Here is a 42855-nt window from a genome sequence, read left to right on the forward strand (position 1 = left end):
CTCGCCGGCTGTGGCTACAGGCCCGCTTCGCCGCCAAGAAGCAAGAGATCCAGACCCTCGACCAAGAGACCCGCACTTACGAGGCGGGCGTTCGTCTGTGGCTCGAACGGAGCGATAAGGCTCAGTCCGCGGTCGAAACGTCCGCCGCGTCGCTGCGGACGCTTGAGACACACGCGGCGCAGTTTCAGCAGAAAGAAGCTGAGCGGCAGGCGCGGGTCGCCAAATGGGCTGCGGCGAGTGCTCACCCGGCGATCCATTCGGCGGCCGCGGAGAATGCCGAGCTGGCTGAACGCAATACGGCACTCGTTGCCGACATCGAGGCCTCTCGATTGATGATCGAAGAAGCGACCTCGCTGCGCGAGACCTTACAGCATCGGCTCGACGACGTGCAAAAGCGGAGCGAAGCTTCCGCGGGATCGCAGCAGATTGGCCAGCTGCTGCGCACCCTGCGTGAGCAGATGCCGGACCTAGCGGGCTATCGTCATCGCTTGCGTGAGCGTCCTTTGCGGATCTCGAAACTGGGGATTGAGCGATACGACTGGGAGAATCAGCGTCACTTGTCGCGTAACATCGAAGAAGCCGTCAAGCAAGAGCTTGCGGGAATGGAGACCGATGCGGATGTCGTTTCGGCAATGAGAGGTGTGATGCTCGCCCGCCGCGAGCTGCTGACGCAAGCGATCGGCAACGGCGCTAATCTGGCGACCCGCTTGGAAGAGTTGGATGCTGCTGAAACGGGCTTGATGAGCGTTGCGCAGACGCTTGATGCGTTCATTGCCGAGAAGGTGCTCTGGGTTCGCAGCGCGGCACCAATCGGTCTATCCGACGGCATGCGGGTTGCACAGCTTCCACGTCAGATGGATTCTCTGGGGAAGGTGTCTGCGGGGATCTTTACCCGGCTAACGGATGACCTACGCTCGGCACCGGCACTGTGGATGCTTCTTGTTTTGACATTAATCGGCTTCCTGATCACCCGACGGCGCGTTCGTCGACGCTTGCTAGAGTGCGGCGAAGCGGCGTCACGGGTCGGATCGACCGAGTTTCGACCAACGCTGGTCGCTAGCCTCGCGACGCTTGTTATGGCGGCACCACTGCCGCTAGCGATCGCCTTCTTGGGATGGAGAATGCACCACGTGGCTGCCGGATCAGGATTGTTCACCTGGATCGCGTGGCCGCTGGTTCTTGTTGCCGGTGCCTACGCCATGCTCAATACGGTTCGCCACGCCTGTCGTGTGGGAGGACTGGGGGATCGCCATTTCGGGTGGGATTCTAACGCCCTGCGCCAGCTCAGCCGTGGTTGTCGACGTCTCCAACTTCTCGCCACCCCACTCTTGGCAACCGCGATCGGCATCGAACTGACCGGACAAGCAGAGCTGATCAGCGGTCCCGGGCGTTTTGCGCTCATGAGTGCGCTGCTGGTGATCGCCGGCGTATCGTGGACGGTGCTCCGGCCACGCGGTGCGGTGGTGCTCTCGATCGTCACGGGCGTCGAGCACCCGTTTGCAGCAGCTCTAGCGCGCTGTGCGGGGACCGTATCGCTGTTGATGATCACCGGGATCTTCGTGGCGACGACCGCCGGCTATCACTACACCGCCATGCAGCTGACGCGGCTCTCGTTGATCAGCATTGTTGTGGTCTTCGGATGCCTCGCGCTTCACGCCATGCTGACACGGTGGCTGCTTGTGTCGTATCGGCGCGCCGCGATGCGCCGAGCACAAGAACGCCGTCGCGCCCTGGCTGATGCCCAGGAGCAAGGCTCCGATACGCCGGTCATTGAAACCACGCCGCAGGTAAGCCTTAGCGACATCAACCGCCAGGCCCGGCGTCTTGTCGGCATGGCCGCTGCGTTGGCGTTCTTGGGTGCCATGGGCATTGTCTGGAGCGATGTCCTGCCAGCACTGGGAGTGATCAGCCGTGTTCAGCTGTGGTCGATTGCCGGTGCCGCCGGCGCGCCTGCCGAATGGATCACCCTTGCCGATGCCTTGTGGGCGGGACTTGCCCTGTTTCTCACCTGGTACGCCGGCAAGAACTTGCCGGGCTTGTTAGAAATCGCCGTCCTGCAGCGCTTGCCAATCGATGCGGGGGCACGTTACGCGGTTAGTTCACTAACCGGCTACGCGATCATGGTCGTAGGCGCAATGGTGGGTTGTCGGTACCTAGGCGTGGGATGGACGAGTGTCCAATGGCTCGTGGCGGCCATGTCCGTGGGCCTTGGTTTTGGTCTGCAAGAGATCTTTGCCAACTTCGTGTCAGGTTTGATCTTGCTGTTCGAGCGACCCGCTCGCGTGGGCGATACGGTGACCATTGGCGCAATCACCGGCACGGTTACTAAGATCCGGATCCGTGCAACCACGATCCTTGACTGGGACAACAAAGAGCTGATCGTTCCCAACAAAGAATTTGTTGTCGGCAACCTCGTGAACTGGACTCTGAGCAATCCTAACTTGCGACTTGTGCTGACCGTCGGCGTTGCCTACGGCAGCGACACGAAGCTCGCTACCGAGCTCTTGTATCGCGTGGCGCGTGAAAACCCGAATGTTATTGCTGAGCCCGAGCCGGTTGTTGTGTTTACCGAGTTCGGCGATAGCGCCCTGACGTTTGAGCTGCGGGTTTTTGTCCGCGAGTTAGCCATGTTCCGGCGTTTACGACACGAGCTAAATATGTCAATCGACAGTCTATTCCGCGAGCACCGCATCGAGATCGCGTTCCCGCAGTGCGACCTGCACGTGCGTTCGTTGCCCGCGGCTCTCGACGGCATCTGGAACCAAGGCAAAGAGCGCGTCTCCCTCAGCGATGCCGCTTAGCCAACGCCGCCGGACCAGCAGAGAGTATCTGGCGGATACCCCGTCAGCCTGACCGCGAGCCATCGGACCGCCTGCCATCGGGCCGCCTAGCCACCGGCGGCAGCGGAGCAGTAAAGTGCTTAGACCACAGGGAGGGCAGGGGCCCCCCGGTTATCGATAGCGCTGACTGCCACTATGAAACTTCTCCGATACGGTGAGCCGGGCCAAGAACGGCCTGGTGTTCTCGATGCCGATGGTCAGATCCGCTCGCTCGTGGGGGTGATCGACGATGTCGCCGGAGATGCGCTTGCGCGGGAGTCGTTGGCAACACTCGACGCGATCGATCTCTCAACGCTCCCGGTCGTCTCGCCAGTAACTCGCCGCGGCCCGTGCGTGGCGGGGACGGGGAAGATCCTGTGCATCGGATTGAACTACGCCGACCACGCCGCCGAATCGGGTTCGGCCCTGCCGGCCGAACCGCTCGTCTTTATGAAGGCGATCAGCGCCATCACGGGCCCGGATGACCCGCTCGAAATCCCGCGCACCTCGGAAAAGACCGATTGGGAGGTCGAGTTGTGCGTGGTGATCGGCGAGCAAGCCAAGTACGTTTCGGAGGCTGATGCGCTTGGCTACGTTGCGGGATACTGCGTGATGAACGATGTCTCTGAACGGGCTTTTCAGAAAGAACGTTGTGGGCAGTGGACTAAGGGGAAGAGTTGCGACACCTTTGCGCCGATCGGTCCCTATCTGGTGACGGCCGATGAGGTTCCGCATCCTGAGCGCTTGCGGCTGTGGCTCGAAGTGGATGGTCGTCGTTATCAAGACGGCTCGACCGAGCAGATGATCTTCGGCGTCGCCAAGCTGGTCAGCTATTTGAGCCAGTTCATGACCTTGCACCCGGGCGATCTGATCTCGACGGGAACGCCCCCCGGCGTGGGCATGGGGCAGAAGCCCCCTGTTTTCTTGCGGCCCGGGCAGACGGTTCGTCTGGGGATCGAGGGCCTCGGCGAGCAGACACACGGGACCGTCGCGGGCTGACGACCCGCAATACGCGTCACGGCGACGTCAGCGCAGGCTCGGATTGTGCGGCTTGTACCGTCCAGACGGAGCATAGCGAGGACCGAGACTAGCCTAAGAGCGGCAGGGCCATTTCCTTAGCGGCCCTTATCGCAGAGGTGGCGTAGGGTTGGACGGTTTAGTCCGTTCCGCTTGCGTCACTTTCTGCCATGTTCTTGCTCTACAACTCACGGGGCGATCAATCCCGATCGCTGGTTTGGTCGTTCGCGGTTGCGCTCATGCTGTGGGTGCCGTCTTCGGCGTTGGCTCAGCGGGTGTCGTTCATCTACGCAGACAACGTTAACGGAGTAACGGCGGACGAGAACGCCCGTCGGTGGTCGTTCGAGCGAATGGGATTCGCCACCCGGGGCGACTGGGCGGGTAACACCCAGTCGTGGTTCACAACCTATGGCGCAAACCGACTCGCCGATGCCTGGTACGTTCCCCGATCGATCGATCCGACCGTGCTGGGCGACAAGATGCGCCTGTATCAGCGGGGAGTGGTTATCGAGGGGAATGCCTTCGACACTGAATTCGGCGTCTCAGCGACCGATGGCGTCGCGACGACGGGGACCTCCGTCACGACGCTCACCGCGGCGCACCCCGTCACGGCGAATGTTGGCGCTGGAGTCTTAGCGCTCTTTCCTGGATCGACATCGCTCTCGCCGGTTACTTTGCCGCTAGCGTTGGGGGCTTCGCGGCTGGGTGATCTTGGCGCTGACCCTGGCTTAGTAGCGATCGATACCGGTGGGGCGCTGGCCAACACGATCGGCTCGACCAGCGTCGCCACGGGCAAGCGGGTGCGCCTTCCCTGGGGCTCGGGGCCGGTTGATTACACCAATCTTTCAACCAACGGTTTGCGGTTGGTGGAAGACGCACTCTCCTGGTGCGCTGAGGCCCCTGACGCGACCGGGCCAACTATCGTGCTCGTCGTCGATGAAGATGGCGTTCTGAGCGATCAAGATCGCTGGCGTCTGCGACGCCTCAAGCACTGGAACTTCCAAACGATCCTCCTTTGGGACGGCGCCTCGCAAGTCCAGTACGACGCCGCGATCGCCGCGGCCGACGCGGTGTGGATCGCCGCCTCGTGCGACGCCGCCGACATCGGCTACAAGCTCCGCGAGGCGACTTGCGGCGTCGTTAGCGAGCTGGCGGAACTCGACACGGAGTTGGGCTACGCCACTTCCGATGGCATCTACACCAACGCCTCGTGGATTTACATTCTCGATCGTTCGCACCCGGTTTCTTCAAGCTTCAGCTTTGCAGGGCCGGCCTATGGTTACACTCTCTTTCATGATTTCAGCTACGCCAACAACAACTATCCTGGTAACAATCAGCCGCTCGCTCGCTTGCAGGGAACAGCTGCGCCGGACCTGCGTCAGTTGGGGACCCAATGGAGCAACACCACTCTGGCAATCGTCGAAGCGGGCGATCAGCTAGCCAATTCGTATAACAGCAGCAACGTGGCTGCTGGCCCACGCGTGCGACTGCCCTGGGGGGGCAATGCGCTTGATATTCGTCATCAGTTGAGCTGGGGCGACGGGGCGCGCTTACTTTATGACGCACTCCGTTGGGCGTCGGGAGCAAATACCGGCTCGCTCGTAGCCCACTATAAGCTTGATGAAGCAAGTGGAGCCACGACAGCAATCGATAGTTCGCCGTCCGGGTTTGATGGCGCCATCAATGGGGCCGTGACTCTTGGCGTTACTCCCGCGCGGCGTGGTCTAGCGGCCCGCTTTGACGCCAACGGCGAGTACGTGCTTGTCCCAGCCAAGCCCGAGCTTGCGGACTTGACCGCTAACGGTGGCGATGTCTCGATAGCCTTCTGGGTTCGTCCCTCCGCCGTGCCGCACAGCGACTGGCGCAATCTCTTTATGATCGGAGGCGAGAACTCGAGCGATCGGGGGCCGCTCATCATGCTGCACCCCAACCGCCGAGTCCACGCGTGGTTCTCGACCGACGCGGTGCCGGGCGGCGAAGGCCGATGGACCAGCGCGGAACTCGACGAAGACCAGTGGCATCACCTGTGCATCGTCAAGAGTGGTCAGCAGTTACGCTGGTACGTCAACGGTGAGTTCGACGGATCGCACGTGATGACGGGCGTGTCGATCGCCACCAAAGGGGAGCTACGTATTGGTCGGCAATCATGGTGGGGCACCCCGTACGCCGACCTCGACGATGTGCGGGTGTATGACTATCCGCTCTCCGATCAAGAGGTCGCCGAGCTCCACGCCGACCTGATACTTCACCTCAAGCTCGACGAAACCAGCGGCGCCGTCGCCGAGGACAGCAGCGTCTTCGGCCACGACGGTGAGTACCGCGACGGCGTGACCCTGGGCGAGCCGGGGGCAGTCGATTCTTCTGCGGAATTCGACGGTGTTGACGACTTGGTCACGGTACCAATCGATGTTAGCGAGACGGACCACACCTCATCCCTGTGGTTCAAGACCACCGAGGCCAATTGTGGCTTCTTCGCAATCACCAACGCAACACCAGGTGACGGCAACATCGATCGTCACCTATGGCTGTCTGGCGGGCAGGTCCGTTGCAGGACTTGGAGCGATGAGACCCTAATAAGCTCAGTAGGGGGGCTCAACAATGGTAGATGGCACCATGTCGCTCACTCAACGGGACCCGGAGGTCACAAGCTGTACGTTGATGGCTTGCTCGTAGCAACCGGTTCGAAAGCAGGGTCCAACTATCACTGGCAGACCCGCGCCATAATTGGTTGTGCCTGGACACCGGAAACACCGAACCGTTACTTCACCGGTCAGATCGATGACGTGCGCATCTACAACCGCGTCCTGACCGACACGGAGGTCTTCGAGCTCGGCGGCAGCGGGCTGCGGCTGCACCTGAAGCTCGACGAGACCTCCGGCACGGTCGCCGAGGACAGCTCGCCGTTCGGCAACGATGGCACGCACGTCGACATGCCAACCCTGGGCGACGAGGCGATCATCGAGCGCGGCGCCCCGTACCTCAACTCTGTCGGGTGGGACCGCACCGAGTTGCCGCACACGGTTGTAGACGGGCTGGACGAGATCACCGTCGCGTGGTGGATGAAGACGACCAAGACGGGCGAGCAAGCCATCCTTAGTGGCGCCCGTTCGGGCAGCCCCAACGCCTTTCTCGTTTACGTTGGCAACCACCAGCAATTGCGGCTGTACGTCAACGAGTCGCTCACAACTTGGTCCGTGGACGCGATCTCAGACGATCGCTGGCGCCACTATGCGATGACCTACCGCTCATCAGACGGAGCGGCGGGTCTCTACATGGATGGCGAATTGATCTCAACAAACACGCACCCGACCCGCGCCACGCTCGATGTCGATCCGGGGGGGCTGATGATCGGACAGGAACAGGACTCCGTCGGCGGGGGATTCGTCAGCAGCCAGCAGCTCGCCGCGACGCTCGACGACTTCCGCATCTACGGCCGCGTCCTCTCGGCCGAAGAGGTCGCCGACCTCTACGGCCTGGTCGGCCACTGGCGGATGGACGAAATCACTGGCGACACTGTTGTGCACGATGAGACCGTCTTCGCCAACGATGGCAAGTACGACAACGCGCCGACACTCGAGCAGACTAGCCCCTACCCCAGCCCCGCGGTGCAGACCGCGGTGCGTTTCCAGCCGGGGCAGGAGACCGACATCCCGAACGATGACCATCTCGAACTTGGCAGAGACAACGCCGATTTCACGGTCGCCTACTGGCTGAAGAGCAACAAAGATTACACCGGTCAGTGGCGTGAAACGCTCAAAAAGCACCTCAACGGCACGCGCCGCACACCGGCGATGTGGCTGCGCCCATCCGACAACCGCATGCACGTGCGTATCAGCACCACGCATAGCTGGAACGAAGGGACCGCCGACACGCAGGCCACGTTTGATCCGGGCGTCTGGCGGCACGTCGCGTACGTAAAACAGGGGAGCAAGCTGTCGATCTACGTGGATGGCGCGCTCGACCGATCCACAACGCTTAACGGAACGGTGGTCTGGAACAACGGGTCGCTCTACTGGGGGGCTCGCCATCCTTCGCAGCAGAGCGACGTGACCATCGACGACGTACGGGTCTACTCACGCGCGCTCAATAGCTGGGAAATCGCCGAGCTGCACGGCATGGTGGGCCGCTGGAAGCTGAGCGAGACCAGTGGCGGCGTGGCGGTCGACTCTTCAGGCATCGGCAACCATGGCGCCTATCTCAGCACGCCTGCCTATCAGCAAGGGCTGCCAGCGCTTGCCGAAGGGCCCTACGGCACGCGTTTCTCCGGAGGAGCGATGGTGCAGGTCGATTCGACCCGTCACTACCACATGAAAGCGGGCGTCGCCGTGGCGGCTTGGGTCTATAACGAAGGAGGGGACGATCGGTTCAACATCTTGGGCTCCGACCTGCAAGAGGCCGTGGCGCTGAGCGTCACGGCGGACCACAAGCCCGTGCTGCGACTGAACCAGGGATTGCCTGCTGGCTATGCCGGCCTCTTCGCGCAAGAAGGGGACCGCATGATCCCCATGAACGCCTGGCGCCACGTTGCGGCCAGCTTCGATGGCTCGGAGGTGGTTTACTACCTGGACGGCGTCGAAGTCGATCGGCACGACGCCACGGGGCTGACGCTCGGCTTTGCCGACGCGCCGCTGCTGCTGGGGCAATGCCTCGATAGCTCGGTTGCGGGCCGTCTACACGACGTGCGACTCTACAACCGGCCGATCGGCGGCGAGGAGGCGCGGGCGTTGTACTACGGCGAAGCGACTCCCGGCTTGCGGATCACGAGCTGGACCGAGATTGCGAATCCCTGATTCGCAAGCTCGGTTGAGAGTTTTGGGCTCTTAGCGTGCCACGCCCAGCGGGCTGAACACAACGTACAGCGCTAGTGTCAACAGCACGCAAATAATCCCCGCTGTCTTGGCCCCCTTCGATTCGTCCAGATTGATCTGGGTCTTGGTCTCGAAGACGATGGGCTCGGCAAGCGGGGCCAGCTTGGTTGCCGCCGCCATCATCGCAACGCATAGCGCGAAGACAATCGCCATGCGGTTTAAGAACTGGATTTCGGGGGCGATGTATTTGAGGCCCGCGTAGCAAACGATGCTGGTCAACAGGCCCATCGTGCCCGCCCACCGCGGGCAACGCCGCAATAACAAACCGGTGATGAACACCGCCAAGATGCCGGGCGAGATCAGCCCCTGCGATTCTTGGATGATGGCAAAGATTGAATTGGAAATGTTCGGGTCGCCCAGCAGCGGTGCGAGCCCACACGCGACGATCGCAAAGACAACCACCGCGATCCGGCCGGTCAGCACAATCGTTGCCTGCGACGCGTTCGGAGCGACGTGCTTCTGGAACAGATCGAGCGTGAAGATCGATGACGCGGCGTTCAGCATCGCCGGGAGTGAACTAACCACTGCCCCCAAAAGCGCAGCGAGCACGAAGCCGAGCATGCCCGTGTTCTTCGGCAGCATCGCCAGCAGCAAACCGAGAGCCGTATCGTACTTGTAGGCCACGAGTGCTTCGGAGGTGGTCGCTAGCTTGGAGGACTTCGCTGCTTTGTCGACCACGGCGTTATAGCCGATGATCTCCTCCGCGAATTCGGGGTTGAGCGTGGCCCACACTTTGTCTTCTTTGTAGCTAAAGACCTGATGCTGAGCCGGCTTGATCTCGTCGTAATCTTTGCGAGAGATCGCCATCACGAGCGGGTTCTTGGGGAGCGTGGGCTTTTCGCTATCGTAAACCGAGACGAGGTAATCGGGCCCTTGATGGGAATCGAGTTCTTCCGGCTGAGCGTTATCCAGGATGCGTACGAAGCGCGTCTCGGGATTCGCTTTGGAGTAGAGGGCGATCGCTCCTGCCCGGTCGCCCCGCGCCTCCAGACGCATCTCTTCGTGAAAGAGGTTGAAGGCGATAATGCCCGGGATGACCACGACAAACGGAATGATGAGCTTAAGATAAGAAGCAAAGACAATTCCTTTTTGTCCCTGAGAAAGGCTCGAAGAACCCAGAGTGCGCTGAGTGATGTACTGGTTTAGGCCCCAATAGTAGAAGTTAGGGATCCACAGACCCAGCAGGAGCGCAGTCCAAGGAAGCACATGGTCGTCCTCGGGCAGAAACATGTTCAGACGGTTCGAGTTGAGGTCCATGAAGCGCTCGAACGCCCCCTTCTCGGGATCGAGCGTTAGAACTTCAACGGCTCCACCGACGCCAACGGTGGCGGCTTCGGTTGCCGACCCGAGCCGATCGAACGCGAGCCACATGATCAGGGCACCGCCTAGGATCAGCGCCGAACCCTGCAGCAGGTCGGCCCACACCGATGCCTTTAATCCTCCGGCGACCACATAGACCATCGCGATCAGCGCGATCACGAGAGAGGGTTGCCACAGCTCAATGGTGTAGCCATAGGTCTTACCGAGCGTCTGTACGGTCAATGCTCCCGAGTAAGTGACGGCACCGAGCAGCAACAGGTAGATCAAGACGGTCATCGCCGCCATGATCAGCCGGGCCCAGCCGTTGAAGCGGTACTCGAGAAACTCGGGGATTGTGTAGATGCCGGCCCGCAGGAAGTAGGGCAGAAAGCAGAACGCCACGACCACCAGGGTGACGGCGGCCATCCACTCGTAACTGGCGATCGCCAAGCCCACGTGGCTCGCGGCCGAGCCGCTCATGCCGACAAACTGCTCGGTGCTGATGTTCGCGGCGATCAGCGAGAAGCCGACCAGCCACCAGGTGAGCCCCCGACCGGCAAGAAAGAAATCTTGGGCGTCTTTTTCGCCGTCCGCTTCGCGGCTCTTCCACAGACCAACGAACACAACCGAGGCGATAAACGCCACAAAGACTGCGATATCGACTGCGTTCACGTCCGCCTGCCTAAGCTACGAGATGAGAGAAGAAGGAGTGTGAGGCACGAGGCGCTTCGCCCCTTGGTCGTTGACCTCGGCTGCCACGCTGCGAGGATTATGCCAAGGTCGGTTGGCCAAGGCTAGCCGATACGGTTTCCACCGCCCGATTGCCGCCCGCTAGAGTCTGCGCGCGCCTTGGGCGGGGCGGGTGATGAACTGGGTTGAGCGCTGGCCGGTTTGGGCCGTGTAGCCCTCGGCGATTGACTTGGCGATGCCCTCGGCGTCGGCCGTGCGAACAAGCGATACCGTGCAGCCGCCAAAGCCGCCGCCCGTCATGCGTGAGCCGTAGACGCCACCTTCGAGCCCTATTTCGCGAGCCAGCTCGACGAGGGTGTCGATCTCAGGCACGGTGATTTCGAAGTCGTCACGCATCGCGGCGTGACTTTCGTACATGAGTTGGCCTACCGAGGCGTAATCCCCCTCCGCGAGCGCTTGGGCCGCCTGCGTGGTTCGGGCGATTTCGCCCACCACATGCCGAGCCCGGCGAAACACGACCGGTGGGGCCGAGGGCTCCCAGGCGGCCAGCTGATCGAGGCTCGCCTCGCGTAGCGACGCGACCCCCAGCAGCTTGGCGGCCTCTTCGCACTGAGCGCGACGCTCGGCATATTCGCCGCCCGTAAGTTCGTGCTTGACGTTGCTGTTGATGATCAGCACGGAAATATTGGGATCAGCCAGCGGAACCGATTGCCGCTCGAGCGAGCGGCAATCGAGCAGCATCAGGTTGCCTGCCTCGCACAATGCGGAGCTGAATTGATCCATCACCCCACAGGGCATGCCCGCTTTGTGCTCCGCCTTTTGGGCGAGCAGTGCTTTCTCTTGCGCCGTTATTGCGAGCGCAGAAACCGCTTCGATCGCCGTCATGAGGCTCACTTCCAGAGCCGCGCTGCTCGAGAGCCCGCCTCCCAGCGGAACGGTCGAATCGATCACGCCCTCCATCGGCTTGAGAACAAAACCGGCTTCGCGCAACGCGTCGAGCACTCCCTGCGCGTACTTAGCCCAACCGGGCTGCTCCGCCAGATCGGCACGCTGCTTTAATCCGAGCGTTGCCGTGTCGCCCATTGTCGCGCTTTCCAAACGCACGGCGTCATGCTGAGCAGCATCCACCGCCACCACCGTGTAGCGCTCGATGGCCATCGGCAGAACGTAGCCATCGTTGTAATCGGTATGCTCGCCAATCAGATTAACCCGCCCCGGTGCCGCCACAACAACGCTTGGCTCCCGACCGTAGGTCCCACGGAAAGCGTTAACTGCGCGGTCGACAAGCGCTTCTAGCGGAACAGCGTATTCTAGCGCCACGGAGTAACTTCGGTTTGATTGTTTGAGGGATAAGCCAGTGCGAGTCGGCAAGTCAACGGGTAGCTATCTAGGGGGCGGCTCTTGTCGGGGAAAGCGTCACGCGCCATTGGTACTCCGGTTTGGACAGCCGATAGGGGGGGTGCGCTAAGGCTCCCCAGGAGTTGTCGCCCGCCACGCCCATTTGCCGATAGTCAAGATTGAGCGTGAGCGTCTTGCCTCGGACGATTTCGTGGGGGTGCTTAGCCTGCTGCAAGTCGTCAGCTGTGTAAGGCCAGACGCTGAAGTCGAAGCGGGGATTGCCGGTAACGCGGAGGCCGTCTCCCTGGCTATCGACCAGATTCAGCCAACGGACTTCGGAGCGGTTGCCATTCTCTTGCGGACGCAGGTAGTCGAACGCCAGTTCGCTGGCGGGAGACTTGTGAAGGCCGACCCATGCGCCGGCTTTACGATCCCAATAGGTTTCGTGCGGACCCAGACCGTACCAAGATGACTCTTCGATGCGATCGGGCAGCGTGGTGGTCAACCCCACGCGGGGAAACTCCGGTAGCGATGCCTCTCGCTGCACGTGGTGCGAAATGGCGAGTTGCCCCTCCGAGGAGAGCCGATAAACCAACTCCTCACGGGCGCGACCGTCCAGCAGCTTGCTGCTGGCATGCACTTCATGCCAATTGGCTGAGGATTTCGATTCAACTGATTCTAGCTTGCGTGACTCGCTCGCCTTTCGCCACACGCCTTGCCGTTCGGTCATCTTATTGCCGCGGTCGTTGTCGGTAGGCACACGCCAGTAGTTTGGCTTAAGCGGTGAAGCCAGCAACTCGCTTCCGTCGTGGCGCAATGAGACGAGAAGCCCAGTTTGCTTTGAAATGGTGACAGCCGACCCCGCGGCTTGAAGATTAATGACTTCTGGCGTTTCGCTGAAAGTCACCGCCGCTGACACAGGGCGAGGAACATGGGGCCTCATGGTGACGGGCACCGGCAGCTGGTCCCATGCCAGCACGTGCCCCGCTTCGGACCAGGCGGTCGCCCCTGGCTGAACGAAGCGTACCAGCAAGAACGCTTCTTTGCCGTTCGCGGTCAGAGCAGGAAAGCCGTCTAGTTGCACATTGGCTTGCGCGCCCGCAGGCACGGCGGGGGAGGGTTGCGTTCCGCTCGCGAGAGGCTCTCCGTCCACTTCTAAACGCCATTCGATCTGCACCCCATCAAGCGTGCGGAAGTCGTAGGCGTTCTTGACCAAGATATGATCAGCGGAGTCGCTACCGGGCAGCGTCTCGATCCGCTGATAGACCTTCCTGACTTCGCTGAGCGAGGGGTTGGGCTTGCGGTCGGCTTGCACGAGGCCGTTGAAGCAGAAGTTGGCGTCGTTGGGCGTGTCGCCGAAGTCACCCCCGTAGGCGTAGAACAGGGTCCCAGCAGCGTCTTTCTTAACGAGCCCCTGATCGACCCAGTCCCAGATGAAACCGCCCTGCAAAGCACGGTGCGAACGGATCGCTTTCCAGTAGTCGGCCAGGTTGCCAACGCTGTTGCCCATCGCGTGCTCGTACTCGCACAAGATCAGCGGGCGATCCACCGTGACACCGGGCATTCGGCCTTCCGCATACTCGACGATCCGATCGATCGTGTCGTACATCGGGCAGCGGATGTCCGTGTTTCGATCCTTGTAATAGGCTTGCTCGTATTGGACCGGCCGTGAAGCGTCGCGCTGTTTGACCCAGTCATAGGTCGCCATGAAGTTCACGCCGTTGCCCGCCTCGTTGCCGAGCGACCAGATGATGATCGAGGGGTGATTCTTGTCTCGCTCAACCATGCGTCGAGTGCGATCTAGGTGCGCAGCGGCCCAAGCCGGATCTTTCGCCAGCGACTCGGGGCCGTAGCCCATCCCGTGCGATTCGATATTGGCCTCGTCGATGACGTAGAGGCCGTATTCGTCGCACAAGTCATACCATGCTGGCACGTTCGGATAGTGGCAGGTCCGTACCGCGTTGATATTGTTCTGCTTCATAAGACGGATGTCTTCGATCATCGACGCCCGATCGATCGTGTGACCGGTTACCGGGTGATGCTCGTGTCGGTTCACGCCGTTGAGATAAACGTACTTGCCGTTCACCAGCAGAACGCCCTCCTTGATTTCGACCGTCCGCAGACCGACGTTTACGGCCGTGGCGTCATAGGTGATACCCCGCTGCGGATCGATCAGGCTCACGACAAGTCGATAAAGATACGGTGTTTCGGCGGTCCAAAGCTGCGGCTTATCGAGAACCAATCCGTAGCCGATCTTGGCTTTGCCGCTAGCCGTACCGGAATCGGAACGAGCGACGCTCTGCCCCTCCTTGTCGAATAATTCGGCAACAACTCGGACAGCTTTGGCGGAACCCCCGACGCTTGTCAGTAGATTGACCCCCGTGCGTGAACCATCGGGGCTCACCTGAGGGGTTATGCTCAGGTCTTCGAGGCGTGCCTCGGGCAAACGCTCGAGGAAGACATCGCGAAAGATGCCGCTCAGCCGCCAGAAGTCTTGATCTTCCAGGTACGAGGCGTCGCTCCAGCGATACACTTCCACCGCTAGCAGGTTCTCGCCCGACTTGAGGTAGGGCGTCAGATCGAAACGCGCGGGGATGCGACTATCTTCGGAGTAGCCAACCTTCTGGCCATTGACCCACAGATAGAACGCGCTTTCGACGCCATCGAAACAGATCTCGACGCGGCGCTTGAGCCACGACTCAGGAACGCTGAACCGTGTACGATACGAACCCACGGGCCGACCGTTGTGGCCTGCAATCTTGGGCGGGTTCTTGTCGAACGGATACACCATATTGGTGTAGATCGGCGTGCCGTGCCCTTGCAGTTCCCAGTTCGAGGGAACGTTGATCGATCCCCACCCCGAGTCGTCGTACTCAGGCTCGAAGAAGTCCGCCGGCCGCTGTTCTACCTGGGCTGAGTACCGGAACTTCCATTTGCCGTTGAGCAACTGCACGTAGGGCGAGGCGTCACGCCGATTGCCGCCCGCTTGGAGCGATTCCAGCGCCATCTGGGCGGTCGGGAAATGCCAGAACGACGCGCGTGTGGGCAACTCATTGTCGCCAAAGACTGCCGGGTTCTCCCACTCGGGCACTTCCTGTGCCTCAAGGAGCTGGCAAGCCGCCAGTGCGCAACCAACAATCAGCAGCGAGAGCTTCGCCCGGTAGGCAGCTAATCGGGCCCACGTGGTAGCCAAACGCGGAGTTGAGTACATCTGTCAGGCGATCATCTGGAGATAAGGGGAGAGGCAGCAAGCCCTCATAGGATTCCGCTTTGGCGATAAATCTAACGAGGTTTCGCTAGCCAAGTCGCTAATACTAGCATCACTGCGGTCAGCCGCAACGGTTCGCTTCGGTCCTATCAGCTTTGGCCTCGGTAGGTTCCGGTACACTTGGTTGCTTGCCGATTGCTTCCCGGCTATTCCACAGCAAGCACTTTCCACCACCAACGCGTTCCGCAGACCCCGACAAATCTTTCGTGCCGTTTACTCCCTTGATCGATGGCTTCGGTCGCCGCCACACCAAGCTGCGTGTGAGCGTAACCGACCGCTGCAACCTGCGTTGCCAGTACTGCATGCCGGCAGAAGGGATTCCGCTGGCTCCTAAAGCCGATCTGCTGACCTTCGAGGAGATCGCTCGATTGGTCCGCATCGCTGTGGCCGCGGGGATTCGGCAGGTTCGGCTGACAGGCGGCGAGCCCTTGGTGCGGCGCGACCTGCCAAGATTGGTTGAGATGCTCGCGGGCACAGTCGGCCTTGAAGACCTAGCGCTGACGACCAACGGTGTGTTATTGGCCGATCAGGCCACGGCGCTTCGCTCAGCCGGACTGAAGCGACTCAACATCAGTCTCGACGCGCTCGACCCGGTCGTCTTCCAGCGGCTCACCCGTCGCGACGATTACGACCGCGTTTTGGCAGGGATCGAAGCGGCCCGGTCTGCCGGCTTTGAAACGATCAAGATCAATGTGGTATCGCTTCGCGGTGTGACGGAATCAGAGGTGCTGCCTTTTGGCCGCTTCGCTCGCGATACCGGTAGGGAAGTCCGCTTCATCGAGTACATGCCGCTCGATGCCACGCACGAATGGGATCGCAGCAAAGTGCTTTACGCGAATGAGATTCGGCAAGCGTTGGCAGCGGGCATTATGCCGCTACGCCCGATCGAACGGCCCACCGGTAGCCCGGCAGCCGAGTACGAGTTCATCGACGGCCGTGGCCGGATCGGATTTATTCCCACAGTCAGCGAGCCCTTCTGCGCAGCGTGCGATCGTTTTCGCGTTACGGCCGATGGGCAGGCCCGTAACTGCTTATTCAGTTCCACTGAGACCGATTTACGCGGTGCCATGCGGACTGGCGTTGGCGACGAAGGGATCGCTGAGTTGATGGCTGCCTCGATTCGCGGCAAGGCGGCCGGTCACGGCGTCAACTTGCCGGGGTTTGTCCAACCGCTACGCACCATGTCGGCAATCGGGGGCTAGCGCGATGGTGGTTCAAGTGCTTCTGTTCGGTCCGCAAGCTCGCCTGGTCGGTAGCCCTAGCCTGCCCGTTGAAATCTTAGAAGACCGCATTACCGCCGCGCGGGTTCTCGCCACCCTGGCGGAGTCCGTGCCGCAACTAGCCGCTTCGTTGCCGGCAAGTCGGTTAGCGGTCAATCATGAATTCGCCGAGAGTCACACACCCATTAAGCCCGGCGATGAAGTCGCGCTGATCGGAATGGTGTCGGGCGGATGAGCGATTCGGCGATCAGCGTACAACTCGTCACGGGACCGATCGGGCCTTCTCGGCCGCTACTTGCCTGCGACGCGGGAGCCGTGCTCTTGTTTGAGGGAATCGTTCGTCCCACCGAGAACGGGGAACCTCTCGATGCGCTCGACTACGAAGCCTACGAGCCGCTCACGACTCGCGAGCTCCAGCGCTTGGCGAACCGGACCCTTACGGACTTTGGCCTGATCGCAATGCGGGTCGAGCACAGCGTCGGCTGTGTGGCGGCGGGGCAGGTCTCGTTTCGGCTGATCGTTGCGGCGGCTCATCGCGCTGAAGCGATCGGGGCGATCGATCGGTTTATTAACCAGATGAAGCAATCAATACCGCTCTGGAAAATGCCGGTTTACCGTTTGTCGAACGACTAGCCGCTAGCGCAACGGTGGCCCAAACTTTCTATCAGGCAAGCGGATGAGTCGTCTCACTACCGCGGAGCGTTTCGAGCGCGTGCGGTAGCACGTCGGCCATCAGCCGGAGCGTCTCGACCGCACCGAGCGGCGAACCGGGCAGATTGATGATCAGGGTCTTGCCCGCGACACCGGCGATCGCCCGCGACAGAAAGGCGTGTGGCTTGCCCGGCAGGCAGCGCGACCGTGCAAGCTCGAGCAGCCCCGGATGGGGGCGTTCAATCACCCGCGCTGTGGCTTCGGGCGTGACGTCACGCGGTCCCATCCCCGTGCCTCCGGTCGTGAGGATCAGGTGCGGTGCCGGCTCGGCGGCAACCCACTGTGCAAGCTGTCCGGCGATGGTGTTCTCTTCGTCGGGCACCAGCGCCGTAGCGACCAGGTTTGCCCCGAGCAGCGCGGCCGCCGCTTCGGCGAGCGGGCCTGTCGCAAGGTCTTGCATCGCTCCGGAGCTGCGCGAGTCACTGGCCGTTAGAATGGCAAAGCGCAGCCCGGTTTCCGCGATCGGCTTCACACGCGGGCCCGACTTCCCCCCGTGCTTCTCAACAACACGGAGCGATTCGATCGTGATGGCCGGATTAAGTGATTTGCCCATATCGACCACGTTCAGTGCAGCACCCGCCACGGCCGCAAGCGCCTCCATCTCGACACCGGTTTGCGCCACCACACGCGTCGTGGCTCGGATCAAAACAACTTCGCCGTCAAGCTCTGCCTCGACCTCAATGTGCGCTAGCGGCAAGGGGTGACACATGAGGATCAGATCGGCGGTTCGTTTGGCGGTTTGCACGCCGCCGAGCCTTGCCACTTGGAGCAGGTCCCCTTTTTTCAGCGTGTTGGCGCGGATTGCCGCTGCAACCTTCGGGCCGACGACGACGCGTCCTTCGGCGACCGCCTGACGGTCGGTCATCGGTTTTGAACCGACATCCACCATGCGTGCTCGCCCCGTTGCATCCAGATGAGCTAGTTGTGCTTCAGACATCGGCGCGTGATCTTTCGGTCGTTACCTGCGGGGCAGGCAAGGGGGGGTACGCAAGAGGGCTTGGTGGCACGCGGCAGAGCGCTTAGATCATCCAGGAATAGTACCCGTAGATTCCTGCTTTGTCCGAGTTGGGAGGGGCCTCGATAAAACCGTCGCTGGAGGCGGGACCGCAGGTATCACCGGAACCCCGCAGGTCGGCAAGCGTTGCGTGCCCCGGGCCGATCAATGTCACCGGACGCCACCACGTTAGCGGCAGCGACTTGCCGCTCCACTCCACCAGCTCCACGGTTGGCGAGGGGGGATCGCACGCGGAGAAGCCCGCCCTTTGACGGAGCGCTGGTGTTACGATGCGGCGGCCGCTGGTCAGCACCGCCAGGGGATTGCCAGGCAGCCCGATGATGGGCTTGCCATCGATCACGGCCGCAAAAGTAGGCCGGCCGGGGCGGGCGTTCAGCCGATGGAACACCCCCTCGCCACCTGCGGCCAGAACCGCAGCGGGCACGTGATCGTAAGCGCCTTTGGAGACACCGCCGGTGAGCACGAGCGCGTCGGCTTCCGCGCTTGCCGCACGGATCGCATCGCTCAGCCCCGCAAGCGTGTCCAGAACGTGGCCCCGCGTTACGGTACCGATCCAACTGGCCGTTCCGAACAAGGCCTCCAATGCGGGGCCGTTGCTGTCTCGTAGTTGCCAACGAGTGAGCGTTGTGCCATGACTGATTGTTGGCCCTGAGACCAGTTCATCGCCAGTCGTCAAGATAGCGAGACGCAGACGACGATAAACCGCCACGGTAGGTGGCCCGACCGCGGCCAACGCGGTCATTGCCGCTGGCGAAATCATCGTGCCCACCGGGATCACCTGGGCTCCGCACCGGGCGTTCTCGCCTTGCCGGCGGAGGTTAGCCCCCGCTGTCAGGCTATCGACGGCGTGCAGAAGAACTGTGCCATCGGTTTCCTTGACCAACTCGAGCGGCACGACTGTATCCGCCCCCGCTGGAATGGGGCTGCCCGTATAGATCCTCAAGGCGATGCCGGCCGCGAGGCGCGGGGGAGCGGTGCCGATCCGGCATTCGCCACCGACGGGCAGCGGGCCCGCTGCGATTTCTGCCATCCGGACCGCGAAGCCGTCCATTGCGCTGACGTCGCAGGCCGGGCTGTCGCGATCGAGTACCAGCGGCTCCGCGAGGACACGCCCCGCTAGTTCGCGCGGGGTTGGTCGCTGCAGCGTTTCCGTGCCAACCGAGCCGATCATCCGCAGCAAGCGGTCCAGGGCAACAGAAGGGGCGACGCTGTCGAGCGGATCCATGCGTGCAAATGTACCGTACGGGTCGCGTCCGCACAGGCGAGGTGGTTATCTTCTTAGTCAGACCCGGTGCCGCGGCGCGAACCGCGCTGCGGCGGAGAACCGGCCCTCCGAGCGTTTCTGTCGAAGTCCCTCGCGTTTGATTACTCAACGTTTCAGCAAGGATTAGCCGTGTCGCTGCTAATTAAAAACGGTCAAGTTGTCACCGCTACCGATTCGTTTGTGGGAGATATCCACTGCCAGGGCGAAACCATCGTCGCCCTCGGTCGCGACCTTGCCGTACCCGCCGATGCCACGGTAATCGACGCGACGGGTAAGCTCGTGTTTCCCGGCTTTATCGACCCCCATGTGCACATCTATCTGCCCTTTATGGGCACCTACGCCAAGGACACCTACGACTCGGCAAGTCGGGCGGCGCTGGTCGGTGGCACGACGACACTGATCGAGATGGTCTGCCCGGGTCGGGCGGAAGACCCGGTTCAGGCGTATCACCAGTGGAAGGCTAAGGCCGAAGGAACCTCGGCCTGCGACTTCGCGTTCCACATGGGGGTGACTCGGTTTGACGAGTCGACGCCCGCTGCGATGCGCGAGATCGTTGCCGACGGAACGGCAAGCTTCAAGGTCTTTCTGGCCTACAAAGGGGCGCTGGGCGTCGACGACGACGAGCTGTATCAGACGCTGAAGCTAGCCAAGGAGCTGGGCGTGATTGTCACGGCTCACTGCGAGAACGAGTCGCTGGTAGCAAAGCTCCAAGCCGAATTACTCGCCAGCGGGAAGACCGGTCCCGAGTGGCACGAGCCCTCGCGACCGGTGCAGGTTGAAACGGAGGGCGTGCGCCATCTGATGACCTTCGCCGAACTGACCGGGGCGCATGTCTATGTGGTCCACACAAGCTGCAAGGGTGCCGTTCACGCCGCGACGGAAGCCCGCTTGCGGGGCGTGAACGCGTGGGTCGAGACGGTGATCCCCTACTTGGTGCTCGATGACACCGCCGCGCAGCGGGGTCCTGCAACCGGCCACGCGGACTTCGAGGGAGCCAAGTTCGTCATGTCGCCCCCGATCCGAGCAGCACGCCATCAGCCCTTCCTGTGGGATGCGCTCCGCAGCCGCGCCGTCTCCACCGTCGCAACCGACCACGCTCCGTTCGACTTTCAAGGGCAAAAAGAAATGGGCCGCGGCGATTTCACCAAGATCCCCAACGGCATCCCGAGCGTCGAGCACCGGATTCGGCTGCTCTACACGCACGGTGTTGCAACCGGACGGATCGACCTCAATACGTTCGTCGATGCCGCGAGCACGCAGGCGGCAAAACTCTTCGGACTCTTCCCCCGCAAGGGGACGATCGCCGTCGGAGCCGATGCCGATCTGGTTGTATACGACCCCGGGGTCGAAGAAACCCTATCGGCCGAAACGCATCTGATGGCGACCGACTACGACGCCTTTGAAGGGTGGCGCGTCCAAGGGCGGTGCGAAGCGGTGACTGTCCGCGGAGAAGTGATGGTCCGCGATGGCAAGTTTGTCGGCCAATTAGGGCACGGCCAATTTCTGAAGAGGCAACCGACGCACTTCTAGCCGCAGAGGGCCGTTAACAGGTCTTGATTGGGCTGCTTGTCGTTGCGTTGTTTATTGGCCGCGGCGTTGTGTGGCGAAGGCCATCCCCATGAGCATGGCGAGTGCGAGGCTTCCCGGCTCGGGTACCGCGCTCGCCGTTGTGGGCAACGAGGCTCCCAGATTGTCACGCCACACCGTGTAGTACGAGGCATCGACCTCGCCTGCTCCGTTGGTATTGAGCAGATTGGTTGCCGACTGGCCGTAGTTGTTGCTCCACACCGTGTAGTCGGCCGCGTCCACGGAGCCGTCGTTGTTGTAGTCGCCAGGCAGTCCGGAAAGCACTTCCAGAACGACGCCGCCTGCCACGTTCCTGGCGACCAACGCGGGCCCCGAGGAGACCACACTGCCAAACTCCCCGGTGACGTTCGACGCTCCGCCGACGATCGCAAAACTGTCGCCGAAGGCCGGTGTGTAACCGGCACCAAAAGTCACTTCGATGGTTGCGGACGGATCAACCGTCAGAGCGCCAAGCAAGGTCAACTGGTCGTAGCTCACGGCCGAGTCGATCTCAATCTCCAGCTTCGAGCCCGCTCGCATCTCGACGGAAGCGATCGTCAGCGTGCCGATCGAAGCCCCCGGTGCCAGGGTTCCGTCGATCAGCGTTGGCCCTGCAACAGCACCGCTGCCGCCGAGCGTAGCACCAGCAAGTACCGCTACGGGGCCAAGTCCGGTTCCCGAGCCGGTGGTGTTCTCAACCAGCAACTTGCCCCCGGTGACAAAGGTGCCGCTGTGGGTGTTGGCTGCCGTGAGTCGCAGAACGCCGTCGCCCTGCTTGACCAGTGACCCGGCAGTGATCTCCGCGTCGATCGAGACGTCCACCTCCGCGGCACCATCGTTAACGGTCAGGGTTCGCGAACCGTTGGTCAAAGACACGGTCCCCGAGGTGCCGGTCCCAATACCTCTGCCGATGGTGGCGGTGGTTGTGCCCCACGGGCTGAACGTCGTATTGCCGCTGATTGCGATGCTCGCAGGCACTAGGCTGTGCGGGGTGAGGTTGACCCGATCGAACGTTAGTTCGCCGCCGCTGATCGTGAAGGTCTGTACCGCATCGATCAGGAGCGTGTGCGCGCTTAAGGATCCCACCGCGAGGCTGACCGGCGCAGAGAACTGGGCCGAATAGGGGGTCGACTCAGCGACCGGCGTGTAATTGACCGTCAGGGATCCGCCCGAGAGGGTTAATGCTTCGCGCGCCACGAGCTTGCGGACCTCGTGGACGCCGCCATCGATCGTGACGGTCACGTTTTCTGCCGTTCGATCAAGAATCACGGTGTCCAGCGGACCCGGCAGCCGAGCGGCGGGGAGCGTTAGCGGCCCCACGCGGGTTCCCTGGCCCGGACCTTGGACGGGTGCCACGGGGGCTTGGCCGCTGTTCCAGTTCGACAGGGTGCTCCACGCTCCGTTGCTGCCGCTTACCCACAGGGCAGGCACCAGGTTGTCTTTGAGAAACTCGGGGCCCCCCTGAGCAACATTGACGTCGAGGTTAGCCCCGCCATTCCGATAGCCACTCAAGCGCGCGGTACTGGCGTACTGCCAAAAGTCCCACGGATGGGGATCCGCGGGGGTGTCCCAAGGCCCGTAGAACTGGCTGAAAGTGTCTTTAGGGTGGCCGGTTTGGACCGGGATCGAGTCCGGGTCGCTCTGGTTGGCGTAGCGGGCTGTCCACAGCACCGGAAAGTAGTCCTGGATCGGCGACTGCACGACGAACGCCGCGTAGTTGCCGTTGATGTACATGATCGGACGGACCCCGGTTACCTCGTAGATCCGGTTCGAGAAATCGATCGAGTACTGCGTGATCTGCTGATCGGTACGGATGCCGTCTCCCGCTTCAAGGTCGAACACGGGCAGCAGGTAGCCGGGCCGCATCCAGGCACCTGCCATCTGGATGAAATGATTGGCCTCATCGGTGCCGGTGTTCGCGATCCCCCCCGAGTTGAGTGTCGAGGCGACAATGTCGGGACGCGAAAAATGGTAGGGACCCGCCAGCATCCCGACGCTGGTAGCGCGGGTGATATTCTGAACGAAGTAAGGGTCGTCGTACCTTTGCGAGAGGGTGTTGTTGCCCTGGTTGTTGTTGGCGTCGTTCTGGTTGTAGAAGCCGGTCGTTCCGCCGCGGCTGGAGCGGATAAAGACAAACTCGCGGTTATTGTTGTTCCGTAGCTGATTCCACTCGCTCTGCGAGATATTGCCTTGCCAAGCCGACACATCGATCCCCAGGGAACGCTGGCCCACGGCGATCGCCGGAACCAACAGAGTGGCTGCCAAGCAGGGCAGAGTGGCTGCCAAGCACGTCAAGGAGATTCGCTTCGTTCGGTTCAGCATCCGTGGTTTCGCCTCTTGTTGCGGTGGGAACTTGTCCAAAAAGCGCCGCGACGTCCGCACAGCCTTCACGGCAAACGGGGGCCACCACACGCTCTGCTCCTTCTTTTTATAAATCAGGCCAACGGATCCAACAACGAATGCGTGTGGCGATTGCGTGATTATCTCTCGAAAACACGCAATCGGAACCGGTTTTGCGGCCGTTATAGAGGACCGTAGGACAACCGCAGCAAGCCGGCTGCATGCCCTGGCGGGCGTAATCCCTCCGCTTTGCTCGATCTGGCAATCTGCGATTTCCGTGCCGGTTGTCCCACTGAAGAAGACGAGCCTTTCCAAGAATGTCGGGCCGCAACCGATAGCATTATCCGCTCCACGCTGCTAAGTTTACGACTTCTCCGATGCGGTGGCTGCCCTTTGCGGCGACCGAAGCGTCATCCGCACGACTGCGGGACGCATGACTTTTTAGAAAAAACGAGTGAAGAAAAATGGCTGAAGGCACGATCAAGCGACTCACCGAAAAAGGCTTTGGCTTTATCGACGTCGGCAGCGCGAAGGACTTGTTCTTCCACTCGTCGAGTGTTGAAGGTGGCGGCTACGACCAGCTCCGCGAGGGGCAGCGCGTTTCGTTCACCGAAGCACAGGGTCAGAAAGGCCCGTGTGCCGAGAACGTCCGCGTGATCTGAGCTTGCTCACACGTTCGCTTGGCGTTTGCCGCCGGGGCCGCTGTTCGCGGCCCCGGCGGCACGCCCGCGGCCGCGGCATCCAATGTGCCGCCCCTTCTTCTCTGGCCGCTTCGGCCGCTTCTGGCCCGCTGACTTCGCTTCAGCGCTTCCGTGTAGGTCTTCAGCGCTACGCTTCCGCTTGCGTTGGCCGCTCATTTGTCGGACAACAGCATAAGCGTCCCCGCGCCGCGGCAAGTGCTGCTGGCGGCGTTCGTGGCAGACGCTCCTCTCACCAACCGCTAGACCGGTTAAGGCAGCCAAACGATGGGCGACAAGGGAAGTAAAGATAAAGGCAAACGCGAAGCGAAGAAAGCTCCGCAACAGACCCCCAAAGAGAAGCGGGCCGCCAAGCGCGATAAGAAGGGCCGCGTGGAATAGCGCCTCGGTCGAGCGATAGAACCAAAAAGCACCGACGCCCGCCGGCAATCTGCCGCGGGCGTCGCCCCTTGAGGTCCGACGAATCGCCTCAGAGGCGGAATTGCTGCGCTATCGAGTACATCGCGAGGGCGTAATCCCTTTGCACAAGCTCAACAAACAAACCGGCCCGCCAATCATCGCGCGACTGTCGCTGGATCAGTTGGGCGTACGAGAAATAGTCGAGATGCGAGTGCTTCAAGAAATCGAACGCATCTTTTCGCCAAGCTTGCCGATAGCATGACCGGGCGAAACGTTTGGGAATCTTTTCCCAGTTCTTATCGATTCGGCTGTTTTGAAATTTCAAGGTGTAGATCAAGGTAACCACTGCGCAAGCAATTGCTACGATCACCGCGGCGGCTGTCGTTGCCTGCTGAAAGTCACTGCGATCTTTCACCAGAGAGGAAAGCGGGACTAGTATTGCTGCTGTGGTAGTTACCAGAACGACGCCAGCCGTTACGATCGCGGTGCCCCAAACGAGCCAGTTCTTCAAGTGAACGGTGCACTTCCAGAGAGTGTTGGTGAATCGGGTTTTTGATAGTGTCTTTGGGAGCGACTCGCGGATCGAGTTCATCCACAGGCCAATCTCTTGATCGGTTGACGATCCCGCGGCATAGCGGGCCGCCGCTTCTTCCGCGGCCCAGCGCCACAGAATGTAAAACGGTATCGAGACTTCAGGTCCGTCGATCGGAAAGCTTGCGCTCAGCAAAGCGGGATTGTCCAGCAATCGTAAATTGATTTGCTGCATCGCCTCGTCGGATTCCAATTGGTTGCTGGTAAGCGCCCGATGCAAAACCCGATCGAGCTCTTCGTTCAGAGGCCCGATCGCGATAAAATCTTCGCGTACAGCTAGGTACTGCCGGACGTAGGCAAGTACATCGAGGTCTTGGTGTAAGTGGTTAGGCAATTCATTGTCGTGATCCTCGATGAAATCCCAAGCCGTTTCACTCCAGTCGGTACGGTCCTTCCACAGTGTGTAGCGCAACGCCTGTAACGTGAACGTCAGCTTCTGAGTCAGCGAGTCGCCTAGCTGCTGGGTCCCGGCTTGGTGCTGTTCACAGACCTTGATCGTGTGGGCAAACTGCTGGAGATCGTCGCTTTGCAGCAATCGCTGCCATCCTCCTTCGGTCAGCTCATAGAAGCAATCGGAAGAGAGCGATTTACTGAGCGAAATCAAGTACTTTGGGAGCTGCGCAAGTGGAACTTCCAGACGCAGCACCTCATAAAGCAAGCGCCCCAGTCCCGCATCGTGCGGCCACTGCTTCAGACCTTTCACCAGCCAGCTAAGGAAGGTGTTCGGCTGGTTGGGCAGAACAACTTCCGACAGGACGGCTAGCGCGTAATAGTCGGGCGGAGACTTGGTTGCGACCTGGCACAGCTGTTGATAAAGCTGCTCGGGTGTTTCTGCCCGCGACTCAAGCAGCTCGACGAGTGTCTTAAGGTCACGGCTTGGTGAGCGTTTACGCGCGCTCGGCGGAGCACTGCTGGCAGGATTCTCGGCGGGCAACGTATCGTTGACGGCTCGTGTCGGCGCGCTCGCGGTTCTCCACGGAGTAGGTTCTTCCTCGCTGTGACGACTTCCGCTGTAACGCAGTCGGCGTTCTAGTTCTTCGTAAGCCGCCCGCAGTTTTTGGAATTCTTGGGGGTACTTCTCCGGCTTGTAGCGACGCAGGAGTCGGTTGTAACTCTGCTTGAGTACACGGCGATCAAACCCCGCCGTCAGTCCAAAGAATTGTTCCGGATGGCGGGGCAGCAGCGACCAGTCGGGTGCCGCTGTTGGTTCAGAGCCTTCAGGCTTCGGTTCGTCAGTCACCGCTGTTGCCCAATCGGAAGAGTATGCGAAGGACGATCAACGCCAACCACCACCAGTACCAGCGGATGCCGCCTTGTCCGGATTCGCTTGACGCGGTTTTTTTCCACCGAAACCAAACACCACGCTGGAACTTGAGCCGCGTCAGCCAGTCTTTTTCAAGAGCGGCGAGCTCCGGGGTTTTTTCCTCCAGCAAACGAATCATCCGTTTACCAGTGCGCCGCAGTCCCCGATGGCCCGAGAAGGAAGCGCTAACCCGCTGGCGTAGCTCCGCCGCCTCGCGGGGCAGGGCAGTTAGCACCTCGCGGAAGCAAGAGAAAAACTCACTGTCGAAATGCTTTTCTGCGGTCAATTGAGGCAGGGCCGGCCGATTGCGAACGATCACACGCAACCGCTCCGCGAGGCCCTCGATTTCGGTATCGCCGTAGAAATTCAAGCCCTCTAGTTGCTTGCCGAGATGCTCCAGCGGCGCGACCCAAACCTGATCGCGGATCTTGAACAGCTGCTGACGCACCTCTGCTCGGCGCTCGATTCGCTTGAGAGCTGCCCCGCTTTCTGCCTGTTCCCCCAAAGCGAAGCCCAGCGTCTTCGCACGCGTGCTGATGACCGTCTCAGCCTCCCAGATTGGATTGATGCGTAAGCACTTGGCAACATGTTGCCGGGCGGCTTCGGTCGTCAGACTCCGTGAAGGCATCGCGGTTACAGCTCCGGGTATCCGAGCGAGGTGAGAACGTGCAGGAGGGTCTCACGAGCCGACTCAACGGCAGCACGGTTTGAATCGGCAAGTGCTGCCTCAAAGGCATCGATGGCGGCTTCGAGCCCCTCACGCTGGAAGGGGCTAACTTCGCCAACAAAAGCTTCTGCCCCACGCAGCAAACGCTGGAGCTCTTGATCTTCGCGCGGGTAGTACTTGAGAGCCTTCATCCGCTCCTTCGCCGCCGCGATTTCAGCCGCTCCTAAACCCGCTGTCTGCTGCGCGATGATCGTGCTCACTTTGCGGTCCTCCGCCCCCGCGGCGTAGGCCTCAACTTCAAGGATGCCGTTCAGGTCGTAGGTAAAGCGGATGTAGACAGTTTGTCCCGCGGGCCCCAGCGGGATCCCCGTCACCGTTAGTTCTCCGAGCTTGACGTTTTTCTCGACGCGCCGGCTCTCCCCCTGGTAGATATCGACGTGCATCACGGTTTGGTTGGCGTGAGTGGTCGCGTACGCTTCCTCTCGGCTAACGGGGATCGTCGTGTTGCGATGGATGATCGGTGAGTAATAGCCCGCCTGTAGCTGCGAGCCAAAGTGCTTTGCCGTATCGACGCCCAGCGTGAAGGGGCAGACGTCCGTCATCACCATGTCTTCCACCGCTCGATCGTCGGTGATGAGCGCAGCCTGGATTGCTGCTCCCAGCGCAACCACTTGGTCGGGGTCGTGCTTCATGAGAGCTTCGCGGCTGAAGACTTCGTAGACAAGCTTCTTCAGAAGCGGCATCCGGGTTGCTCCACCAACGAGAATCACCTCATCGATATCGCCGGTTCGGAGCTCTTTATCTCGCAAGACGCGCTCAATGGGTTTGACGATCCTCTCGATAAGCGGCGTGCAGGCTTTAGCGAAGGCCTTCTCACTGACACGAACCCGTTTACCGCCGTCGGGAAAAGTGCCCGCTTCGTCAGGCAACCGAATCGAAGCCTCGAGATCCGTGCCCAGCGTACGCTTGGCGCGTTCACACTCGACACGCAATCGCGATACGTAGAGTGGTGTCTTGAGCTCTGCGGTTTCGAGTTGCAGGTTCTGCGTCTTGAGCACTTCGGAAAGCAACCGCGACGTGAAGTCTTCGCCCCCGAGCTGGCTTTCGCCGGCCGTTGAAAGGATCTCTAGAGTGCCTTCAAACACCTCCATCAGCGTTACATCGAAGGTACCGCCGCCCAGATCGATCACCAGCAAGCGTCGCTCGGCATCGGGTTCGTGGAAACCATAGGCGAGCGCCGCGGCGGTCGGCTCGTTAAGAATCCGGCGCACGCGTAGGCCGGCCATTTCTGCCGCGACTTTGGTCGCAGAACGCTGGTGATCATTAAAGTAGGCGGGGACCGTCACCACGGCCTCGTCGGCTTCGCCCTGAAGAAGATTCAAGGCGTCTTGGTGCAGCGACTTGAGCACCATCGAGGAGAGTTCAACGGCAGAGAACGACAGCCCGCCGAGTTCGACCTGGTGAGAGCTGCCCATCCAACGCTTAAAGCAGGAAACAACACGATCGGGCTGCGTGACGGCTAACTCCTTCGCGGCCGCTCCAACCAGTATGGCCCCACTCGGTAGAACCCCGACGACTGAGGGGGTCATGGCATCGCCGTGAACGTTGGGCACGAGCTCAGGCTTACCGTTGCGGAATACCGCACACAGCGAGTTAGTCGTGCCGAGGTCAATTCCGAGGATCGGGCGCATCAAAACCAAGCGAGACGGGGCAGAGCAGGCGGCCGTAAAGACGGGCCAGAAAACAGTCACATGGCTTGTCGGGGCGAGACTAGTAGGGGAAAAATAGTCGGTTGCCCGATCGGAAGCGAGCGGCAGCAAACAGCAGAGCGCTGTTTTCGGTCAATTTGCCGTTGCTCGGTGGGGCGAATGTGCTAAACTTTCGAACACTACAAGGTGTGAGACCTTCCGCTCGAAGTACTGCTTAGCACGCCCCCGTGCTGGCAGCGAAGCGGTGAGGTTCATTCTTGCTCGATGCTTGCGGCCCTCCAGCCGGGCACCGTCCTCTCCACTAGCGAGCTTGTCTCGCTAATTGGCTGAGGGCCCCCACCAGCCCAGCCAGCGGTTTTCTTGCTTTCCGGCGCGATTGATTCTCTTGCCCCTTGCGGCTTCGGCCGTTTGCAATCGGTTGCCTCCACGGCACTTCTGCAAACGGCAGCCCTGCGTGTCGTGTGACCGCTGCGGCCCAGGAAGCCGACACCCGGCAATCGCCCCGAAAACAACGGGGCACGCGTCGTCCGACTAATGGCAGAGCGCCATCTTTGTGCGCTCTCTCGCTGCCGGTACGTCGTGTTGTTACCTCCCCAAGCAGGAACTCCGAATTTTTATGTCTGAGAACAAGACCCCCTTTGCTGAGCTCGGTTTGAGCCAGCCGCTGCTCAACGCCGTTGCCCGAGCGGGCTACGAGCTATCGACTCCGATCCAGGCCGCCGCGATCCCGGTGATTCTTACTGGCCGTGACCTCATCGGTTGTGCGCAAACCGGTACCGGCAAGACCGCCGCCTTTACGCTACCGATGCTCGATCGGCTGCTGGCGTCTACAAAATCTTCCACCGGTGGAGCACCCTCTGCTCACCAAGGTTCCTCGTCCTCCGAGCGTTCAAGCGGACGGCGCGGTGCGAGCCATCACCGCAGCGCCCCCTCGCGTCCGCTCCGTGCGCTCGTGCTTTCCCCCACGCGTGAGCTCGCCGCCCAGATCGGCGATAGCCTTGCCAAGTACGGCAAGGGAAGCGGCCTGCGGCATGTCGTCGTTTATGGTGGCGTTTCCCAGTTCCACCAAGTCAAAGCGCTCCGCGGCGGGGTCGATAGCCTGATCGCTACGCCCGGTCGTCTGCTCGATTTAAAAAATCAGGGCCACATCGATCTTTCGAAAATCGAAGTGCTTGTGTTCGACGAAGCGGACCAGATGCTCGACATGGGTTTCTTGCCCGACCTCAAGCGGATTGTCGCGGCGGTGCCGGCTCAACGGCAAACGCTGATGTTCTCCGCCACCATGCCGGACGCGATTCGCCAGCTTGCCCAGCAGTGGCTGCGCCAACCGGAAGAGATCCAGGTTGCAGAGATCTCGAAACCGGCCGACAAGATCACCCAGTCGGTTCATCTGGTGGATAAGAAGCGCAAGCCCGACCTGCTCAGCCACTTTCTCAAGCAGACACCGCGGTCGCGTACGCTTGTGTTCAGCCGCACCAAGCACGGTGCGGACAAGATCGTTAAGCAGCTTACGAAAGACGGTTTGCACGCGGCCGCGATCCACGGCAACAAGAGCCAAGGGGCCCGCAACCGAGCCCTCGCGCAGTTCAAGAGCGAAAAGCCGCCGGTGCTGGTGGCGACGGATATCGCGGCACGCGGGCTCGATATCCGCGGAGTCTCGCACGTTATCAACTACGACCTTCCCGAGACGCCCGAAACCTATGTGCACCGTATCGGTCGCACCGCACGCGCTGGGGCCGAAGGAATCGCGGTTTCGTTCTGTGCGGGTGACGAGCGTGGCCTGCTCAAGCAGATCGAGCGATTGATCCACCGTGCGCTCGATGTCGAGCCCGTGATCGAGGGTTTTGAACCCACTGAGCCCGTACGGCACGACGCCAAGCCCCGTCGCGGCGGAGGTGGTGGTCGTCCGCAGCATGGCGGTAACCGTTCGAAGGCAGCCAGCGGGCCGGGCAAGCCGGGTAAGCCTCGCCGGCCTCGCGCCGCACAAGGTGCCCCCGGGGCACAAAGCCGGCCGGCCAGCGCCGCCGGTGCGGGCGGAGCGAAGCCACGCCGCCGACCCACAACGAGTGGCCAGTCGACCCCGGCACGACGCGACTCCTCAGCCGAGGGGAACGCTACGACGGCCACCGCTTCCGCAAGTCAGAAGAAGCGTCGCCCGCGCCGCGCGCTGTGATCGCGTCGGCCTGGCCGACCGCTAATTCTTCCACCTATAGGGGGACGCTGAGGGCAAGCCCTCGGCGTCCCCTTTTTCGTTTTCTGCTGGCTGCGCGAAGGAAAGCCAGTAATGCGCAAAAGCAGGGGCTTGGATGTAGAATTGCGTTGATCGTGCGGTGCGTGCCCCTTAGACTAGAGGGCAAACGCTTAGGGTGCTGGGAAGCACCTCTTCTAACGCATCAGTTGAGTACCCTTCTCGATGTTTGATCACCGATTCCTACGGCTGTTTTCGATTGCCCTGGTGGTTGGCATGGCAAGCCAAGCGACTGCCTTCTTTACGAATGTCGGCGGGCTGCTGCTGAACCGCAATCTCGATGCCCGCAGCGCCTCGCTTGCCGATATCGATAACGACAACGATCTGGACCTGCTTTTTCAGGGCGGGGTCGGTGCTCAGCTGTTGTTCCGCAACAACCTTTCAAGCAGCGGCGTGCCAACCTTTACCGAGGTCGCCGATTGGACGGCGATCGGTGTGACCGCGGGATCGTGGAGCGCAGCGTGGGCCGATATCGACAACGACGGGTTCGTGGACGCCTTCGTGGGGCAGTCGAATATCGGACAAACGGGCGACGTGTTGATCAACAACGGAGCCGGCAGCTTTCTCAACCGCAGCGGCTCGCTCGGACTAAATGATCCGGGCTTTCACCAGAACGTGGCCTGGGCCGATATGGACCGCAATGGCCGGCTCGATCTGGTGATCGCGATGGAAGGTCCCGAGCCCCACGAGATTTATCTGCAGGGTGCCACGGGCACATTTACCCCGGTCGGTGCCGCAGCGGGCTTCCAAAACCTGCCCGCTGAAAAGGCCTACGGTATGGCGATTGGCGACACCGACGGCGATGGCGATCTGGACATCTACATCTCAACGTGCCGCCCCAACAACAACATCCGCAACTTTTTTTACGAGAACCAGCTGGCTCAGACGGGCACGCTCAGCTTTATTGATATCGCGGACACGAACGGCACCCAGTTTTTTCAGAACAGCTACGGAACCGAGTTCCATGACTTTGACGACGACGGGGACCTCGACCTGTTCATGATCGGTGCCGACAGCCAGCTCTCGAAGATCTGGCGAAACGACGGCGGCAATCAGTTCACTGATACCGATCTTCTGACCGGAACCCCGCTGCTAGCAGATGTCTCGGGCGACCTGAACGGCGGCAAGGCGGTCGACTACGACAACGACGGAGACCTTGATCTGTTCTTTCACGACCATAAGCCACTCAACGGACGCAACAACGCTCGTAAGCTGTACCGCAACGACGGCAACTGGCAATTCACGGACGTGACCGCCGCCGAAGGGCTCCAAGAAGTGAATCGGGGGTCCTACGACAGCCCCTGGGGCGATATTGACCGTGATGGCGACCAAGACCTGATCGCGACGACCGACAGCGGAACCCCCGAGCGGATCTACCTAAGTGATGAGTCCACCAACGGCAATCATTGGCTCTATGTGGAACTCGAAGGTGCCGCGTTCAACACGACCGGTCTGGGAGCGACGCTCTATGCGACCATCAACGAAGGCACGCCGCAGGAACGTACGATCCGGCGCGAAGCCAACACCAATGCCGGCACGTTTAATCAGAGCGATCTGCCCGTTCATTTTGGTTTAGGCACCGCTAGCCTCATCGACGAACTCCGCATCGTTTGGACCGATGGGATGACCCAGGTTCTTGCCGATGTCGCGCTCGATCAGTATCTGAGCGTTGCCTATGCCGACAGGCTCGTCGGCGACTTCAACGGTGATGGGACCGTCGATGTTGCCGACTACACCGTCTGGCGAGATGCCGAGGGAACCCAAGAAATCGGAAATGCCGCCGACGCCAACGGCGACGGGTTGGTCAATGCCGATGATTACAGCGCTTGGGCCGCGAACTTCGGCGCTACCTCGGCAGGGGGAAGCTCGATCCCTGAGCCCACGACGCAGCTTCTCATCATGCTGATGATGGCGGCCTTTGGCGGCGTTCGGCGTCGGTAAGGCAGGGCCCTCTCGCTGCTTGGGTGGCTTTTAGACTCGGGGCATGCCTGCTGCCCGCCGCCAACCGCTGAGCTGGCCGACATGCAGCCCCAAGTGAGTTGTGGCCAGATAGACCACGGCCGGCGCAACCGTTGCAAACTGCTTGCCCCACGTCGGATGGGCTAAGGGTGCCTCCCACGCGGCGGCGTGCGCTTCGGCCATCACCGCCGCTGCGTCTTCATAGCCAGACTGAAACTGGTCAAGGATTGCCGTCTTTGACCCGTAGGCCGCGCGATCGGCCAGAGGTTGGCTGTTCTTACCGCAGGGGGCGTCCCACGGGTTGTCGAACGCCTGGCCGCGGAGCAGAGCTGCGATCACGTCGTTGTAGAGAGAGACGTGCCCGACGAGCCAAGCCGGATGGTTGATTCCCGGGATCGGTTGCTCCGCGAACTTGTCATCGGCGATGTCGGCGGTAAGTTTCTGGAGCGTCTCGGCACCCCAGCGGTAGGAAAACAGCAGGGCGTCGGCAGAGACCATCGGCTACTCAGCGGGCGAGGGGGGGCGTGACAGAGTCGTTAAACACGCGGTTAGCCTACCGCTTGTCCCCCCTGCGCAAAGGCCCGACCCATGCTTAAGCGGTTTCTCCAGTGGTTGAGCGATTGGACCGGCGACTCGGATCTCGACCGCGCGATCCATGCCCAGCTCCGCCGCGATGGCTACGCCGTTCACGCGGCTCAGATCCGCGAGGTGCGTCTGGCGGCGATCCAGCGTCCCGGGTGGGTGCAGGTCTATCGTTTTGCGGTTGAGACTCACACGGCTCCACAAAACCCCCACCAAAAGCGGCCCGTGGTGCTGCTGGGGCTCTCGCGAGAGGACGGCCGCGAGTCGCGCATCGAGGTGCTGCTGACCGAAGACGAAGCGGTCTGGCGCGAGCGCCTTGAGATTTGGTCCGAGGGACTGATCCGCCGGCGCTAAAGTGCTAGCCCCAACGCCAACAGCACTAACGCTGCCGCGAGATTCGAGGTGCCGTTTGGGGGGAGCGTAGTTGTCGGCAGGGCTGTGGTGACGGTAGCATCTGTGCTGTCGCGGACCGAGGAATCGGGCCGCTGCTTGCCGCAAGTGGGCGTATTACTCCCGCTAGGTTCCGCACGCCGTTCGTTGCTGCTCTGGTCTTTGGCCCGTCAAGGAAGACGTGGATGTCTGTTCCGCCGAGTCCGCTAACGCCCCCCTCTGACCCGCTTGCCAAAGGTTCGGCAGCGGGCAGTCCGCGGGTGCTGATCGCGCGGATGAGCGCCATCGGCGACACAATCCTGACCTTGCCGGTAGCGTGCCGGCTGCGCGAGGCATTTCCCCACGCTTTTTTGGCGTGGGTCGTCGAAGAGAAATCGGCCGCGTTCGTCGTAGGCCACCCGGTGCTCGACGAAGTGATCGTGGTGCCCCGCGGGTGGTTCACCAAACCAGCGGAAATCGTTGCGTTGCGACGCCGGTTGCGGCCGCTCCGCCTTCAGACCGCTCTGGACTGCCAGGGACTCACCAAGTCGGCCCTTGCTTGCTGGCTTTCAGGCGCGTCGCGGCGGATCGGCTTCGCCGGGGCTCACGGCGGTGAATTAAGCCCTTGGCTCAACAATCGGTTGGTCACGAATCGTCATCCGCATGTGACCGATCGCTCACTGGAATTGCTCGGCGAGGTCGGTCTGGCGGGGCTCGTCGGCAAGCCGGGGGTGCGTTGGGACGTGCCTATCCCCGCTGAAGCGGTTACCTCGGTTGCCGCTAAGCTGCCATCATGGGCTCAGGCCCGCAGCTTTGCCGTGATCAACCCGGGAGCTACCTGGGACTCTAAGCTCTGGTCGATGGACCGTTTTGGTAGCCTGGCGGCACGCCTGGGTGAAACACTGGGGATGAAGACGCTGGTTGTGTGGGGCGGCAAACGCGAACTGAACGACGCTCAGCACATCGCCAACAACAGCGACGGATGGGCCGAGTTGGCACCTGCCACCACACTGCGAGAGCTTGCCGCGGTTCTCTCGCTAGCGCGGCTCGTGGTGAGCTCTGACACCGGACCGATGCATCTGGCCGTTGCGGTGGGCGCACCGACCGTCGGTTTGCACGGGGCGACGCGTCCTCAGGATTGCGGGCCCTATGGCGCACCCCACCTGGGGTTGCTCAAACAGTTTCAGGCCGGCGGACGCCGCGAACGGCGTCAAGCGGACAACAGCGCCATGCTGGCAATCAGCGTCGACGACGCTTGGCACGCATGTCGACAGGTCCTGGAGCGGTCGGCAATGCCCACCGACTCATTGAGAATCGCCAAGGCGTCCTAGGCCATCAAGGGTTGTCCGAACCTTCCGAATGACCTTGGGACGAACCCCGCAGTCATTTCCGCCCGTCACGGGTTTAAACAGCCCCTTTGCGTTGCTACCACCACCAACCGGCCCCCTCGGGGGCAACCGCACGGGTGCTGACGTTAGTCAGCCGCTCGTTCTCGGTAACGGTTTCATTCGCCACGAGCCAAGGGTAAACCTGCACACCGCCCGAAGCGCTGATGACCCAGCCGCCCCGTTTTTTGACGAAGGCCGCTTTGGTCGCTACCGCTTCGGGGGCCTCATAGGCTTCAAGGACGTACTCTTCGTTCAGTTGCCGCGCGACGAGGCCCGAGGCGTCCCAGAGCCCTTCCTTAAGCAGCAACGCGCCCACTACAGCCACGTCGAAGGCGTTTCGCACTTGGCCAAATGCCGAATCCTGGGCGGATAGGTCTTCGAAGTTTTCGGTGAGTCGGTCGGCCCACCGCGAGGCGTCGCCGCCCGCTTTAGCACCCCGCTGCGCCTTGCCGTCGGCATCGATGTAGTCTTGTTCGGCTAGGCACTTAACGCCTTGGCCACGCAGCTCCCAGGCCAGCCCTTGATTGTCTTTTGCCAGTGGCTGGTAGTTGGTCGCGAGCCACCAGCGCGGCAGCATGCTCGAGGAACGCGGCATCCTTTGAATCAAATCAAGGTAGCTTGGCAATCCCGCGATCGGTGCTGGCTCGAAGCCCATCGCAAGACGCTTCATCCGAAAGTCGGCGGCAACCAGCGAGCGGGCAAAGTGGCTTGTTGACGGGGTACCGGAGATCGTGATCACTTGTTGCCCGATCGCCTGCTCAAGCTTGCGAGCCGCCACTAGCGGGCCGTCCTGCGGAGTCAGGTTCACGCGCTGGGCGTTGACCAAGCCGCCAGGAGTCGGATCGATCGAGCAGCTGATGCCCGGTCCGTTGGCAGCTTCGGCGGCCCGCAGGCCGACGATCAGATCTTCCAACATCACCACCGGTCGTCCGGTTGTTTTGCCAACCGTGTTGCCCAGCTCATCGACACGCCATCCCTCGGCAGGCCCTGCCAAGACAATATCGCCGCTGCCGGGCTCCCCCGTTTTGGGAGGGTGAACAAACACAAACTGAACCCGCTGCAAGCCGGCCAGATAGCGCACGGCGTCGGGTAGCGGTTCGTCGGTGCGTGCCGACTCAGCCAACGCGGCTTCAACGCCACGCAGCGAGACCATCCGCAGATCCACAAGCGGATCGAGATTCTCTGGCACGGGGGCGAGGCTGGCCTCCCACGCGGCCCGCAGTTGCTCGGTAGCGTCTTCCGCCGGGGCCGAGACAACGCCCTCGGTATCGATATAGATGCCGCCCACCGCCGGAGCACGGATCAGGCCTCCTGCATCGGCGGGCACAGCCCCTCCCAGCAGAATGAACGCCCCGGCGAACAGTCCCGCGGCAAGCGATAACCGCACTGTGGGGCGACAACAGAGTCGAACGAGCCGATCGGCTCGACACGGCATAACTTTCTTCACGGCGCTCTCCAAACCCTCGTGGGGACGGTTGGCGGGAACAACCCGGCAACCTTCCAACAAGCCTTGAGAATAGTTGGTAAGTTAAGTGGTATCAAACGGTTTCGTCCACCGGCCACCGCCAACGCTTCGAGCTTGCCGGTTGGCACGGTCCGCAGGGCTAATCGGGTTGGGCTCGCCCCCCAAACCGCGGGTTCGGCAGCCTTTCAGGTTGTCGGCACCCGGTGTCCACGCGTACCCTGAATAGCGGTAATTTTGAACCGGCGGGGGAGCTTGCCCCCCCTCCCGTCCTGCCTCTGGTTCCTGTCAGCCCTCGCGAGCCTTCCCTTCGATGCCAGACTCTGCGGAGATCACCGCCTACCTGGTTATCCGCGAGGGATCGAAATGGACCGACGTCTTTCGGCTGCTGCCGGGCGAGGCGGTAACGATCGGCCGGGCCCCGACCAATCGGGTGGTGGTCAAAGACGAACGCTGTAGCCGGAACCACTCGGAAGTTTTTTCGTCGGCCGGCGAGTGGGTGTTACGCGATCTCGAGAGTCGCAATGGGACAACGCTCAACGGCACTCGGATCGGTGCCGACCAGACTCTCAAGCCGGGCGATATTATTCGCGTGGGCAATGTGTGCTTAGCGTTTGTCGATGACCTGCAGGCGGCCTTCCCCGACTCGCAGAATGTGCTGCGCGCGTCACAACGCATCACCGGCTCAACGGATGTCGGTTTGGAAGCGGTCAATCTGCTCCTGGAAGACAAACCCGGCGAAGGCGAAGACGACGCCAGTATCTTCGAGGCCGACCAGAACGAGCCCACGCACATCACCCATCGTCGCGATCAAAGTCGCTATCTGGGACCGGTTGCCGATGATGAATCATCAGAGCTTAGCGGCGTGGCGCTCGAGTCGGCGGCCAGCACGCCCAAGGTGGGTCGGGCCGCGGCCATGTTGTGCCGCTTGGCCTTCGATCTGGCCAAGGCAGGTTCAATTGCCGACGTGGCACGCACCGCGCTGGACGGTCTCTTTAGCGGGACCGCTGCCGACGCCGGGGCGATCTTGTTGATGCGCTCGCGCGAAGCGACTGGCGAGAACACCGACGATCTGGTCGAGACCGCTGCTCGCAGCGACACCACGCACCGTTATCACCGCGTCTCGCGGTTCTTGGCTTCGACAGTATTGCGCGAACGCCAGGGAGTCTTGGCCCGCAACATCATGGACGACAGCCAGCTTGGTGCGCGCGACTCCAGCGGAGACATCCTCGCGACCAGTGTCCTGTGTGTGCCGATCCGTCACGAGAGCGGTCCCTTGGGGCTTGTGCACCTCTACGCCACCGACGCCGCCAAACCGCTCGATCCGGACGACCTAGAGTTCAGCCTCGCGGTGGGCGATACGGTCGCCGTGGCGCTCAAGAACCTGGAGCGTCGCGAGGCGCTCGCAGAAAACCTCGACAAGTTTCGCGACGAGAACACCCAACTCCGCGAGCAGCTTGGCGTCCAGAGCGAGATCGTCGGAGGCAGCGAAGCCATCAAACGTGTGACGCGCGACATTGCGCGCGCGGCGCCAAGCCGCGCAACGGTGCTCATCTGCGGCGAGAGCGGTGTGGGCAAAGAATTGGTTGCCAGGGCGGTCCATTACAGCAGCCCCCGCAGCAAGGGTCCCTTCGTGTGCCTTAACTGCGCGGCTCTGACCGAGTCGTTGCTGGAGAGCGAACTCTTCGGCCACGAGAAGGGCGCGTTCACCGGCGCCACCGATCGCAAGATGGGCAAGTTCGAAGCCGCCAGCGGCGGCACGCTCATGCTCGACGAAATCGGCGAGATGAGCCCCACAATCCAGGCCAAGTTCCTCCGCGTGCTCGAAGGGCACGCCTTCGAGCGCGTTGGCGGCAGCAAGCCGATCTCGGTCGACGTGCGTGTCATCGCGGCGACCAATCGCGATCTGGAGCAGCGCGTCGCCGAGGGCGCCTTCCGCCGCGACCTCTACTTCCGGCTGCACGTGCTCGAGATCACCGTCCCGCCGCTGCGCAAACGCCCCGAAGACATCCCCCTGCTGGCGGAGCACTTCCTCGAGCGCTACAACGCCGAAACGGCCCGCAAGATCGAAGGCTTCAGCACCCGCGCGATGGAAGCCATGCTGACCTATCGCTGGCCGGGCAACGTTCGCGAGATGAAGAACGTGATCGAACGGGCCGTCGTGCTGTGCCCCGCGACGGTGATCGATGTCGACGATCTGGTGCTCTCCACGCTCAAGACGAGCGGCGACACCGAGGCCGGCCAACCCGAGGGTCGCGGCGGGGCATACGAGGCGATTTCGCTTGCCGAGATCGAACGCCGCCACATTCTTGCAACCCTCAAGAGCACCGGCTGGAACAAGAGTCGGGCGGCAAACATTCTGGGCATCGAGCGGTCGACGCTCGACCGCAAGATCCGCCGCTACCAGCTGTCTTCGAAGGCTTCCTCGGCTTAAGCGTTTCTAACGCTGGATTGCGGCCCCGAGCAGGCTTGGCTCTATCCGCCGACGCCGGGACCCTTACTCGGCTACGGTTGTGGACTTTAGCATAGGCTGGTTATCCCCTTCCCACTCCGGAGTCTCGCCGTGCTCACACCGCAGCAGGTGATCGATCGCTATTACCTCGAGCACCGCTGCATGCTGCTCGAGATTGGTGCTTTTCTGGATCGCTACAACGCCGCGACCGAAGCCGCCGGGCACCATGCGGACAACACACACAAGCTCGACCTCCTGCGTGAAGCCTTTCAGCAACTGCAGGGACCGGCTCCGTCCGAGGGGCACGCTGCGAGTTTGCTGCAGTTATTTGCCAAAGTCTAAGTCTGGTTCTTCTGCGTCTTCCTAATCGAACGCGACACGGTCTTCTCACGCCATGCAGATCATTCAGCCGCACTATCACGCCATCGCGCGCACCGCCCAAGACTACGAGCGGATGGCCATGTCGGGAGTGGTGGCGGTCGCCGAGCCGGCCTTCTGGGCGGGCTTCGATCGCCGCTATCCGGAGACCTTCATCGATTACTTTCGGCAGATCAGCGAGTTCGAGCCCACGCGCGCTGCCGAGTACGGCATTCGGCACTTTTGCTGGGTGGCGGTGAACCCCAAAGAAGCGGAGAACGTCGCGCTCACGCGCGAAGTGCTGGCCGCCATGCCGGAGTTCTTCGCCAAGCCCACCTGTCTGGGGGTGGGCGAAACGGGCTTGCACAAGTCCACGCCGAATGAGTGCGAGGCGCTCGCCGCGCATGTTGAACTGGCGATGAAGCACCAGCAGCTCGTATTAATCCACACGCCGCACCTGTCCGACAAAGCGCACGGCACCCGGCGTGTGCTCGAGGTGCTTGCGGGATTGGACGTTGACCCACAGCGTATCTGGATTGATCACGTCGAAGAGCAAACCATCGAGCCGTGCCTCGACGCGGGCTACTGGGTCGGATTCACCCTGTACCCGGTCACCAAGTGCTCGCCCCGCCGCGCGGTCGATATGCTGGAAAAGTACGGCCGAGAACGGATTCTCGTGAACTCCTCGGCCGATTGGGGGCCCAGCGATCCGTTCACCCTGCAGGAATGCGTGCTGGAGTTTCGGCGGCGCGGACACTCGCTGCAGGAAGCGATCGAGGTGTTCCACAACAACCCGTGTCGATTCTTGGGGCAGAACCCCAAGTTCGATATCGAGCCGCTCCGGCTTGAATCAGTGAGCCGGTGAGCCCCAAGCGAGATCGCTCGCGAAGAGCGCTTTGCAGCGGCCGATGTCGCCTACGCTCGACCATAAGCGAATAATCTTCTTGCCCAGGTGGCCCGATGTCGAAGCGATGATGGGGCTTCAATTCTTGGCCGCTCGCGATCGCAAGATAGTTGCCGTTCGCGGCCATCCGGGAAATTGCTTCGCATCTGACTGGGTGACGTCCGCATCCCTTGGCCAGCACTCAAACGTTACCTGGCTGGTCGGCTTGTCGAAGCGGATCAGACCATAACCCGCCCCCTGTGACGAGGTCTCGGGGTTGGCGTAGGCGTGCATCGTGATCTTATTACCAAAGCCGTCCAGGTAATCGCCGGTCCACGGTAGAACTTCGTCGGGATCGCGATTAGCGCCGGGCGCATCGCCCAGGGGACGCCACCAGCGGGAGTAGATGCTATTGACGATTGCCGGAACGGCGAACGACCAACCCGCATCGCGATAGCGATCGACGCCGTACTCAATCAGCATGGCAATGTGTTGATCGCCGGCCAGGTGCACCGCGCCGGCTTCGCGAAGCAAGCGAACCGCCTGGTCACGCCCTGATTGGGGCCAGCCATTGGAGTCGAGGTCGGCGTAGAGGCGCTCTTGGTTCGGTCCGTGCAAGTGGGGTCCTCCGCAGAAGGAGGTCTGTGAGAGTAGCACCTTGAAAGCGACTTGGCTCGGATCGCGTGCCCATTGCTCAAGGAATTCCAGCTGGCGTTCCCCCAACAAGATAAGTCCGGGCTGATCGAGCGCCTTCGGATCGTAATCGGGCTTGGTAACGTGATCGGGACGCGGACCTTGTTGCGGGATCTTACCCGCCGGACCCGACTTGAACTTCCTGTCTTCGATAATCGCGAAGTCGACGCCGCCGAGGAGCAGGCTGGTGTAATAAACCCCGATACCACGGTCGATCGGCGTCGGATCGTACGGGTCGGGAAGATGGGCGGTCTGGCAACGATCCACCATCCGCACGTACTCGGGGTGGAAGTTGTAACCGCCATCAGAACTGTCCTTGCGGGTCGCGAGCTTGCCGCCCTCGCCCCACAGATTCGGCTGACCAATATCATGATCATCGGGGATCGTCACGCACGGGCGGTCTCGGAAAACATCGCGAAACTGGAGGCCGAATTTCAGCCAGGCCGCCGTGTGCTGACGATGGTCGTAAGACTGATCACCAGCGAAAAAGACGAGGTCGGGGTTTTGATGATTAATGTTCCGCACGTAGTTGGGACGCAGACCGCGATCGTTGCTTGAATTACAAGACAATGCGGCCACTACGATTTCACGCTTGTTAACAGGGTCTTTGCGAATCAGCCCTTCGTAGACAGCTTTTACGCCGTGTCGGATTCGGTAGGGGATGTCGGTGGTCGTATCCCAGTTGGGCACGCGAAACAGTGCTGACCAGCCAAGGTCGTTGACTGTCGCCCGTGCGACTTCACTCCAGCTCTCGTCGTGCTTAATCTCGAGTCGGACGGTGCGAGATTCGTCGGGATAGAGAGGGAAGAGCTGGGCCGAGAGCTTCAGTTGACCAGAAGAGACCGTATAGATGCCAAACGCAATGACTTCGTCTCGTGGCACGCGGGTTTCGACAATCCGCGATGCGGGGCGATTCCACCAGTCATTCACGCAGAGTGTGTCGAGTTCGGTGAAGGGGGCCGTCACCTTCGGCTGGAGAGGGGACTCAGCCAGCGATTGATCGCAAACGCCAATAACCGCCAAGGAAAGCAACGCAGCCACAACCGACAGACTCCGCCAAACGCTGTTCGCAATGCATCGCCTCGCGCGAATACTTGAGCATGTAGTCGTACAGCGGGAGAAGCCTTGAATACTCCATCCGGTGTTAATTGACTCGTAACTCGCCAAAGACCCTATCGATTCGGCTTTCATCTGGCCCCTAAGCTTCGGTTTAGTTCAAGTTGTGGCTTTTCAATATGCATCGGGCACTCTTTTGATCACTCGCAGTATTGATCACTATTAGGCGATCTAAGACTGGCGTAATTACCGCAGGACGCGATGGTGGCTGTCCTGCGTGGCTGCGTGACCCAAGCATGGTGCCTTGCGGCAGATCGACGAGGCAATCCCAATCACCATCAAGGCACTTCGGCGTGCGGCGGGAACGACTCTCCGTCGATCGTCACGTTGTCGCAATGCTCGACAAGAAAAGCCGATCCGGAGCCGCCGCGCGGTGGGTAAGCTTGGGTGTGGCCTTCCCCCGATCTATGTACCACCTGCGATGAGAGAATCGGGATTGTTGATCTCTACTCCGCTGGCCCTCCGTAGCGGAGGGGCCTGCTGAGGCGTAGCCGAAGCAGGCCCTGGAGCGGAGGTGGGCCAGCGGGCGGCGAACACGGCCGGGGGGATGTACCAGAGTGAGCT

Annotated in this window: 27 protein-coding genes (1 of these 27 only partly in view); 15 read left to right on the forward strand and 12 right to left on the reverse strand. The window is 61.5% G+C overall.

The genetic code is table 11. The annotated features are described in order from the left end of the window. From Pla111_RS15310 to Pla111_RS15320, 3 genes are all read left to right on the forward strand, one after another. Positions 1–2801: the 3' portion of a mechanosensitive ion channel domain-containing protein gene (locus Pla111_RS15310; protein ID WP_146575322.1), read on the forward strand. 601 nt of this gene lie to the left of the window's left edge; only the last 2801 of its 3402 coding nucleotides appear in the window; its start codon lies off the left edge, out of view; it ends in the stop codon at positions 2799–2801. Between the two features lie 174 nt (positions 2802–2975). Continuing rightward, entirely contained in the window at positions 2976–3818 is an 843-nt protein-coding gene (locus Pla111_RS15315) for a fumarylacetoacetate hydrolase family protein (RefSeq protein ID WP_146575323.1), read from the forward strand. A gap of 188 nt (positions 3819–4006) precedes the next feature. After that, positions 4007–8626, forward strand: a complete 4620-nt coding sequence (locus Pla111_RS15320) for a LamG domain-containing protein (protein WP_146575324.1) — start codon at positions 4007–4009, stop codon at positions 8624–8626. A 30-nt stretch (positions 8627–8656) separates the two neighbouring features. Here Pla111_RS15320 and Pla111_RS15325 read toward each other — a convergent pair whose 3' ends face one another. The 3 genes from Pla111_RS15325 to Pla111_RS15335 form a co-directional block, all read right to left on the reverse strand. Further along, positions 8657–10675: a sodium:solute symporter family transporter gene (locus tag Pla111_RS15325; RefSeq protein WP_146575325.1), complete on the reverse strand. Its 2019-nt coding sequence runs from the start codon at positions 10673–10675 to the stop codon at positions 8657–8659. Positions 10676–10834: 159 nt separating this feature from the next. Then, entirely contained in the window at positions 10835–12013 is a 1179-nt protein-coding gene (gene galK, locus Pla111_RS15330) for a galactokinase (RefSeq protein WP_197525071.1), read from the reverse strand. A 67-nt stretch (positions 12014–12080) separates the two neighbouring features. After that, positions 12081–15242, reverse strand: a complete 3162-nt coding sequence (locus Pla111_RS15335) for a glycoside hydrolase family 2 TIM barrel-domain containing protein (protein ID WP_146575327.1) — start codon at positions 15240–15242, stop codon at positions 12081–12083. A 263-nt stretch (positions 15243–15505) separates the two neighbouring features. On the opposite strand from Pla111_RS15335, the gene moaA reads away from it, so the two are divergent. Genes moaA through Pla111_RS15350 form a run of 3 tightly spaced genes read left to right on the forward strand, consistent with a single transcriptional unit; the run spans position 15506 to position 17152 of the window. Further along, positions 15506–16501 carry a GTP 3',8-cyclase MoaA gene (moaA, locus tag Pla111_RS15340; protein ID WP_146575328.1) on the forward strand — a complete coding sequence of 332 codons (996 nt, stop codon included), beginning with the start codon at positions 15506–15508 and terminating at the stop codon, positions 16499–16501. A 4-nt stretch (positions 16502–16505) separates the two neighbouring features. Next, entirely contained in the window at positions 16506–16754 is a 249-nt protein-coding gene (locus Pla111_RS15345; protein ID WP_146575329.1) for a MoaD/ThiS family protein, read from the forward strand. Continuing rightward, complete coding sequence (locus Pla111_RS15350) at positions 16751–17152, forward strand: molybdopterin synthase catalytic subunit (RefSeq protein WP_146575330.1); 402 nt, start codon at positions 16751–16753, stop codon at positions 17150–17152. The genes Pla111_RS15345 and Pla111_RS15350 overlap by 4 nt, the downstream gene beginning before the upstream one ends. A 31-nt stretch (positions 17153–17183) precedes the next feature. Here Pla111_RS15350 and moaC read toward each other — a convergent pair whose 3' ends face one another. Together moaC and Pla111_RS15360 are read right to left on the reverse strand one after the other, a co-directional pair. Beyond that, positions 17184–18167 carry a cyclic pyranopterin monophosphate synthase MoaC gene (gene moaC, locus Pla111_RS15355; protein WP_146575331.1) on the reverse strand — a complete coding sequence of 328 codons (984 nt, stop codon included), beginning with the start codon at positions 18165–18167 and terminating at the stop codon, positions 17184–17186. 82 nt (positions 18168–18249) lie between these two features. Then, on the reverse strand, positions 18250–19470 hold the full coding sequence (locus Pla111_RS15360; protein ID WP_146575332.1) for a molybdopterin molybdotransferase MoeA: 1221 nt from the start codon (positions 19468–19470) through the stop codon (positions 18250–18252). Between the two features lie 168 nt (positions 19471–19638). Between Pla111_RS15360 and hydA the strand changes: the two genes are divergently transcribed. Beyond that, positions 19639–21039, forward strand: a complete 1401-nt coding sequence (hydA, locus tag Pla111_RS15365; RefSeq protein ID WP_146575333.1) for a dihydropyrimidinase — start codon at positions 19639–19641, stop codon at positions 21037–21039. A gap of 51 nt (positions 21040–21090) precedes the next feature. Here hydA and Pla111_RS15370 read toward each other — a convergent pair whose 3' ends face one another. Beyond that, positions 21091–23361 carry a GH25 family lysozyme gene (locus tag Pla111_RS15370; protein WP_231931089.1) on the reverse strand — a complete coding sequence of 757 codons (2271 nt, stop codon included), beginning with the start codon at positions 23359–23361 and terminating at the stop codon, positions 21091–21093. Between the two features lie 518 nt (positions 23362–23879). Between Pla111_RS15370 and Pla111_RS15375 the strand changes: the two genes are divergently transcribed. Next, positions 23880–24077 carry a cold-shock protein gene (locus Pla111_RS15375; RefSeq protein WP_146575335.1) on the forward strand — a complete coding sequence of 66 codons (198 nt, stop codon included), beginning with the start codon at positions 23880–23882 and terminating at the stop codon, positions 24075–24077. Positions 24078–24582: 505 nt separating this feature from the next. On the opposite strand, the gene Pla111_RS15380 is transcribed toward Pla111_RS15375, so the two are convergent. Genes Pla111_RS15380 through Pla111_RS15390 form a run of 3 tightly spaced genes read right to left on the reverse strand, consistent with a single transcriptional unit; the run spans position 24583 to position 28764 of the window. Beyond that, a complete protein-coding gene (locus Pla111_RS15380; RefSeq protein WP_146575336.1) occupies positions 24583–26343 on the reverse strand; it encodes a hypothetical protein in 1761 nt (586 codons plus the stop codon). After that, positions 26336–27034 (reverse strand): hypothetical protein, encoded by a 699-nt coding sequence (locus Pla111_RS15385; protein ID WP_146575337.1) that lies wholly within the window; start codon positions 27032–27034, stop codon positions 26336–26338. The genes Pla111_RS15380 and Pla111_RS15385 overlap by 8 nt, the downstream gene beginning before the upstream one ends. A gap of 5 nt (positions 27035–27039) precedes the next feature. Next, the gene (locus Pla111_RS15390) at positions 27040–28764 is read right to left on the reverse strand and encodes an Hsp70 family protein (RefSeq protein WP_146575338.1); all 1725 of its coding nucleotides are present in this window, start codon (positions 28762–28764) and stop codon (positions 27040–27042) included. Between the two features lie 634 nt (positions 28765–29398). On the opposite strand from Pla111_RS15390, the gene Pla111_RS15395 reads away from it, so the two are divergent. Together Pla111_RS15395 and Pla111_RS15400 are read left to right on the forward strand one after the other, a co-directional pair. Further along, positions 29399–30955, forward strand: coding sequence for a DEAD/DEAH box helicase (locus Pla111_RS15395; protein ID WP_146575339.1), 1557 nt, complete (start codon positions 29399–29401; stop codon positions 30953–30955). A 240-nt stretch (positions 30956–31195) separates the two neighbouring features. Then, entirely contained in the window at positions 31196–32971 is a 1776-nt protein-coding gene (locus Pla111_RS15400) for an FG-GAP-like repeat-containing protein (protein ID WP_146575340.1), read from the forward strand. 30 nt (positions 32972–33001) lie between these two features. Here Pla111_RS15400 and Pla111_RS15405 read toward each other — a convergent pair whose 3' ends face one another. Continuing rightward, positions 33002–33487 (reverse strand): DinB family protein, encoded by a 486-nt coding sequence (locus Pla111_RS15405; RefSeq protein ID WP_146575341.1) that lies wholly within the window; start codon positions 33485–33487, stop codon positions 33002–33004. A gap of 90 nt (positions 33488–33577) precedes the next feature. Between Pla111_RS15405 and Pla111_RS15410 the strand changes: the two genes are divergently transcribed. Then, the gene (locus tag Pla111_RS15410; RefSeq protein ID WP_146575342.1) at positions 33578–33925 is read left to right on the forward strand and encodes a hypothetical protein; all 348 of its coding nucleotides are present in this window, start codon (positions 33578–33580) and stop codon (positions 33923–33925) included. Between the two features lie 221 nt (positions 33926–34146). Then, positions 34147–35271: a glycosyltransferase family 9 protein gene (locus Pla111_RS15415; RefSeq protein WP_231931090.1), complete on the forward strand. Its 1125-nt coding sequence runs from the start codon at positions 34147–34149 to the stop codon at positions 35269–35271. Positions 35272–35365: 94 nt separating this feature from the next. Here the strand turns inward: Pla111_RS15415 and Pla111_RS15420 are convergent, their stop codons facing one another. After that, the gene (locus Pla111_RS15420; protein WP_197525074.1) at positions 35366–36715 is read right to left on the reverse strand and encodes a DUF1598 domain-containing protein; all 1350 of its coding nucleotides are present in this window, start codon (positions 36713–36715) and stop codon (positions 35366–35368) included. A 388-nt stretch (positions 36716–37103) separates the two neighbouring features. On the opposite strand from Pla111_RS15420, the gene Pla111_RS15425 reads away from it, so the two are divergent. The 3 genes from Pla111_RS15425 (at position 37104) to Pla111_RS15435 (ending at position 40464) form a co-directional block, all read left to right on the forward strand. Next, a complete protein-coding gene (locus Pla111_RS15425) occupies positions 37104–39224 on the forward strand; it encodes a sigma 54-interacting transcriptional regulator (RefSeq protein WP_231931091.1) in 2121 nt (706 codons plus the stop codon). Positions 39225–39353: 129 nt separating this feature from the next. Next, a complete protein-coding gene (locus Pla111_RS15430) occupies positions 39354–39584 on the forward strand; it encodes a hypothetical protein (RefSeq protein ID WP_146575344.1) in 231 nt (76 codons plus the stop codon). A 52-nt stretch (positions 39585–39636) separates the two neighbouring features. Beyond that, positions 39637–40464 carry a TatD family hydrolase gene (locus Pla111_RS15435; protein ID WP_146575345.1) on the forward strand — a complete coding sequence of 276 codons (828 nt, stop codon included), beginning with the start codon at positions 39637–39639 and terminating at the stop codon, positions 40462–40464. Between the two features lie 117 nt (positions 40465–40581). Here the strand turns inward: Pla111_RS15435 and Pla111_RS15440 are convergent, their stop codons facing one another. Beyond that, a complete protein-coding gene (locus Pla111_RS15440; RefSeq protein ID WP_197525075.1) occupies positions 40582–42216 on the reverse strand; it encodes a metallophosphoesterase family protein in 1635 nt (544 codons plus the stop codon). Positions 42217–42855 lie beyond the last annotated feature (639 nt).

Origin of the sequence: Botrimarina hoheduenensis, assembly GCF_007859815.1 — a bacterium.
In the GTDB taxonomy this organism is placed as follows: Bacteria; Planctomycetota; Planctomycetia; order Pirellulales; family Lacipirellulaceae; genus Botrimarina; species Botrimarina hoheduenensis.

What these genes read in the sequence shown, in the direction of transcription:
- Pla111_RS15410 (WP_146575342.1), top strand. Translation starts at nt 33,578, where the DNA reads ATGCTTAAGCGGTTTCTCCAGTGGTTGAGCGATTGGACCGGCGACTCG.
- Pla111_RS15375 (WP_146575335.1), top strand. Translation starts at nt 23,880, where the DNA reads ATGGCTGAAGGCACGATCAAGCGACTCACCGAAAAAGGCTTTGGCTTT.
- Pla111_RS15360 (WP_146575332.1), bottom strand. Translation starts at nt 19,470, where the DNA reads ATGGATCCGCTCGACAGCGTCGCCCCTTCTGTTGCCCTGGACCGCTTG.
- Pla111_RS15425 (WP_231931091.1), top strand. Translation starts at nt 37,104, where the DNA reads ATGCCAGACTCTGCGGAGATCACCGCCTACCTGGTTATCCGCGAGGGA.
- Pla111_RS15435 (WP_146575345.1), top strand. Translation starts at nt 39,637, where the DNA reads ATGCAGATCATTCAGCCGCACTATCACGCCATCGCGCGCACCGCCCAA.
- Pla111_RS15345 (WP_146575329.1), top strand. Translation starts at nt 16,506, where the DNA reads ATGGTGGTTCAAGTGCTTCTGTTCGGTCCGCAAGCTCGCCTGGTCGGT.
- Pla111_RS15335 (WP_146575327.1), bottom strand. Translation starts at nt 15,242, where the DNA reads ATGTACTCAACTCCGCGTTTGGCTACCACGTGGGCCCGATTAGCTGCC.
- Pla111_RS15390 (WP_146575338.1), bottom strand. Translation starts at nt 28,764, where the DNA reads ATGCGCCCGATCCTCGGAATTGACCTCGGCACGACTAACTCGCTGTGT.
- Pla111_RS15320 (WP_146575324.1), top strand. Translation starts at nt 4,007, where the DNA reads ATGTTCTTGCTCTACAACTCACGGGGCGATCAATCCCGATCGCTGGTT.
- Pla111_RS15315 (WP_146575323.1), top strand. Translation starts at nt 2,976, where the DNA reads ATGAAACTTCTCCGATACGGTGAGCCGGGCCAAGAACGGCCTGGTGTT.
- moaC (WP_146575331.1), bottom strand. Translation starts at nt 18,167, where the DNA reads ATGTCTGAAGCACAACTAGCTCATCTGGATGCAACGGGGCGAGCACGC.
- Pla111_RS15400 (WP_146575340.1), top strand. Translation starts at nt 31,196, where the DNA reads ATGTTTGATCACCGATTCCTACGGCTGTTTTCGATTGCCCTGGTGGTT.
- Pla111_RS15395 (WP_146575339.1), top strand. Translation starts at nt 29,399, where the DNA reads ATGTCTGAGAACAAGACCCCCTTTGCTGAGCTCGGTTTGAGCCAGCCG.
- Pla111_RS15385 (WP_146575337.1), bottom strand. Translation starts at nt 27,034, where the DNA reads ATGCCTTCACGGAGTCTGACGACCGAAGCCGCCCGGCAACATGTTGCC.
- Pla111_RS15405 (WP_146575341.1), bottom strand. Translation starts at nt 33,487, where the DNA reads ATGGTCTCTGCCGACGCCCTGCTGTTTTCCTACCGCTGGGGTGCCGAG.
- Pla111_RS15350 (WP_146575330.1), top strand. Translation starts at nt 16,751, where the DNA reads ATGAGCGATTCGGCGATCAGCGTACAACTCGTCACGGGACCGATCGGG.
- Pla111_RS15415 (WP_231931090.1), top strand. Translation starts at nt 34,147, where the DNA reads ATGTCTGTTCCGCCGAGTCCGCTAACGCCCCCCTCTGACCCGCTTGCC.